Raw genomic sequence first — 57671 nt, forward strand, 5'->3', positions numbered from 1 at the left:
CGTCGGGGTGGCAGGATTCGAACCTGCGACCTCCTGCTCCCAAAGCAGGCGCGATGACCGGGCTACGCTACACCCCGAGTTATTTATTAATCGCAACTTGGACGCGATACTGGCGGAGAGACTGGGATTCGAACCCAGGCATCCCGAAGGATGACAGCTTAGCAGGCTGCTGCATTACCACTCTGCCACCTCTCCATTAATTTTTTTAAGAACTTTGCAAGTGTTTTTGCGGTTGCAAATGTAAGATATACTAGTGAACCCTGCAAACCTTTTCTTTCTTTTTTAGTAATGAGTTCTATGTTTACGATATAATATTCTTCATTTCAGTAGATTATAAATTTTAAAAAAAATTAATTTTTTTTAAAATTTATAAAATTAGCTACTGTACTTATAATTCTATCATGTTTTTTAACAAATGGATTTTCTGTATTCCAAACATAACCTGCTAAAACAGCACAAATTTGTTTTTTTAAATCTGGATTAGGAGATTGGTGAAATATAATATCTTGTAAATTTCCATTATACCATTCTTTAACATAGCTTGAAAACACTTCAACACCTTTATTCATATAGTTTTCATAGTCTTGTTGCCAATGTACTTCTTTGCCGTTTAATTCTGCTAAAGCTAATTTTGCGGCTTGTAATCCAGATTCTGTAGCAAAACTAACTCCAGATGAAAATATAGGATCTAAAAATTCAGCACTATTACCCGTTAAGGCAAAATTATCTCCGTAAAGTTTTTTTACACTCTTCGCAATATGATTTATTTTTTTTGGGGTAAATTCAAACGGATAATCATTAAATCTTTCTTTGTAGTACTCTAATTTAGCAAGCATTTCTGAAAATGCTATTTCAGGATTAGTGTTAAATTGATTAAACCAATCAGTTGGGGCAACGAAACCTAAACTTGTTTTTCCGTTGGAGAAAGGAATATACCAAAACCAAACTTGCGTTTCTAAAATTTCAAAAGTAATTAATTCACCTTCTTTTCCTTTTGGTCGATTTGTTTCTTTTATATGTGTGAATAAAGAAGAATGAGCAGCTAGTTTAGATGGTTTTTCTAAGTTCAATAATTTAGCTAATACTCGTCCAAAGCCACTACTATCAATAACAAACTTAGCTTCAATTTCTGTAATAGCTCCAGTTTTATCTTTAACAGAAATTATTGGATTTTTTTGGTTAAAATCAGCAGCTACAACTTCCGTTTCAAAAGCAATATCAATACCGCGAGACTGTATTTCGGTAGCTAAAATAGTATCAAAATCAGCTCTTGGTACTTGCCAAGTCCAATCCCATCCTTCCCCAAATTTATGACTAAAATCGAATTGACCTATTTTGTCTTTTTTTATAAAGCGAGCTCCATGTTTTTTTTGAAAGTTAGCTTTTTTTAATACTTCCAATAAACCGGCTTCTTCAAAATTATCCATACACCGAGGAATTAAACTTTCCCCAATAACAAAGCGTGGAAATTGTTGTTTTTCGATTACTTTTATTTGTATGTTATGTTGCTGAAGATATCCGGCAGAAACCATTCCTGAAGGTCCGGCACCAATTATCAAAATATCAGTGAATTCTTTTTTCATGTTTTTTCTAAATTATTCCAATTTACTCGAAACAGTGTAGATTCTTTGTAAATATACTACATTTGTTGCTGAACCGGATGGCGTTTCATCTAACCAAAATACTATGTTTAGCATTAAGGCAGCATTAAAATTAAAAGATTTTAATCAGGTTTTATTTGAAAATCAGCAGCTTGAAATTTCAGAAGAAATTCTTGAAAAAGTAGCTAGCTCATTTTCTTTTCTACAAGAATTTGCAAACAATAAAGTTATTTATGGGGTAAATACGGGCTTTGGCCCAATGGCACAGTATAAAATAGATAATAAAGATCGGTTACAATTACAATATAATCTTATTAGAAGCCATGCTTCAGGAACGGGTAACATGCTAGATCCGTTATATGTGAAAGCTTCAATGCTAGCGCGTTTAAATACACTTTCATTGGGATATTCAGGAGTAAATACTTCGGTTTTAGAAACAATGAAGCAGTTAATAAATAACAATGTTACACCTATTATTTTTGAACATGGCGGAGTAGGTGCATCTGGAGATTTGGTGCAGTTGGCACATTTGGCCTTAGTGTTAATTGGTGAAGGAGAAGTGTTTTATAAAGGAGAACGAAAACTTACAAAATCGATTTTTAAGCAGCTAGCAATAAAACCTATCGAAATTAAATTACGAGAAGGTTTAGCGCTGATAAATGGTACGTCGGTAATGACGGGGATAGGAATTGTAAACCTAATTTATGCTAAACGTTTGTTAGCATGGTCGGTTTGTTGCTCTTCAATGTTAAATGAATTGGTCTCTGCTTATTCCGATCATTTTTCTTCGGAATTAAATACTTCGAAATTACATGGTGCTCAACATGAAATTGCAGAAATGATGCGCGAGCATCTAAAGGATAGCAAGCGAATTAAAAATCGGCAAGATCATTTATATCAAAATTCTTCAAATACAGAAGCTGTTTTTTCAGAAAAAGTTCAGGAATATTATAGTTTGCGTTGTGTTCCGCAAATATTAGGTCCGGTTCTAGCTACTATTAATTCCGCAGAGAAAATTTTAATTGATGAAGTAAATTCAGCGAATGATAACCCGATTGTTTCCGTAGAAAAACAAATGGTATATCATGGCGGAAATTTCCATGGTGATTTTATTTCATTAGAAATGGATAAATTAAAGCTAGTTATTACGCGTTTGTCAATGTTAAGCGAGCGGCAATTAAATTATTTACTCAATAGTAAATTGAATGATATTTTTCCACCCTTTATTAATTTAGGGAAATTAGGCCTCAATTTTGGCTTACAGGGTGCACAATTTTCAGCAGTTTCTACCACTGCGGAAAACCAAACACTTTCTAATAGTATGTATGTGCACAGCATCCCGAATAATAACGACAATCAAGATATTGTAAGTATGGGGACAAATGCTGCAAATATCACTAAAACAGTTATCGATAATGCATATCAGGTAATTGCAGTAGAAATGATGGCGATTATACAGGGAATGAAGTACATTGATAATTTGAATAGTTTTAGCATCCAGTCCCAGCAAATTTTTGAGAAATTTACAGAAAAATTAAAGTTGGAAAAAGAAGATTTTCCTTTATATAAATCTATTGAAGATATCACCAACTATTTAAAAGAAAACGATCCTTATTAAATGAAATACGCTTTAATTACGGGAGGTTCACGAGGAATAGGAAGAGCAATTGCTATGAAACTGGCAGCGGATCTTGGGTATCATATTTTACTCAATTATCATTCGAATACCGAAGCGGCTGAAGCTACTGGCAAAAGTATAGAAGAAACTGGTGTAAACTGTGAGCTTCTGCAATTTGATGTGGCCGATCTTGATGCTACAAAAAAAGCACTTGAAAATTGGCAAAACTCGAATCCTGATGCATTTGTAGAAGTAATTGTAAATAATGCCGGAATTACTAAAGATGGCTTATTTATGTGGATGGGGGAAGAAGATTGGAGTTCAGTAATTAATACATCGCTTAACGGATTTTATAATGTAACCCAACAATTTGTAAAAAGCATGCTTCAAAAACGATATGGTAGAATTATCAATATCGTTTCTTTATCGGGTGTGAAGGGGAATCCGGGACAGGTAAATTATTCTGCAGCAAAAGGAGCCATAATTTCGGCAACAAAAGCTTTAGCGCAAGAAATCGGGAAACGAAAAGTTACGGTAAATGCGGTGGCTCCAGGATTTATAGAATCGGATATGACGGCTGATTTTGATGAAAAAACACTTAAAAAAATGATTCCGTTACAACGCTTTGGAAATGCTGAAGAAGTAGCCGATTTGGTTAGTTTTTTGGCTTCAAAAAAAGCATCGTATATCACGGGAGAAGTCATAAACATCAACGGCGGATTATATTCTTAAAAAATGGCAGATTGGAGCGGGAAATCTAGAGGGGCGGTTTTAGGATATCGTATATATATTACTATAATCCGTACTTTTGGTTTGTATACTGCTTATTTTGTCTTAATTTTTGTAGCACTTTATTTTATATTTTTTGCATTCAAATCCACCAAAAGTATTTTCTATTATTTCCGAAGACGATTTAAATATTCCACACTTAAATCAATTTGGAATGTATATAAAACATATTTCACCTTTGGTAAAGTACAATTAGATCGGGTTGCTATAACTGCTGGTTTAAAAGAACGATTTACGTTTGAGTTTGATGGAATAAAGCATATCGAAAAACTTAGAGAACAAAAAAAAGGAGGGATTTTACTTACCGCACATATCGGTAATTTTAATTTAGCAAAGCACTTTTTTGATGAGAAACGAACTAGCGCAGTGGTTAATTTAGTAGTTACCGATTTTGAACATGAAAATATAAAAAACTACTTAGAACGTATTACTGGAAAATCAGCAGTCAAAATAATTGTACTGAAAGACGATTTGTCTCATATTTTTAAAATGAATGCGGCATTAAAAAATAATGAATTACTGGTTTTTGCAGCCGATCGGTATTTGAAAATGGCAAAAACGTGGACAGCCGATTTTTTAGGAAGTCCTGCAGAATTTCCGCAAGGGCCTTTTAAATTGGCAGTACGCAATAATATACCTGTGCTATTTGTGCATATAATGAGGGAACGGCATTTTCATTATCATTTTTATGCAAGACCTTATATTTCTTCTAAAAATAAACCTAAAGAACTTTTAAAAACGTATATTGAAAATCTTGAAAAAATGGTCAAAAAATATCCACATCAGTGGTATAATTTTTATGATTATTGGAACGATTTCAGCTAACTAAAACTATGGCAGAACAATTACTTAAAACTCCAATATTAGATCCGGAGGAAATTATAAAATTAATTCCTCAAAAACCACCATTTGTAATGGTTGATCGGTTATACGATTATACTGCACTCACTGGAATAACTGGTTTTTTAGTGCCAAAAGAGAATATTTTGGTTGACGATGAGGATGTTTTTTCCGAGCCCGGATTAATCGAACACATGGCACAAAGCATGTCGTTACATCGCGGTTATCAAGGCTATATTTCAGGTTTAGAAAAGCCTAAAACGGGATTTATAGGAGCTATTAAATCGGTTCAAATTTTTAGATTACCTAAAGTAGGGGAAAAGCTTACTACACATGTCGAAATTTTACACGAAGTAATGAAGGTTACTTTAGTTATTGCAAAAACTTTTGATGAGAAAGAGCAGGTAATTGCTACTTCAGAAATGAAAACCGTGACGGTAGATTAATTCACGAATTCTCTAAGATGAATAAAGAATTAATTACACAAACCAAATTACAGGTACGTTTTAGCGAATGCGATTCGTTGCAAATTGTTTGGCATGGTAATTATTTAAAATATTTTGAAGAAGGGCGGGAAGATTTTGCCCGAAAACACGGAATTTCTTATTTGGATGCTAAACAAAACGGAGTTGCCACTCCCATCGTAAAATCGTGTTGTGAACATAAATTACCGCTAAAATATGCGGATGTATTTACTGTAGAGACCACTTTTGTAAATACCAATGCAGCAAAAATCATTTATAAATATAGAATTTTTAAAGCTGAACAATTAATTTGTACCGGTGAAACTGTTCAAGTTTTTATTGATGAAAAAGGAGAATTAGTGTTAAATAATCCTTCATTTTTCTTAGATTGGAAAAAGAAAATGATGCTGATTTAATGAAGAAAATTTATTTACACAACGATTGTATTATTTCTCCACTTGGTTTTTCAACTTCAGAAAATATTGAAAATTTAAGAAAAGGAATAAGTGGTTTAAAACAATATCAGAAGAATCAATTTTTAGATGCACCAATTTGCGCGGGAATTGTTAATTCTGAACAATTAAGAAAAGCATTTTCAGAATTAGGAAATCCGGGAAAATATACCAAATTAGAACAAATGTTTCTATTGGCAGTAGCTTCTATTTTAGATAGTGAAGATGAGATTGATTTATCCAATTGTGGATTGGTTATAGCTACCACTAAAGGAAATATTCATCTTTTAGAAAATACTGGAGATTTTAAAGAAAATCGATTATTATTATCCAAATTAGGTGCTATTATTAAAGATTTTTTTGGTTTTAAAACTAAACCCATTGTAGTTTCTAATGCCTGTATTTCGGGAGGTCTTGCACTTTCTACAGCAAAAAAAATGATTAATGCTGGTAAGTTTTCACAAGCTATTGTGCTAGGAGGAGATATGCTATCCAAATTCATTGTTTCTGGATTTAATTCTTTTCAAGCATTAAGTGAAACTGCTTGTAAACCTTTTTCTAAAGACAGAACAGGAATAAATCTTGGCGAAGCAGTTGCTGGAGTTTTAGTAAGTGATATCCCAAAAAAGAATTTAATAAATATTTGTTTACAGGGAGAAGCGTCTGCTAACGATGCTAATCATATTTCAGGCCCCTCTAGAACTGGAGAAGGTTTGTATAAAAGTATCGAGAAGGCATTAACAGAAGCCAAAATCGATTCGGAGGAAATAAATTTTATTTCCACACATGGTACAGCTACTCTTTATAATGACGAAATGGAAGCAATTGCCATTTCTAGAGCAAATTTAGAGAGAGTGCCACTAAATAGTGTAAAAGGGTTTTACGGTCATACCCTAGGTGCTTCTGCTTTAATCGAGGCTATTTTATCCAAACAAATGATGCTTAATTCAGAAATTTATCCCAGCTTAAATTATAATAAATTAGGCGTTTCAAAACCTATAAATATCGTTTCAGAGTATCAAAAATCGGTAAATTTGAAGTATGTTTTAAAAACAGCTTCTGGTTTTGGAGGTTGTAATTTGGCATTAGTATTTAAAAAGGAAGTGGTAAATGAATAATGCAAATATCGATAATTGGGTACGCATTAAAAATGGAAAAGTTGTAGCAAACGATAAATTGCTTTTTTCTTCGGATAGCGATATTGATAGTTTTCTAAAAGAAACTTTTAAATTTTTAGAAATAAAATATCCAAAATTTCATAAAATGGATCAGCTTTCTAAGCTAGGGTTTATAGCTTCGGAAGTTATAGCTAATACAACTGAATTTACTGAAGATACGGCGCTAATTTTTAGTAATTCTAGCTCAAGTTTGGAAAGTGATGCTAATTATCAGCAATCAATTAAAGATTTTCCGTCGCCTGCACTTTTTGTATATACATTACCTAATATTGTTTTAGGAGAAATAAGTATACGTTTTAATCTTAAAAGCGAAAATGCTTTTTTTGTTGAAGATGCTTTTAGTCCAGGATTTTTACTAACATATTCAGCCCAATTATTACAGTCTTCTAAAGCTGATAAAGTAGTTTGTGGCTGGTTAAACTTGCACAATGCGGAATATGATGTATTTTTGTGGACGGTTTCAGTTGTAATGTGTTTGCCTGAAATTGAAATGAAATTACAAGAAATTTATAATTCCGACTATGACTGATTTGCGTACTGAATTAAAATCCAGTATAATAGAACAACTTAACCTAGAGGATATGGAGGTTAGCGATATTGAAAATGATGAAGCACTATTTGGAGACGGATTAGGTTTAGACTCTATTGATGCATTGGAATTAATTGTTTTATTAGAAAAAGATTACGGAATAAAATTAACCGATCCGCAAAAAAGTCGAGAAATTTTTGAAAGTATCAATAAAATGGCAGAATTTATCGAACAGAATCGTACCAAATAGATGAGTAGGAAAGTAGCCATTACCGGAATGGGAATACTTTCTGCTATTGGGAAGAATGTAATAGAAAATTACCAATCCATACTTAACGGAAATCACGGTCTTTCTAAGCCAGAAATTTTATCAACACGACATAAAAATTTATCGGTAGGTGAAATAAAACTCACTAATGATGAATTGGCAGAAAGTATAGGCTTACCAAAAAAACACACGTTTACAAGAGCGGCTTTATTGGGTGTTTTAGCATTGAAAGAATGTGTGCAGAATGCAAAAATTCATGATTTTTCAAATATAGGTTTTGTAAACGGAACAAGTGTAGGTGGGATGGATATGACAGAGCGTTTTTATCGTGAATATGAAAACGATAAAACGAACAGGCGTTTTATACAAGCTCAACATCCGGGTTTTACAACCGAACAAATTGCCTCTTTTTTTGGTATAAATGGATATGTAAGTACAATAAGTACCGCTTGTTCCTCTGCAGCTAATGCAATTATGATGGGAGCCAGAATGATAGCTTCCGGGCAGTTAGATCGAGTAATTGTGGGTGGAACAGATTGTTTATCGAAATTCACATTAAACGGATTTAATTCGTTATTGATTTATTCTGAAAGTAATCCAAAGCCTTTTGATCGGGATCGCAACGGATTAAATCTAGGAGAAGCAGCCGCTTATTTAGTACTAGAAGCAAAAGATACAATTAAAGATAAACCAATTTTAGGCTATGTTGCCGGTTATGGAAACGCAAACGATGCTTTCCACCAAACAGCTTCTTCCGACAATGGAGAAGGTGCTTACTTAGCTATGCAAAAAGCATTACGTAGCGCAAATTTAAATTCTTATAAAATCGATTATATAAATGCCCACGGAACGGCTACTCAAAATAATGATCTTTCAGAAAGTAAAGCTTTGTTGCGTACTTTTAAAGAGATTCCTAGCTTTAGTAGTACCAAAGGATTTACTGGACATACACTTGCAGCCGCTGGAGGCATCGAAGCAGTATTTAGTTTATTAGCTTTAAAAAATCAGCAATTATTACCGAATCTTAATTTTAAAAATGCAATAGAAGAAACAAAATTATATCCGGTAACTACTGTTAAAGATGCAAAAATAGAATATGTTTTATCTAATTCTTTTGGTTTTGGCGGAAATTGCACTTCATTAATATTCAGTAAAAATGGGCTGTAATCTACACAATGGTATAACCGAAGCAAGATCTGAGAATGCTGAATTTGAAGAAAAATTAGAAATTTCTAAATCTAGTTTTTCGCGTAAATTATATATTAATGGGGTGTCAAGTATCTCGGCACAATCTGATGATATATTAGTTGTTGAAGAACCAAAATATTTTCAGCAAAATATATTTTCAGCACAGGATATTGCTTACAAACAATATATAAAACCTATGATGCTTAGACGAATGTCTAAAGCGATAAAGATGGGTTTAGTAACTGCAAAAAATGCTTTAATGGAGGCTGGAGTTCGTGTTCCTGATGCTATTATTGTAGGAACTGGCGAAGGTTGTAAACAAGACACTGAAAAGTTCCTAGAAAATATTTTAGATGGACAAGAATCCTTTTTAACTCCTACAGCATTTATTCAAAGTACACATAATACGGTAGGAGGACAAATAGCATTAGACTTAAAGTGTACAGGTTATAATATGACGTATACACAAAATAGTGCTTCTTTTGAATCGGCTTTGTTAGATGCTATTCTTCAGTTTAATGAAGATAGAACTATTCGGAGTGTATTAGTTGGTGGGGTAGATGAACTGGCAAAAACAAGTACTCCTTTTTATTATTTAGATGGACAACTTAAAAAAGAAGCAATACCTAACTTGGAGTTGTTAGAATCGGAGACTTCCGGTACAATAACATCAGAAGGAGCAAATTTCTTTTTGCTTTCTAAGTTACGGACTAAAAACTCATATGCTTCTATTCTAGATTGTGCATTATTTAATTCTATTTCAGAATCAAAACTTCCCGATACCATAAAATCTTTTTTAAAACGAAATGATCTTTCTATTTCAGAAATAGATGCTATTGTATTAGGGAATAATGGAGATGTTAGATTCGATAAGTATTACAAAAAACTTCAAGAAGGGATTTTTTCAAATACACTTCAACTTGGTTTTAAACATTTAGTTGGAGATTATAATACAGCTACAGCTTATGCTTTTTGGCTTAGTGCCAATATTATAAAAGAAAACCGTATTCCTGATTTTATTAAAATTAATAGCGAAACAAAGCCAGATTCAATAAAAAATATGCTTATTTATAATCAGTATCTTGGTAAAAATCATAGTTTAACTTTAGTCCAAAGTCTTTGAAATTTAGAATTGTAAATGTTTTAATTTGGTTAGCATTAGTTACTTTTAGTATGTATGCAGCCATTAAAGGTTGGAATTTATGGCCATTAGCAGTTGCTGCTATTTTATATCCTATTTTATTGATTACCGTTTCTGCAAATATTCGTTGGAATTTTTTTTTAAAAGGATACCATCATAATACAGCTGCTACTAATAAAATATGTATAACTTTTGATGATGGACCAAGTGATTATACGTTACAAATTTTAGATATTCTAGATAAATACAATGCAAAAGCTTGTTTTTTTTGTATCGGGCAACACATGGAAAAGCATCCTGAAATTGTAAAAGAAATTTATAAAAGGGGGCATGTTATCGGAAACCATACGTATTCTCATACACGAAAAATGGGATTTCTGTCTTCAAAAACATTAGTTAGAGAAATAGAAGCTTGCGATATTGTAGCGTATGATTTATTACAGCTCAAATTAAATTTTTTCCGACCTCCTTTTGGAATTATAAACCCAAATACAAAAAAAGCTATAGAAAAAACAGGACATCATGTTATTGGGTGGAATCTTAGAACTTACGATGCAATTATAAATGATAAAGAAAAAATAGTTGTTAAAATAAAACGGCGTTTACAGGCTGGGGATGTTGTTTTATTACATGATAATAAGCAACAAACCTTAGCTATATTGGAACAATTATTGATGATTGTTGAAGCAAAACATTACCAGGCAATTAGCCCCGATAAGTTATTTAATATCAATGCGTATAATTAATTTTTTATTCTTTTTCTGTAGTTTAAGTCTTCTAGCTCAGCAACCTTCAAATTTTGCGAAGTTAGAAAAACATACGGAACCCGCTGAATTAACTGTAAAAATGGCTGAAGCTAAAAGCTTGCATTCAGAATTTCGGCAGATTAAAGTTATTGCCATGATGGATTCAGAATCGGAATCTAAGGGAGAGATTTTTTACGAATCGCCAGATCTTATTAAATGGGTCTATAATAAACCATTTTCATATTCTTTACTATTTAAAAACGATCATTTATACATAAACGATGATGGCCAAAAAAGTGAACAAGATTTAAGTGGCAATAAAATGTTTGCCAAGTTAGGAGATCTTATAACAGGTAGCCTAAACGGAGAATTATTAAAAGATGATGAGAATTTTACCATTACTTATTCACACGTAAAAAATGGAACTAATGCCGTAATGATTCCGAAAAATGAAAATTTAGCGAGTATATTTCAGAAAGTAGTAATGTGTTTTTCTAAGGAAAATACGCTTCAATCGGTTAAACTAGTTGAAGAATCTGGTGATTATACAATGATTCAGTTTAAAGAATGGCATTTTAATAAGCCTATAGATAAAAGTGTTTTTCAGCAATAATTGTATTAAAAAATTGATTGTTTTTACTTCCAAAGTAGGTAATATAGATTTAATAATAGCAAAAATATATTTGAGTTAACTTTTATTCATTATTTTAGTCCGCTTAAATCCCTTTTATGTTACTTAAAGACTTTTACAAAGTGATTTCTTCTTCAAAAGAAACCAATCAGTTTGTTACTGAAATTTCAATAAATAAAAATCATCCACTTTATAAAGGACATTTTCCTAATAGACCTGTAACTCCTGGTGTTGTTTTAATGAATTTATTTAAAGAAGAAACAGAACGCCAAGTAGGATGCCTTTTAGCTTTACAAAAAGCGGTAAATGTAAAATTTATGGCAGTTGTAGACCCTACTAGCTGTGCTAATTTGGTGTTAGAAACTCAAATTGACCAAGTAGATAACGAGTATAAAGTAAAAGGAATTGCACGCCAAAATGGAGAAATGGCTTTAAAATTCAATGCAATTTATAAAGCTATTTAAATTTTATTTTTCTTATTTCAGATTGTTATGCTTAGGTAAATTTAATTAATACTTTTGCACGACAAAAAAATAAATTTGAAAGGAATAGGAATATTTGAAGATCGTTTTAAAGCATTGAAATGTTGTGTAATGGTGCCAACCTACAACAACGAAACAACTTTAGCTTCGGTTTTAGAGAATATTCTTGCATATACTTCACAAATTGTAATTCTAAACGATGGTAGTACTGATTCAACAGTATCTATATTAGAGAATTTTAATCAACTTAAGGTTTATAATTTTAAAAAAAACCGGGGGAAAGGTCAAGTACTAAAAGAAGGATTTAAAATTGCTGAAGAATTGGGTTACGAGTATGCAGTAACTATAGATTCTGACGGGCAGCATTATGCGGATGATTTAGTTGTTTTTTTAACTGAATTAGAAAATCGTAAGCGCGGAGATAAAGATTTACTACTTATTGGAGATCGAAACATGGGCAGCGACGGCGTTCCCGGAATTAGTTCTACAGGAAACGATTATTCTAGTTATTGGTATTTGGTAGTTACCGGGTTTCAGTTACACGACACACAAAGTGGTTATCGGCTATATCCTTTAAAAGTAATGAATTCTATAAATTTATATACTTGGAAGTTTGAATTTGAAATTGAAACTATAGTAAAAGCTACTTGGCGAAAAATTGAAGTTAGAAATGTGCCAATTAAAGTTTTATATGATGAGAAGAATAGGGTAAGCCATTTTAGACCATTTTGGGATATTGTAAGGATTACTCTTTTATATATGTGGTTTGTACTGGTTAGTTTCTTCTATATCCACCCACGTAATAAATATCAAGATTTTAAGAAAAAAGGCTTCAAAAAATTCTGGAAAGAAGATATTTTAAAAAGTAACGAAACACCAGCAAAAAAAGCAACAGCTATAGCCGTAGGTATTTTTGTAGGCTTATCACCATTTTGGGGAATTCATACCTTTTTAGTTTTTGTATTAGCATTAGTGTTAAAAGTAAATAAGGTTACGGCTTTTCTGTTTTCAAATATTAGTATTCCACCGTTTATTCCTGTTATTGTGTATTTAAGCTACCAGATAGGCTCTGTTGTAATGGGACAAGGTTGGGATTGGAGTTTAAAACTACAAAGCATAAGTTCCGTTACCGATGTGTTTTTAGGCTTAGGTCAATATATACTGGGGAGCTTAATTCTTGCAATTACTACTTCAATACTGGTTTGGATTGTTTTTTATTTTTTATTTTCGGCATTACGTAAAAAACAGTTTGTAAAACCGTAAATGCATCAATTTTTTTTAGCATCCTATCAGTACTTTCAACGCCATAAAATTTTTGGTGTTGTTTTACTTGTTTTCTTTGCTGCTGTAATGGTTTTTACGGCTTCAAATGTTCGTTTTGAAGAAGACGTAACGGGTTTAATACCTTCTGGAGAAGATCAAGCAGTTTTAAAGCGGATTTTAAAAGAAACCGAATTTTCCGATAAAATTATTGTTTGTATTTCTTCGGAAGAAGAAAATCTCGAGAAGCTAACACAATATGCTAATCAGTTTATAGATTCTCTAAATACTCAATTACCTAATTACATAAAAAATATTGAAGGCAAAATTCCACAAGAAGGGGTTGACGAAATTTATGATTTTGTGTATGAGAATTTACCGTTGTTTTTATCTAAAAAGGATTATTCTAAAATTGAAAATCGCTTAAGTGATTCTGCAATTTCTCGACAGATAAAACAAGACTACCGCAGTATTGTTTCGCCTACAGGTTTAGTTACCAAAAAGTTTATTTTTAAAGATCCGTTAAACCTAGCTCCTTTAGGTCTTAATAAATTAAAAGAACTACAAGTAGGCGATAATTATGTTTTATATAACAATTACATTGTTACAAAAGATAAAAAGCATTTACTATTATTTATATCTCCAGAATTACCAGCTTCTGAAACGAATAAAAATCGAATTTTTGTAGAAAAATTAGAGCATATTCAGCAACAGCTTAATCAAGATTTCAAAGATGTTAAAGGAGACTTTTTTGGAGGTGTTTTATATTCGTTAGCGAATGCCAATCAGATAAAAAGTGATGTAAAAATTACAGTAAGTATTGCTATATCGATATTATTAATTTTGCTGATCTTTTTTTATCGAAAAATCTATGTTCCGCTTATCTTATTTATTCCAGGTGTTTTAGCTGCTTTTACTTCTGTAGCAATTTTATATTTTATAAAAGGAAGTATTTCAGCAATATCAATAGGTATAGGTTCTATTTTATTAGGGATAACGCTAGATTATGGATTACATATTTTAACCCATTACAGAAATAACAGAGATATAAAACAATTATATAAAGAGGTAGCCACGCCTGTTTTAATGAGTAGTTTTACTACCAGTATTGCGTTTCTATGTTTATTATTTGTACAAAGTGATGCTTTGAATGATCTAGGATTGTTTGCAGCAATAAGTGTTGTGGTTGCTGCTTTGTTAGCTTTATTAATTATTCCTCTTTTGTATAATAATACAGATGAAGGGGATTCAAATTCAACATTTTTAGATACTGTAGCTGCTGTTAATTTTTACCGAATTAAACCACTTTTATTTACAGTTGTTGGTTTATTTGTTTTAGGATTATTCTTTTTTTCTGATGTTCAGTTTAATCATGATCTATCAGAAATAAATTTTCAGCCGGAAAGCATCAAAAAATCAGAACAAAAAATACAGCAAGTAGCTAATAGTAGTGGTAAATCTATTTATTTAGTTAGTTACGGAGGAACAATAGATGAGGCGCTTCAGCATAATTCCAATGTATATAATCGCTTAAAGGAGTTTAAAGATACCACAATTTTAAATTCTTACAGTAGTATTGGTGGAGTAGTGCTTTCTACACAAATGCAGCAAGAAAAAATAGCCAATTGGAAAGATTTTTGGGCAAAACAAGATACTGTTGCTTTACGTTCTAAAATTGTACGAGAATCTCATGAATATGGATTTAAACCACAGAGTTTTAATCGATTTTATGCACTTATACAACGTGATTTTAAAACACTGCAATTACAAGACTATCAAAATACAACGAATCTGTATTTAAACGATTTTATTTCAAATTCAGATGATTTTGCAACCGTAACCACTACAATAAATTTAGATACTACTTCTGTATCAGAATTTTTAGCACCATTTAAAGATTTAAAAGGAACTGTTGTAATTGATAGGAAACGACTTAATGAGAGTTTCTTAGGTAATCTGAAAAATAACTTTAATACACTTATTGGTTTATCGATAATAGCTGTTTTTGTAGTGCTTTTTCTGTTCTATAGAAATTTAGAAATTAGCTTGTTAACCTTATTACCAATTGCTGTTACTTGGGTTATCGCACTAGGAATTATGGCTGTATTACAAATACACTTTAATATTTTAAATATTATAATTTCAACTTTTATTTTTGGGTTAGGTTTAGATTATAGCATTTTTATAACAAATGCATGTTTAAAAGAGTATCAAACCGGGCAATCGGAACTTAAAACCTATCAAACATCTATTCTAATTTCAGTTATTACTACGCTTTTAGGTGTTGGAGCTTTAATTTTTGCCAAACATCCAGCATTACAATCTATTTCGGTAGTTTCTATTATTGGTATTTTAGCAGCCGTTTTAGTTGCTTTTGTTTTTCAGGTTTGGCTGTTTAATTTATTATTCATTAATCGACGAAAACAAGGATTACCACCTTTTCGATTTCGACATATAAGAAGTTTTATTCAAAATAAAATTTATTATAGTAAGGATTTGTATTATCACGACGCTGTATTAGATAATTATCGCTATAAGCCGGTTTATAAAGATGCAAAACATCTGTTTGAAACCAATAAAGAGCGCTATTTACGAGTTTCTAATTTTGTAGAAAGAGGAGAATCGTTATTTTTCTTTCATTCTGGTATGGGCGTTTTACCTATTTACTTAAGTTATATTAATCCGGAATCCAAAATTGCTGGTTTTGAGATTACTAATGATCGAGAAGTTGCCAATAACTGTTTTAGAAGTAAACATGAAAGACTTCATTTTACTTCAAATTTAGAAGAGGCAGCAAATTACAGTACATTTGTTTTGCCTAAAATTGATAAAGAAGAGGTACAAGATTCCATAAAAAAAATTATAGAACAGTTTGCTAAAAAAGTAATTATCGTACAAGAAAATTTAGATACTAAATGGTTGCTAGATCTCGATTTTGAAATTGTGTATCGACAAAATGGAATTTTTGTTTTTGAAAAAAAATAGCATGAAGAAAATTATTCCTTTTTTTGTGGTCTTATTATTTATTTCCTGCGGAGTTAGAAAATCATATCAAGATCAGCCAGATATATCTAAAATTTCTGAAATTGATACAGTTCGTAAGAAAATAAACGATCATCATTACACCTTAGGGAAAAATAATCTTTTTCAGAATCAATATGGAGTTTGGGAACTTTATATTGAAGGAGGTCCGTTAGAACTAGGTTTGGCAAATGGAAGTCTTACTCAAGACCTTATCCATCATCAAGAAAACGCTTTTATGGGGAAGATAAATGAGATGGTACCTTCCCAAGGATACCGTAATTTCCTTAAAAAAATGGTTACTTGGTTCAATAGGAAAATGTATTTATATGTTCCAGAAGAATATAAGCAAGAAATTTACGGGTTATCTAAATTTGGACTCAAAAAGTATGATGAATTTGCCCCAGCTTATCTTCGGATGTTATATTTCCATGGGGCTCACGATATTGGGCATGCTTTACAAGATTTAATGCTTGTGGGGTGTACTAGTTTTGCCGCTTGGGAGGAAAAAACAGTTGATGGTGAATTGCTGTTAGGTCGAAATTTTGATTTTTATGCGGGAGATGAGTTTTCAAGCCAAAAACTTGTTGCTTTTGTAAATCCCGATCATGGAAATAAGTTTATGATGTATACTTGGGGCGGAATGATAGGAGCCGTAAGTGGAATGAATATAGAAGGAATTAGTATAACTATAAATGCAGGAAAATCTAAAATACCAATGTTAGCAAAAGATCCCATAACATTGGTCTCCAGAGAGATTTTACAGCATGCTTCAAATCTAGAAGAAGCAATCGAAATTGCTAAAAAACGAGATGTATTTGTGTCAGAGTCCATTATGGTGGGGAGTGCTAAAGATCATAAAGCTATTTTAATAGAAGTAAGCCCTACTAATTTCGGAGTTTACGAAGTGGCAAATAATAACCAATTAATATGTAGTAATCACTTTCAGAGTGATGTGTATAAAAACGATAGGCGAAATCAAAAAACAATAAAAAATAGTCATTCAAAATATCGATTTGAAAGAATGACTGAATTAGTTTCTGAAAGCGGTAAGTTAACACCTAAAAAAGCTGTTGCTATTCTTCGAAATCGAAAGGGCTTAGAAGATGAAAATATAGGCTATGGTAATGAGAAAGCAATAAATCAATTATTAGCACATCATGGCATTGTTTTTAAGCCTGAAGAGAAGAAAGTTTGGATCTCGTCTAATCCTTACCAAATGGGAGCTTTTCTGGCTTACGATTTAGATGATGTTTTTGCTGAATTTGAAAAAGGAAATGTATCAGGAAGTGCTATGGATACTTCAGCTGTTATTGCTGCCTCAGAGTTTCTTAAGACTACGAATTATAAGAATTACGAAAAATATCGAAAATTAAAGAATGATTTTATAGCAGCATTAGCTAATAAAAAACATATAGATTCTAGTGATGCAGAAACTTTAAAGCATTTAAACCCTCATTATTGGCAGGCTTATTATCTAAGTGGAAAATATTATTATCGCGAAAAAAATTACAAACAAGCAATTATCGATTTTAAGCAAGCATTAAGGAGAGAAGTAACTACACTTCCGGAAAAAAAGCATCTTAAAAAATTAATACAAAAATCGTATAGAAAATTATAATGAAAGATTTTCTTTCTCCAGAAATATCAATCGACTTGCAATGGCAGCTTGTACAAGAACAATTGCAATATGTAGCAATGCATTCTCCATTTTATAAACAAGTTTTTAGCAAAAATGGTTTAGCGGCTTCTGCAATAAACACCTATGCCGATTTTTGTCGAATTCCAATTACAACTAAAGAAGATTTACAAACCAATAATTTCGATTTCTTAGCAGTAGATTATTCGGAGATTATAGATCATGTAACCACTTCTGGAACGCTTGGTAATCCTGTTAATTTTATGCTGAATGAACACGATTTACAGCGGTTAGCGTATAACGAATTTGAATCTTTTAAAATAATTGGAGTAACCAAAGAAGATAGTGTCCAACTAACCACAACTTTAGACCGCCGATTTATGGCCGGAATGGCGTATTTTTTAGGTTTACGTAAGCTCGGCGCAGGTATTATAAGAACGGGTAGTGGTTTGCCTGGTTTGCAATGGGATAGTATTGAACGATTTCAGCCTAAATATTTAGTAGCTGTTCCTTCTTTTTTGTTGAAGTTAATTGCTTATGCGCAGCAAAACGGAATAGATTTTAAAAACTCCTCAGTAAAAGGAGTTATTTGTATTGGAGAATCTTTGTTGAATGAGGATTTAAAAGATACTGTACTTAAAACAAAAATTCAAGAATTGTGGGATGTTGAATTGTTTTCCACATATGCTTCTACGGAAATGGCAACTGCTTTTACTGAATGTGAGCATCATAAAGGAAATCATATTTTACCAAATTTAATTTATACTGAAGTTTTAAATGAAGATGGTTATACTGTTGAAAATTTGCAGGTTGGAGAATTAGTTATCACGACTTTACAAGTCGAAAGTATGCCACTAATTCGTTACGCCACCGGAGATATGGTTATGAAAATTGAAGATCCTTGTAGCTGCGGTAGAAAATCGGTGCGAGTTGGCCCAGTAGTGGGGCGAAAAAAGCAAATGTTGAAGGTGAAGGGAACTACATTATATCCGCAGCATATTCAAGAAGGAATGAATTCCATTGGAGTTGATAGTTATATTATTGAAGCTTATAAAGATGAATTGGGGAACGATGAAGTTTATATTAAAGTTTCAGAAAGTTCTAAATTATCTATTTCTGAAATTCAACAAAAATTACGTGATAAAATTCAGATAAAGCTTAACATTCAGCAAATAGAAGCATCGGTTTTAGCACAGAAAAAATTTCCTAAAGAAAGTAGAAAGCCAATTATTTTTCACGATTTTCGATAGTTTAAAACGGGGATACTAGTTCTAAATAAAGTCTGATTTAATCTGAAGTTTTCCTACAAACCAATACAACTCTATCTTCGTTTAAATTTGTGGTAAAGAATAAATAATCTATTCCTCCATCTTTAATTTTATATTTTTTTCGGATACTTTCAACATCAATAGGAAAGTTCCGAATACTAATATTTGCTTTTTTACCTTTAAATTTTTTCTTTAAATATTTAGATCCAAAATTCAGTATTTCAGTTATTTCAAATTTTCTACCAGGAAAATCCATTTCTTTTTCAGAAGTAAATAAATGGGAATGTTGATGTAGTTTTGTTAGTTGAAGTTCGTGGGATAGCTTACCAAATAACTGACTTTTCATAATAGCAGCATTAGGCTCGTATAGATACTTTTTAGGTAAACTTAATTCAGGAATTACGGTTTCATCAAGAATTGTTTCGAAATGTTGGTTTTCTTTTTTACGAAAGTTCTTCGTAATAATTTTGCATGCAGTGTTAGCATCTTTTTTCAAAATCCATAACAATTCTTTTACTTCGTTTTCAACTGCTACGATATGAATTTCAGCAACATTTTTAAGTTCTGAAATTCCTAATTTTAAATCGAGTAGAGGAGAAGTCTTTATAAAAATAGCATCCGACTTTTCAAAAAATAGATCTAAGTCCTCTACAACATTTGGTGTACAGTCTGCCAATCGGAATACTTTACCGCCATGATTGTCTCTTCTAGCGGGATCTAAAAAAATCCAATCGAATTTAATTTCAGAAGATTTTAGAAATTCTAATCCGTCGCCACTATTTACTTCAATATTGTTCGCATTAAATACTTTAAAATTATGTTTAGCAAGTTCTGCTAAATTTTCATTTAACTCGTTGTAATAAACGTTTTTAATATTCTGCGAGAAAAAGTAGCTATCTATACCAAAACCACCTGTAAGATCGGCTAAATCACTTCCTGATACTAAAGAAGCCTTATATTTCGCTGTAATTTGAGAAGATGTTTGTTCTAAGTTTAATTTAGGTGGATAAATAACATTGGTTGTAAACCAAACCGGTAATTTTTTTTGAGCTGTTTTTTTTCCTGAAATTTGAGTAGCCAACTCAGCTCCCGAAACTTTAGGAAAAGGACTACCTTTTAAAATTAGTTTTGTAACATCGCTTTTTAAGTGTTCTGCTATAAATTTTTGAACTTCTGGATTTAAAAGTTCTGTATTCATAAAACCTGATTTATAAGCCTCGGGTAAGGCGTTTTACGATTTTGTAATCGCTTAAAGATTCTTTAGCAATTACTTTAATTGCCGTATACACAGGCACAGCTACAACCATTCCTACAATTCCGAACACAAGTCCTGCAATTAAAATCACTAAAAAGATCTCTAATGGATGTGATTTTACACTTGCCCCAAAAATCATGGGTTGAGAAATTAAATTATCGATTACTTGGCATATACAATAACCGAGCATTACATAAATTAATTTAGGAAGTATAATGGTTTGAAAATCGGCTCCTAAATTGCTAGAAATCACAAAAAGCGTCATCAAGATTCCTGCAAAAACAGGCCCTAAGTAGGGAACTAAATTTAAAAAAGCACAGATAAAAGCTATTGCTACAGGGTTATTCACTTCGAACAACGAGAGCAATATCATATACAAAATAAACAATACAGTAATTTGTAAAGTAAGGCCTACAAAATAGCGAGAAAGTAAAATTTTAATTTTATTAAATATTCGGATAAATTTTTGTTCTTTTCCATGATTTGCAAAAACTAGTATGCTGTTTACCATTAACTTACTGTCTTTTAGTAAGAAGAATGAAATAAATATCACAGAAAATAATGCAACTATTGTTGCTCCTAAAATGCCAAATACATTATTTAAAAATTTAGGAATAAGGCTAACATCAAAACTCTTAATAAATTCACTTTCTTTTAAACTCTCAATAATGTTTATTTCTTCAACCCCTAAATAAGCATTAATCTGTGTGTTTAAATTATTAAGATCACTTTTAAAAGCTTCTATATCTATACGGCCTAAATATTGACTTTGTTCTACAACAATCGGGACAAAAACTAAAATTATACCTACAAAAATAGCCATAACCATCAGTAAAACTATAATTACAGCAACCTGATTAGGAATACGCAGGTGTTGCCGTAAAAATATAACTACGGGTCTGCCCACTAAAGATATAATAGCGGCAACGACAATATAAACAATTACCGATTGTATTTCGTAAAGAAAAAATAATAGTAAAAAAATACCAATAGCTATACCGGCAGCTCTTAATAATCCGTAAGAAAGTTGTTTTGCATTCACAGGCTAAATATAGGATTTTAAATATTAATGAATCAAGCTTTTTGTGATTTCATAAAGAGATATTCCTACAGCTTGGGCAACATTCATGCTACTATTATTACCAAACATATTGATATGGACAACGCAATCGCATTGTTTTAAAACTGCTTCAGAAATACCAAAATTTTCGTTTCCGGCTATTAGAACAATTTTATCGGAAGGCTTTAGAAATAAATTTTGGAGTGAGATACTATTTTCAGTGATTTCAATCCCTATTATTTTATAACCTTCTTTTTTCTTTTGAAGAAGAACATTTTCTATGTGTTCTTGAAACTGAAATTGTACATATTCATTTGTATTTCTGGCTGTCTTTTTTAAACGTTTACTGTTAAGATTTGGTTGGAGTCCACAGAAAATTATTTCTTCAACATGAAATGCATCACTTAACCTAAATAGACTACCTGCATTAGCTTCCCCCGAAATTTGATCGAGTACTAATGTAATCGGAAATTTTTTAGTAGTGAATTTATTTTGTTCGTGGTTTAGTTGCATTATGTTATTTTTTGCTAATAATAGATTTTGTCTATATGTTGTTTTTTATAATTTTTAAAATACTATTAATCAATATTTTATTTATCTTTATTTCAATGTATTATTCATTGTTGTTGAGTAAGTTTATAGTATGGCAAGCAACCAAAGCAGCTGTTTCTGTACGCAATCTACTTTTACCTAAACTAACCGGGGAAAAATTATTTTTTAAAGCTGTCTCAATTTCTTCTAAGGAAAAATCTCCTTCAGGACCAATTAAAATTAGTGTGTTTTGTAACCGATTTGCTACGTTTTGCAATAGCATTCTTGGTTTGTCTTCTTCACAATGAGCTATGAATTTATCACCATCAAAACTTGAATTTAAAAACTCAGAAAGTTGTACTGGTTCATTCAATTTTGGAATTCTAAAGTGTAACGATTGTTTCATTGCGCTTTGTAAAACACGTTGGTAACGTTCTAACTTTATCATCTTTCGTTCAGAATGATCGCAGATTACTGGTGTTATTTCATCGATACCAATTTCGGTAGCTTTCTCTAAAAACCATTCGTACCGATCGTTCATTTTTGTGGGTGCTACAGCTAAATGTAATTTGTATGGTGCAGGTTCTTGTTTTTCTGTATCAATTACTTTAGCCACACATTGTTTGCTATTTGCAGTAATAATTTGCCCGGTAAATAATGTACCATTTCCGTTGGTGATTTTTAGTAAAGCCCCTTCTGTACGACGAAGCACTTTAACAATATGTCTGCTTTCTTCTTTATTGAAAACAATTTGTTGTGCTTTTTCATCGATATCGGGTTGGTAGAATAATTGCATCCTTAAATTTTATATCTGGCTTTTGCGGTTGTTGAAAAATCTGAAAATTCCTGTTTTAAATATTTATAATGTCCGGCAATGGCAATCATAGCTGCATTATCGGTTGTATATTCAAATTTAGGAATAAAACATTTCCAATTGTGGTTTTTTTCGGCTTCTAATAGTGCATTTCTAATCCCGCTATTAGCCGAAACACCACCACCTATGGCAATTTGGTTAATACCAGTTTCTTTTACCGCTTTTTTAAGCTTATCTTTTAATATTTCTACAATTGTGTATTGTATAGAAGCACAAATATCTTCTAAGTTTTTCTCAACAAAATCTGGATCTTCTTTTACTTGTTTTTGTACAAAATAAAGAACAGCAGTTTTAAAACCACTAAAGCTAAAATTTAAACCTGGTACTTTTGGCTTAGGAAATTTAAAAGCTTTTGGGTTTCCTTTTTGCGCATACTTATCGATTAATGGGCCGCCTGGGTAAGGTAAGCCTAAAATTTTAGCACTTTTATCAAAAGCTTCTCCAACAGCATCATCGGTAGTTTCTCCAATTACTTCCATTGAGAAATAATCGTCTACTCTTACAATTTGGGTATGTCCGCCACTAATTGTCATTGCTAAAAAAGGAAATTTGGGTTTTTCGAAAGATTCTTCTTCAATAAAATGAGCTAAAATATGCGCTTGCATATGGTTAACCTCAATTAGAGGTACCTCTAAGCCCATAGCTAAACTTTTCGCAAAAGAAGTTCCTACAAGTAAAGAGCCCATAAGTCCAGGTCCACGTGTAAAAGCAATTGCAGATATATCTTTTTTACCGATATTTGCTTGCGAAATTGCCTGATGGATTACAGGAACTATATTTTGTTGGTGTGCTCTAGAAGCTAGCTCTGGTACTACGCCTCCATATTGTTCGTGTACTTTTTGAGTAGCAACAATATTCGACAAAATTTTACCGTTGCAGAGTATTGCAGCAGCAGTGTCGTCACAAGAAGATTCAATTCCTAAAATATATATATTTTGGGCCATTACGGTTTTTAGGTATAAAAAATGTTATAGATTACAAAGGTAAAAGATAAAAGCATATCAAAAAATTCTGGAAAATATTAAGTAGGGTTTTAGTAGGGTTACTTCTCTTGTTTGTACTCATATTAATAGTATTTTCTATTCCGGGAGTACAAACTTCAGTAGCTAAAAAACTAACTAATAGCTTACAAGAAAATAATAATGTTGTTATACGTGTAGATCGTGTTTCTTTAAATTATTTAGGAGATGTATTGCTTAATGGTATTTATATTGAAGATCATCATCAAGATACACTGGTTTATGTAAATGAATTAAGAACCTCGTTAATTAATGTAAATCAGATTTTGAAAAATAAACCTTCATTAGGCTCAACCACGATTAAGGGTTTAGAAATGAATATGAGACGCTATAAAGGAGAGGATAGCGATAATGTAAATGTTCTTGTTGAAAAATTAGATTCCGGCTCGAAAAAGTCTTCTACACCATTTGTGTTGAAGGTGGCTGATCTTCAGGTATTCGATAGTAAATTTAGTTATGTAGATGAAAATAACAAGTATCCCGATATTTTAAAGTTTGAATCCTTAAACATCAATGCTGATGATTTTATGGTTGATGGAAGTGAAATAACGGCGGATATAAAATTAATTAGAACTTTTGATAGGCGTGGAATCAAAATTCAACGATTAAGCACACAATTTTTATATAATCCTACGGATATGCAGCTGAAGGATTTGGAGATAATTACTCCATATTCTAAAATTTTTGCAGATCTAGATTTTGATTATGAACGAGGTGATTTTGCAGATTTCTTCAATAAGGTACGGATTAAGGCTAATTTTAAAAATACGGAAGTAGCAACTAAAGATCTTCATGTTTTTTATGATGCGTTTGGGCAAAATCAAATACTTAATTTTTCTACTAAATTAGTAGGAACTTTAAATGATTTTAATATTAAAGATTTGGAATTTTCCGGTTTAGATAGAAGCCGTATAGATGGAGATTTACGAGTACAAGGTTGTTTTTCTTCCGAGAAAAATTCGTTCCGGTTAGATGGAAATTTAGCCAATTTTACTACCAATTATTACGACTTGGTAAACTTTTTACCTAGTTTGCTTCGAAAACCTTTGCCAAAAGAGCTTATAGACTTTGGAAATGTGTCAATAAACGGAACTACTACAATTACAGCAAATAGTGTAGATGTAGATGCTTCTTTGCAATCTCAGTTAGGTAAGGCTATTGTAAATGTATCGCTAATAAACTTAGATAAAGAAAATGCTGGATATAAAGGAGATGTAAAGGCAGAAAACTTAAATGTAGGCCATCTTTTCAAGAATGAAAAACTAGGTAAAACTAGTTTCAATTTAAGTGTTAATGGGACGGGATTTACTTCTGATAATGTTGATACTCAAATAAAAGGGGAGGTTTCTAAACTTCAATACAATAAATACACCTATAAAAATATTAGAGTGCTAGGTAATTTAAGAGCACCGGTTTTTAATGGTAATTTAATTATTAACGATCCTAACCTGAGGATGGAATTTAATGGTTTAGTAGAGCTTTCTGAAAATAATAACACCTACGATTTTGAAGCTTCTATAGCAAACTCTGATTTACATAAATTAAATTTCATAAAACGTGATACAATATCGGTATTTAAAGGTGATATAATTATGAATATGAAGGCCCAATCCTTAGATGATGCGGTAGGGCAAGTATTGCTATTAAATACATCATATCAAAATCAAAAAGGACTTTATTATTTTGATGATTTTAAAATTGCTTCTAGTTTCATAAATAAAGTGAGGACAATTAGTATTAACAGTCCCGACGTAATTAGTGGAGAGATGAAGGGAGTCTATAATTTGTCTGAAATTCCTGCTTTATTTAAAAATTCTTTTGGTAGTATTTATACTAATTACAAACCTAGCGTTATTACGAACAATCAGTACATGGAATTTGATTTCGACATATATAATAAGATTGTCGAGGTTTTTTATCCTGATTTAAAATTGGCACCTAATACATTTATAAAAGGTCGAGTAGAATCTGATGAGTCAGAATTCAAATTAAGTTTTAAATCTCCTGAGATTAATTTGTTCAACAATATGTTTCAGGGAGTAAATTTACAAGTAGATAATACCAACCCTATTTACAACACTTACTTTGAAGCAGATAGTGTAGCAACTTCAGTTTATAATTTTTCAGAATTCAGTTTTATAAATGTAACGCAACGAGACACTTTATATATTCGTTCAGAATTTCAAGGAGGAAAAAGAAATAAAGATGTATTCAATTTAAATCTTTTTCATACAATAAATAAGAAAAACCAATCTGTCGTTGGTATTCAACGAAGCGATTTAACATTTAAAGATAATACATGGTTTTTTAATGAAAACCGGAATAAGAATAACAAAATCATTTTTGAAAATGATATGCGTAGTATTACTATAGATTCTTTGGTGATGAACCATGATAATGAGGAAATTCTATTGAACGGAAAACTACGAGACTCCACATATAAAAATTTACAAATGTCTTTCAATCAGGTAGATTTAAATAAAATTTCTCCTGAAATAGATAGTTTGCAAATGGGGGGAGTAATAAATGGAAAACTAGATGTTTTACAGAAAAACGGAGCGTATTATCCGAATTCATCTTTAAAAATAGATTCTTTAAATATCAATTCTATCCTTTTAGGTGATATGAATTTGAATGTTAGCGGAAATAGAAATTTAACGGAATATTCTATAGATGCTGAATTGAAAAAAGATGATGAAATATCGCTTTCTGCTGAGGGAAATATTCTTACTAATAAAAATGCAGAATCTTCTATAGATTTAGCTGTGAATTTGCAGGAATTCAATTTAAAAGCTTTTAGTCCACTGGGTGGAGATGTAATTAGTAATATTAGAGGTTTTGTTTCTGGAGATGCAAAGCTTACAGGGAATTATAAAAATCCTGATTTTTCAGGAAGCTTAAAACTCGATAAAGCAGGTTTAAAAATTCCGTATTTAAATGTTGATGTTAATTTTGAGAAACAATCTACCATAGAGTTAACAAAACAAAAATTTGTTTTCAATGATATAACTTTAACAGATTCTAAATATAAAACAACAGGAATTTTAAATGGTTATATCTCTCACCAAAATTTTAGAAAATGGTATTTAGATTTAGGTATAGATACCAATAGATTATTAGTTTTAAATACTGAAGCAAAAGAAGATGCACTATATTACGGAACAGCTTTTATAAGTGGAGATGCTTCAATAAAAGGCCCTACAGACCAATTAGCTATAGAAGTAAATGCCACAACAGAAAAAGGGACTATTTTTAAAATTCCATTAAATGATGAAGAAGCTGTAGGCGATAATTCGTATATACATTTTTTAACTCCTGAGGAAAAAGCAGCCCGAAAGGCAGGTGAAAATATTAAAATACCTGAAGTAAAAGGAATTGAGATGTTGTTTGATCTAGACATTACTAAAGATGCCGAAGTAGAAGTGGTAATCGATCAAACTAGCGGAAGTACTTTAAAAGGAAGTGGTGCCGGAAACTTATTGTTAGAAATTAATACTAATGGCAAGTTTAATATGTGGGGGGATTTCGTGGTGTATGAAGGAGTTTATAATTTTAAATATGCAGGTTTAGTACAAAAAGTATTTAAAGTAAAATCTGGAGGAAGTATAAACTGGGATGGAAATCCGCTACGAGCACAAATTGATGTAAGCGCTATCTATTCTTTAGATGCAAACCCAGCAGTATTATTAGAAAATCCATCTGTAAACCGTAAAATACCTGTAGAGGTTGTTATTAATTTACAAGGACAAGTAATTCAGCCTGAAATAGATTTTGACATTGACTTTCCAACAGCGAGTTCTGTTGTTAGATCAGAGTTAAAATATAGGATGGACGATCGAGCAAGTAGAGAGCTTCAAGCCTTATTTTTAGTTACACAAAATGCATTTTATAGTGAATTTGGCCTACGACAAACAGCTATAACTGGAACGTTAGCAGAACGTGCTTCTAGTATTGTAAATGATATTTTTGCTGACGATGATGGTAAATTTCAAGTTGGGGTTAATTATGTTCAAGGAGATCGTACACCAAATCAGCAAACAGTAGATCGATTTGGACTTACTTTAAGCACACAAATAAGTGAACGTGTTCTTATAAATGGACAAGTGGGTGTTCCTATTGGTGGGACAACAGAATCGGTCATTGTAGGCGATTTAGAAATAGATTTTCTATTGAATGAAGATGGTTCCTTAAGAGCTACTATTTTCAATAGAGAAAATAATATACAATTTATTGGAGAAGAAATAGGGTTTACACAAGGAGTAGGGCTATCGTATTCGGTAGATTTTGATACGTTTAAGGAATTACTTCGTAAAATTACAGATAAGGAAATTTCCAATCAAAATAAAAAGCTGAAAAAGAAGAAAAACAATACTGAAAAATCAGTAGCTCCAGAATATATTAATTTCCCTGACAAAGCCGAATAAATAAAGGAATTCTTTTTTGTTTACTCACACTAATTTAATGTAGAAAATCTTAAAAAATTAGCATTATACTTCGTAAATTTATAGCAGAATTAAACAGAGATTTCTATGAGTAAAAAAATAAAAAGAATAGGGGTAATGACTTCTGGAGGAGATGCTCCAGGTATGAATGCGGCTATTAGAGCCGTAGTAAGAGCTTGTGCTTATTATCAAGTAGAGTGTGTAGGTTTTTACAGCGGCTATTCAGGAATGATCGAAGGTAAATATGAAGAGTTGAACGCCCGTAGTGTACGTAATATTATAAATAGGGGAGGTACTTTTTTAAGAAGTGCACGATCTGCAGAATTTAAAACTAAAGAAGGAAGAGCTAAAGCCGCTGCACAGCTTGAAAAAGCTAAGATAGATGCAATGGTTTTAATTGGAGGAGATGGGACTTTTAGAGGAGGTCAACTCTTTTGTAACGAGCATAATATTCCAGTAATTGGTGTTCCGGGAACTATAGATAACGATATTTTTGGTACTTCATATACAATTGGCTATGATACTGCTTTAAATACTGTTTTAAGTGCAGTAGATAAAATTAGAGATACAGCTAGTTCACACGATAGATTATTTTTTATTGAAGTAATGGGACGTGATGCTGGATTTATAGCTTTAAATACAGGAATTGGAGCTGGAGCAGAAGAAATATTAATACCAGAAGAAGATTTAGGTATCGATAGACTATTAAATTCTTTGGAAAAAAGTCGTCGTTCTGGAAAAACTTCAAGTATTGTTATTGTATCTGAAGGAGATAAAACCGGAAAAAATGTTTTTGAATTAGCCGATTATGTTAAAAAGAATTTACCATATTATGATTCTAAAGTTACTGTTCTAGGACATATTCAGCGTGGTGGTAGTCCAACTTGTTTCGACAGGGTATTAGCTAGTCGATTATCGGTTAAAGCAGTAGAATTATTGCTAGATAATAAAAAGAACTTAATGGTTGGTATAAAAAACGAAGAAATTGTAACTTGTCCTTTGGATGATGTAATTAAAGGGAAACCAAGTATTAATAAGGATTTAATTAGAATTTCAGAGATTTTATCTATTTAAGATATGAGAACAGTCGCGATAATAGCACATAACGGGAAAAAAGCAGAAATGGTTCAGTTTTTAAACGAAAATAGAACTATTTTAGAATCAAAAGATATTAGTCTAATTGCAACAGGTACTACAGGTTCCAAAGCAGAAATTGCTGGTTTTGAAGTAGAAAAATTACTTTCTGGTCCTCTAGGAGGAGATGCGCAAATAGCAAGTAGGATAGCCGAGCATAAAGTAGATATGGTTATTTTCTTTAGAGACCCTATGGATAAGCACCCGCACGAACCTGATATTTTCATGCTTATGCGTTTATGCGATGTACACAATATACCTTTGGCAACTAACCCGGCAAGTGCTAAATTATTAGTAGAAGCCTTATAATAGAATCATAAAATATGGAAGAGAAAAAAATAGATACTAAGAATAAATAATGCATGAAATATATACAGGCTTTAATTGTTAGTTTATTTTTTTCTTTTTCCCTTTTTTCTCAAAATAACGAACCTTCAGTTTCATGTGAGAGGAAATTCTATAAGATAGGTTTTAATTTTGGTTTTGGAAGTGTAGATAATCCAGTATTTCACGACGACGATTATTTCTACGAAGTACAGTTTCGAAAATTTCAATTATATTATAAATTAAAATCAGGTAAATTTGTCGATTTTCAATTACTTTTTCAACCTGAATTTAATACAGCAAAGCATCAATTAACTAGTGATAGGTACATTGTGGCAAAAGATCATCCTTTATACGAAAGGAGAGAGGAAATGAAGAAATTTAAAAAATTCCACGAATATATATTTAATTTCGGCTTTCAGGTTAGTAAGAATTTCTCTAATAATGAAGTTTACCTTCTTGCTAGCATTGGTCCTGGTTACTTTGAAAAAACTACAGAAAGAATGTCTAAGGGAATTGGGTTTTCAGATAATCTAGCAATTGGTTATAGTCGGAAAATTCAAAAATATTATATCGATACTCGGCTAGGCTATCGTCATGCATCTAATGCTGAAATAAATGAAGTAAACGATGGTTACGACATGCTTGTTATAGATTTAGGTATTGGTTTTTATTTTAATTAAAGTTTTTTTAAAAAGTTCCAACAACACCAATAGTACCAACTCCCATTTTTAAACGCCAACTAATATTCGTTTCCTTACGCAAAGCCGGGTTGTTTTTTAAGAGGGTTTGTTTATCTAAATATTTATCTACTGAATCTACTACGGCTATTGTTAGTGCCATACTTAAAGCAACATCTGTTAGCCAGTGTGCTCCATGCCAAAGGCGTGATACAGGAGATACTAATCCTCCTAAATACAAACCAGCTTTAACCCATGGATTTTCAAATTGTTTACTAAGTGCGTAAAATGTGGTAAATGATAAAATGGTATGACCAGAAGGGAAAGAATGATAGGTTCCTTCTTTTGAAAAAGGTTTAAAAGATAACTTGTCTCTACCATCACCAGGGCGCGCTCTTCCCGCTATATTTTTAGAAATAGTTTGTATTAATCCTGCCGCACTAGCTGCAGAAATCATTAAAATACCAGTTCGTCTAATTTTTGGATTTTTAGTGAGTAACCCTGTTAAATAGATGGCGCCAGTAACTCCGTAATTATTTTGAGGGCTTCCAAAGTACCAACCAAATTCTTTAATTACACCAGGTACATCATCTTCTTGTTTTTTAAAGAAACGATGTGTTTCTTGGTCAAACATATTTAAACCTACGGTACCAATTAAAACTCCCGCAAAAAGCCCAATATCATCTTCTTGCCATTTAAAGGGACGACTATAAGAATATTTCAGCCCTCCATACATTAAAGAAGCATCAATCTTTAACGTTTCCCAAGTAGAAGCATCAGGGTTGTCAAAATAAGAATTAAACTCAGGATTCCCTCTCTGAGCATATGTATTAGTAGAAAATTGAAAAACTAAAATTAGAAAAAACAATTTTTTGATCATAAGCTTTAAATCCATTTTTTCTGCAAAAGAAAAATTTATTTGTTAATTGGAGTGCAATATTAACACATAATTTACATTAACAGGTAAAGATTCTAGTTCAATTTTCGATTAGTTGTGTTGGATTGGTTTAATAGGTAGATGTAAACTGAAATTTCTTATTACCTATTAAAATTTCGTAAATTGTATTCAAATTTAATCATATGGGAATATACAATGCTAAATCTGATAGATATTCTAAAATGAAATATAAACGCTGTGGAAAAAGTGGAATTAAACTGCCTATGATTTCTTTGGGATTATGGCATAACTTTGGAGATAATAGCAATTTTGAGAATTCTAGAGCACTTCTGAGAACCGCTTTTGATAACGGAATTACTCATTTTGATTTGGCTAATAATTATGGACCACCATATGGCGCAGCTGAAAGAAATTTTGGGAAAATTTATATAGAAGATTTTAAAAAATACCGTGATGAATTAATAATTTCATCTAAAGCAGGTTACGATATGTGGCCAGGTCCTTACGGCGATCATGGTTCAAGAAAATATCTTATTTCTAGTATAAATCGGTCATTGGAAAGGATGAATTTAGAGTATGTAGATATTTTTTATCATCATCGTCCAGATTTTGAAACACCGTTGGAAGAAACAATGGGAGCTCTCGATCAGATTGTAAGAAGTGGAAAAGCTTTATACGTAGGAATTTCTAATTATCCTGCAGATAGAACTGCCGAAGCAGCTAAAATTTTAAAGGAATTAAGGACACCATTCTTAATCCATCAACCACGTTATAATATGATGGATCGCTGGGTGGAAAATGGATTGTTAGATACTTTGGAAGAAGTCGGAATAGGTAGTATTGTATTTTCTCCTTTGCAGCAGGGTATACTTACTAATAAATATTTAAATGGTATACCTAAAGATTCTAGGGCAGCGACAGAAGGTACTTATCTTAAAAAAGAAACAATTACTCCCGAAATTATTAAGCAAGTTCAGCAATTAAATATGTTAGCAGAGGAAAGAAATCAGACTTTGGCTCAAATGGCAATCGCATGGCTGTTAAAAGATAGTAGAGTGACTTCTGTATTAGTGGGGGTTAGCAAAATACAGCAATTAAAAGATAATATTTCAGCTTTAAACAAGTTAGAATTTTCTTCTGAAGAATTAGAAGCAATTGAAAATATACTTCACTAGAAATACTAAAAAAGCCTCAGATAATAATTTCTGAGGCTTTTTTATACAATTGTTATTCGTTTTAGCTGATAATAGCGATAGCGCTTATTTCAACATTTACAAATTTTGGTAAATTAGCAACTTCAACTGTTTCACGAGCAGGAGCAGTATCGGTATTAAAATAAGTTCCGTAGATATCATTAATTTTTGCAAAATTATTCATATCGCTAATAAAAATAGATGTTTTAATTACATCTTCCCAATTGCAACTAGCTTCTTTTAAAATAGCTTCTAAATTTTGCATTACTTGATGAGTTTCGGTATCTAAATCTTTATTGTTTAACTCACCTGTTTCAACATTAAGCGCAATTTGTCCAGAAATAAATAGCATATTGCCAGTTTGTATAGCTTGGTTATAAGGACCTATTGGAGCCGGAGCATTTTCAGTTTTTATAATCTTTTTCATAATTTATGACTTTAAATTAATTTGAGATAGTTCTGTCTGGTGCACGTCTCTTATCGTATTTAATATCGCTAAGTACAGAAGATTTAATTCCGATAAAGAAATTCCAAGACTTTCTTGCGCTAAAAGGAATCCAATTAAAACTCATTCTCCAACTTTCTAAATCACGCTGAAAACGAAATTGTGTATAGGTGAAACCTGTATTTACAAAATCGAATCCGGAAGAAACTCCTGCTTTCCATTTAGGAGAAAGTTCTACATCTCCGGAAAACATTATAGAGTGGGAGCTTATTTCATTATTTCTTACTCTATTATTATACGTCATGGTGTAAGAAATTCGGATGTCCCATGGTATTCGGTAATTATACCAGTCTGTTTTTTCTTTTTCATCCCCTTCAATTTCCTCTTCATCATCAGGATATAAGTTTCCATTTAGCCCAGGGTTTACACCTAATAGATCATCCCTTCTTCCTCCATTTCGATAGGATTCATTATCAATCTCATCTTCGTTTTCATTATCTTTATCTGCAAAATCTTTACTAGAAAAAGAATAGCCAAAACTAACATTTGCATTAGTCAAACGGAATAAACTACCTCCGTTAGAAATATTTAATTTATCGATTCTTCTGTTATTATTGTCTAAAGCATAAATATCTAGATTACCACCAAAATTAATATCTAATTTATTTTGAATAATTGGTAAACTTCCTCTAACAGAAAGTGGCGCTAATTTTAAACTATCTGCTGCTAGATTATAAGATGTGCTTACACTGAAGTTATTAAGAAGTTTGATTTTTTTAGGTTCTGTAGCAGTACTGTCTTTATCTCTCACTTTGGCTTCTAATGTATTACTTATACTAAAACCTAACGAACTGGAAAAATCTTTACCAGGAGCGCCATATAGTGTATTCTGAAAGCGTGAATATTCTACTCGAGTAGAATCTGTAGGGTCGGCTAATGGAACTTCATAATATTCATCGTAATACTGATCGAAAGAAGGATTAATTCCATAGCTAATTGAGGGGCGCATGGTATGCCGTATAGCTTGAATCTTTTTATCTTTCCCAAAATTTTTCTGACCATAAATTGTAGTACCTATACTAGCACCAAAATTATAGGTCCTGTAGGAATCAAATCCTCTTATAGTATCTACTACTTCTCTATCATTAACACTGTCGTATGATCTATCGTAAGTCTCAAAAACCCAATTTTCTTCATAATTTGTATTAGCACTTACACTAAAATATTTGAATATTTTAAAGTTAGTAGCCAGTGGTATTGTATGTTGAGCACCGTATACAGCTTCTTTAAACATCTGAGGTTTAAAAAATAAAGAATCAGTAGTCTCGAATTTATTTTGTGCTCGTAAATTATATTGTAGGTTTATATTTTGAATAATCCCCTTTTTAATACCACTTTTAGTAGCAAACGGATAAATACGATCTACGCTTGCCTGCAATGTAGGCAGCGTCATTGTAATTTTTCCTGTGTTTGTATTTTGTTGGTGTGAAGCAGTTAAACTTAAATTTACACCGGGATCACTGTCAAAAGTTTTACTATATGATACAGAAGATCTTAAGGTGTTATTTAAAACATTTGCAGAGTTTGTTTGGTTTTGAGAGAATGTATAGTAATTACTACTTCCTAAGTTTACACTTGCAGAGAACCTAGAAGACGGACTTGCTTTAGAATCTTGGCTATGTGACCATTGCAAGTTGTAAATGGAACCCTCGCCATAATCGGGGAAGCCTCTTTCGCTAGTATATTGCTTTTCGAAACGGAAGCGTAAATTACCTCTAAATTTATAGCGCTTTGCATAATTAGATTCAATTCGCAACCCATAGCTTCCATTTGTATAGTAATCTCCCAAAGTAAGCAAATCTACATAATCACTAATCGCAAAGTAATACCCACCATTTTGAAGAAAAAATCCTCGATTTCCATTTCCAAAAGAGGGCACTATAAAACCAGATGTTGTTTCTTCGGTTAACGGAAAGTATCCAAAAGGTAGGAGTAATGGAGTAGGTACATCTGCGATATACATATTTACAAAGCCACTAACTATTTTTTTACTAGGAACAAATTTTATTTTTCGAGCATAGAAATAATATTCCGGATCATCTACATCTTCTGAAGTTGTAAAGCGAACATTCTTCATAAAATAAACTGAATCATTCTCTCTTTTGGTTACGGCACCTTTTACATTAAATGAAGCTTCTTGAGTTCTAGAATTATAAATAAGTGCACGTTCTGTATCAAAATTAAACCGTATCGAATCAGGTTCTACCGTTCTAGATCCTTGTTTAAAAACAGGAGGTTGGGTGTAAGTTCCTGTAGAATCTACAATACCATATGCGTAAACTTCTTTTTGGTTATTATCAATAATAATTTTACCGGCACTAATAGTCATGTCTTGGTAAACTACTTCTGCATTATTGTAAAGATACATTTTGCCTTCACGTTGGCTGAGCCTCATATAATCTTTAGCAGAATAATCTACAATATCTGTAATTACTTGGTTTTGATTGTTTTCTTTAAGGGTGTCGGTTTCAAATAATCCTAATAAACTATCTTGTTCCCTTACCAATTTTGCTAAAGGAAGGTTGTTAACTAAAATCAGCGAATCTTTTTCTGCTCGGATTTCTATAGAATTAGTTTTAGGTATTTCCTGAGCGTACGAACACACCAACGGGAAGAGTAGGAGAATACAGCAAAAAAGTATTTTAGGTATATTTGTTTGCAATGCTTTAAACACTATTTTTGTACAGAATGGCTCATTTTTTGAGATTCCAAAATTACATATATTTTTAGCAATTTTTTGCTTTTGGGCGAAAATAGTCATTAAAATATTAATATAAAGACTAGAAGTGAGATTATCTATGAAAACGATTATAACTAATATTTTGGTATGTTCATGTTTCCTGTTTTTTTGTAATGATATGTTAGCCAATACGCAACCTCCTCAAAAAGATTCTTATGTAGTAGTTTTAGATGCTGGCCACGGAGGTAAGGATCCTGGGAACTTAGGAAATAATTATAAAGAAAAAGATATTGCACTAGATATTGTCCTTAAAGTTGGTAAAAAACTTGAGTCTAAAGGCATTAAAGTAGTTTATACTCGTAAAACAGATGTTTTTATTCCTTTAATGAAACGGGGACAAATTGCGAATGATGCTAATGCTGATCTTTTTGTATCTGTACATTGTAATTCTCATAGTTCTCAAGCATCCGGTACTGAGACTTTTGTTTTAGGATCTAAAAGGCACGATACAAATTTTGAAGTTGCCAAACGTGAGAATTCGGTTATTTATATGGAAGAAGATTACAAAGTAACTTATAATGGTTTTGATCCTAATTCTCCGGAGTCTTTTATAGGGATGACGCTTTTACAGGAAGAATATTCAAACCAAAGTATTTTATTGGCCGATTTAATTCAGAAAAAATTCACTAACGATCTACATAGAAAAAATCGAGGAGTTAAAGAAGGCGCTTTAATTGTATTGCACCAAACGTATATGCCAAGTGTATTAGTAGAAGTTGGTTTTTTAACAAATAATAGCGAAGGTGCTTTCCTAAATAGTAATGCCGGTCAATCTAAAATGGCTAATGGAATTGTGGATGGTATTATGGATTATGCCTCTCAAATTAATTTATCTTCTATATCAAGCATTCATCCTTTAGATAATAAAACTGTTACCAAATCAGAATCTGGTGTAAGTATTAATGGAAATGCAGCAGATTATTATAAAGGAATAATATTTAGCGTTCAGCTAGCAGCGGGATCTAAGAAATTAGCTACAAAATCTTATAATTTTAAAGGTATAAATGATGTTTTTAGAAAAAAAGAGGGGAATCTATATAAATATTATGTAGGTGAAACCTCTAGTTATTTAGATATTCAAAAAGTACATCAGAAAGCGATAAAACGAGGTTTTCCAAACAGTTATATAGTAGCCTTTAAAAATGGAAAAAAAATTACAGTTAATGAGGCGTTAAAAACAAATATTAATTGAGAATCTTTTCTATATTTATCCTTAAATTTGTTGCTATTGACTAAAAAACTAACTTTTGAAATACTCTAGAGAGGTAAAAACAGCTATACTTGCTATTATAGCTATTGCAATACTAATATTTGGTTATAACTTTTTAAAAGGTAAAAACCTATTAGATTCCAATCGTACATTTTATGCAATATACAATGATGTAGAAGGGCTTTCTCCTTCTTCTAATGTAACTATTAATGGATTAAAAGTAGGTCAGGTTACTGCTATAAATTTTTTAAATAGAGAAGGCCAGCTTTTAGTAACATTCACAGTTGAAAAAGATTTTCAATTTACTAATGCTAGTGTAGCTCAAGTATATGGTGGTGGTATTATTGGAGGAAAATCCTTAGGGATAATTCCAAAATATAAGGAAGGAGAAATAGCAAAAACCGGAGATACCTTACCGAGTAATGTAGAAGAGGGAATTATGGAGCTGGTTAACGAGAGGCTTACACCTCTTCAAAAGAAAATAGAGCGTACTGTAGTAAGTGCAGATTCTTTATTGACAGGTGTAAATCAGTTACTTAACGATTCTACTCGATATAGTATTCAAAATACATTCAAAAATTTGAATAAGATCTCTAGCTCATTAAAAAATAGCAGTGTTGAAATTGAAGGTATTTTGAACGAGAACTCTAGTAAACTAAGTAGTACATTTACTAATTTAGATAAAACAGCAAGTAATTTTGCATCGGTTTCAGATTCATTAAATCAAATGAATGTTGGCCAAATAACTCGAGATTTGGAAGGAGTTGTTGCTGATTTTAGAAATATAGCTGATAATTTGAATTCTGGTAAAGGAACTGCCGGTAAATTATTAAATGACGATAAAGTTTATAATAATTTAGATAGGGCTACTATGCAACTAGAACAATTATTACAAGACATAAAACTAAACCCGAAGCGATACGTACATTTCTCTGTATTCGGAAAAAATCCTGGTCCGTACGAAGAGCCTAAAGATTCTTTAAAGTAAACAAGCGGTATGCAAATCCTAGCTCAAATACTATTTTCAATAGCATTAATAGTTGGTATTTCTTTTTTTGTAAGGAATATTCGGCTAATGATCCGGAATGTTAAATTAGGAAAATCAATTGATCGAACTGATAGAGCTGCAGAACGTTGGTCTAAAACAATCAAAATTGCTTTAGGTCAGAGCAAAATGGTTAGAAAACCAGTCGCAGGTATTCTCCATGTCATAGTATATCTTGGTTTTATTATTATCAATATTGAAGTTCTTGAAATTATTATAGATGGTATTTTTGGGACGCACCGTGTATTATCATTTTTAGGTGGATTTTATAACTTTTTAATAGGGAGTTTTGAAATTTTAGCCGTTTTAGTGCTGATAGGTGTTGTTATTTTTTGGATTCGCCGAAATGTTCTTCATATTTATCGATTTTTAAATAAAGAACTAAAAGGTTGGCCAAAAAATGATGCAAACTATATTTTGTATTTTGAAATGGTACTGATGTCTTTATTTTTAATAATGAATGCAGCAGATCTTCAATTACAATTAAATGGTCATACGCACTATGCACATTCTAGTGCAATTGTTGGAGCATTTCCGGTGAGTCAATTTTTACTGCCAATTTTCGAAAGTATTTCTGATGCTACTTTAGTTATTATTGAAAGAGCTGCGTGGTGGCTTCATATTTTAGGAATACTATTTTTCTTAAACTATTTATATTATTCAAAACATCTTCATATTCTATTAGCTTTTCCAAATGTTTATTTTTCAAAATTAAAACCTAAAGGAGAGTTAGATAATCTTGAAGCGGTTAAAAAAGAAGTTGCTTTAATGATGGATCCTAATGCAGATCCGTTTGCAGCTCCGGCAGAAAATGAAGAAGAGCCTGAAAAATTTGGAGCTTCCGATGTTTTCGATCTCAATCAGGTTCAGTTATTGAATGCGTATACGTGTACTGAATGTGGACGTTGTACCGCAGAATGTCCGGCAAACCAAACCGGAAAAAAATTATCACCCCGAAAGATAATGATGGATACGAGAGATCGTTTAGAAGAAGTAGGTGGTATTATAACAAAAAAGGGCAAGTTTGAAGATGATGGCAAACAGCTCTTAGATAATTATATACAGCAAGAAGAATTATGGGCTTGTACAAGCTGTAATGCTTGTGTTGAAGCTTGCCCAATAGGAATCGATCCACTTTCAATAATTATTGATATGAGACGTTATTTAGTAATGGAACAAAGTGCAGTACCTAATGAACTAGCAGTATCTTTAGGTAATATTGAAAACAATGGAGCACCTTGGCCATACAACCAAATGGATCGTTTAAATTGGGCAGAAGAGAATAAATAATTTTAAAGAATTCAATATATGGCAGATGCGATTAAAGTTCCAACCATGGCAGAATATATGGCTGAAGGAAAAAATCCTGAAGTATTATTTTGGGTAGGTTGTGCAGGTAGTTTTGACGATCGCGCCAAAAAAATAACAAAAGCTTTTGTAAAGTTATTGCACCGATCTGGTGTAGATTTTGCAGTTTTAGGAACCGAGGAAAGTTGTACCGGAGATCCGGCTAAAAGGGCAGGAAATGAATTTTTATTTCAAATGCAAGCCGCAATAAATATAGAAGTTCTAAACGGTTATGGAATTAAAAATATAGTAACAACTTGTCCGCATTGCTTTAACACTCTTAAAAATGAATATCCTTCACTTGGCGGAAATTACGAAGTCCAACACCATACTCAATTTTTAAAAAGCCTTTTAGAAGAAGGAAAACTAAAAGTAGAAGGTGGTAAATTTAAAGGTAAACGTATAACTTTTCATGATCCTTGTTATTTAGGTCGTGCTAATAATGAGTATGAAGCACCAAGAGATTTACTTCGGAAATTAGAAGTTGAACTTATAGAAATGCGTAAATGCAAACGCAATGCTATGTGTTGTGGAGCAGGTGGTGCACAAATGTTTAAAGATTCCGAAGAAGGAAAAAAAGAAGTTAATATAGAACGTACCGAGCAGGCTGAAGCTGTTAACCCTGATGTAATTGCCGCAGGCTGTCCATTTTGTAATACCATGATGACCGATGGTGTTAAAAGCAAATCTAAAGAAGATGAAATAGCTGTTTTAGATGTAGCTGAAATGATCGCAGAGGCAGAAGATCTTTAAATAAAAAAGAAGATCTTTTTTTTGCCGCTTAAGCGATAATCATAATTTTGCAATAAAAAAATTACCAAAGCACATGTTAGTACCATTTAAAGCGTTACCTGATAACGCTAGAGTCTGGATATACCAAAGTAACCGATCTTTTACTGAAGAAGAATTAACCGAAATTCAATCAAAATTAGATGATTTTTTAGTTGAATGGACAGTACACGGACAGCAACTAAATGCTGGATACGAAATTCGATACAAACGTTTTATTATTATTGGTTTAGATCAAGAAATAAATGCAGCTTCAGGTTGTTCTATAGATGCTTCTGTACATTTTATTCAATCTCTTGAAAAGGAATATAATGTCGATTTGTTAGATAAAATGAATGTTTCTTTTAAGCAAGGAGAATTTGTGGCTTATAAGAATTTGATTGATTTCAAAAAAATGGTGAAAAATAAATCTGTTTCTCCAAAAACAATCGTCTTCAATAACTTGGTAAATAATAAAGCTGAATATCTTTCAGATTGGGAAGTTCCTGCAGCTGAAAGCTGGCACAAGAGATTTTTAAAATAATGAGTTTTAAGAAAAGAGTTTTAAGCGGAATATTTATTCTCTTCAGTTCTTTTTTACTAGCTCAAACTCCAGATCCGTTAGTTACGGCTGATAGTCTTGCCCAAAAAAAGTGGGTAGATAGCATCTATTCTAATTTTAGTTTAGAACAGAAGTTGGGGCAACTCTTTATGGTCGATGTTTTTTCGAATACTTCGCAACAGAATTTAAATTATGTTGAAAGTTTAATTAAAAACTACCATATTGGAGGTGTAATTTTTTCTAAAGGAGGTCCTGTTCGAGAAGCTAAAATTACTAATACATTTCAAGAAGCTAGTAAAGTTCCATTATTAATTGGGATGGATGCTGAATGGGGGCTATCTATGCGCTTAGATTCTACTTATTCGCTTCCTTGGAACATGACGTTAGGAGCAATTCAAGATACCACTTTGGTAAGAAGAGCCGGTTTTACAATTGGTAAGCATTGTAAACGTATGGGGATTCATATAAATTTTGCACCAGTTGTAGATGTGAATACCAATCCGCGTAATCCCATTATTGGAAATCGGTCTTTTGGAGAAAATAAATTTAATGTAGCTGAAAAAGCGGTTGCATTTATGCAAGGCATGCACGAAGCCGGAATTTTATCGAGCGCTAAGCATTTTCCAGGACACGGAGATACTAATCAAGATTCTCACAAAACCTTACCTTCTGTATTATTTTCTAAAGAGCGTTTAGAAGATATTGAATTTTACCCATTTAAGAAATTAATTCATAACGGAGTAAGTAGTATTATGGTTGCTCACCTTAATGTTCCCGCTTTAGAGACAAAAGAGAGTATGCCAACTTCATTATCTAAAAATGTAGTTACTAATTTACTTCAAAAAAAGCTTCAGTTTAAAGGATTAGTGTTTACCGATGCATTGAATATGAATGGTGTTGCTAATTACGATAAACCCGGAGCTATAGATTTAGCAGCCTTTGAAGCTGGCAATGATATCTTATTGATGTCTAAAAATGTTCCTAAGGCATTAAAAATATTAAAAGAAGCTTACGAGAATAAAATAATTTCAGAAGCTCGTTTAGCCCATTCTGTAAAGAAAATTTTAAAAGCAAAATATAGAGCAGGTTTAAATAATTATAAACCCGTTGAAGAGGAGTATTTAATTAAAGAATTAAATACAACAGCCGATAAAGCTTTTTACGAAGACTTAATGGAGAATGCTATAACACTGATTCGTAATAATAGAGGTATTGTTCCTTTAAAAAATATTAAAGATCAGAAAATAGCATACATAAGTATGGGCAACGATGATGGAAGTACATTTTTAAGAGAATTAAAAAAATATACAAAAATCGATCATATTGAAAGTGGAGATTTATCAAGTTTGCTTAATAAATTAAAGACGTATGATCGTGTTATAATAGGTTTTCATAAAAAAAGTGATAATCCTTGGCGGAGCTATAAATTCACTGAAAAAAATAGATTATGGATTCGTGAAATTGCCAAGCAGCATCCTGTATTATTATCAGTTTTTACAAGTCCATACTCGTTACTCGATTTCAAATCTACTACAGATATAGAATCGATTTTGGTAGCCTATCAAAATACTGAAATAGCACAACAAAAAGCAGCACAAATACTATTTGGAGCTATAGGCGCTAAAGGAAAATTACCGGTTAGTGTAGGAGTAGATTTTCCAGAAGGTACTGGCTATTTTTCTAAACCAATAAATAGGTTAAGTTACGGAATGCCTGAAACGGAAGGAATGAATTCTTTTAAATTAAAGAAAATTGATTCTATAATTAACGATGCAATCAAAAAAAAAATGACTCCTGGAGCTCAAATTTTAGTAGCTCGCCACGGAAAAGTCGTCTATAATAAGAATTTTGGATACCAAACTTACAATAAATCAAAAGCAATTACCGATACTTCGGTTTATGATTTAGCTTCTCTAACAAAAGTATTAGGAACTTTGCCATTAATAATGCAGCAAGTTGAAAAAGGCATACTTACTTTTGATACTACTTTAGGTGAGTTTATGCCGGTTTTTCAAAATTCAAATAAATCTGATATTACACTCCAAGATATGTTAATGCATTATGCCAGATTAAAACCTTGGATTCCGTTTTACATATCTACTATAGATGGAGTTACAAAAAAGCCCTCTACATTATATTATCATACCAAAGCAGATAGTGTTTTTAATACACAAATTGCTAATAATATGTTTTTAAGGCGGAGTATGCAAGACTCTATTATTAACACAATAAAAGAGAGTAAATTAAATAAAAGAAAAGTTTATAAATACAGCGATTTACCCTTTTATATAATGAAATATTATCTGGAAGGATTTTATAAAAAAAACCTTAACACGTTAACACAAGAGCGTTTTTATAAATCGTTAGGTGCAAATTACACAGGATATTTACCTAAAACACGTTTTCCGTTAGATGAGATTGTTCCTACAGAAAACGATAAGTTATGGCGAAGGCAATTAGTGCATGGTTATGTACACGATCAGGGTGCAGCAATGCAAGGAGGCATTGGTGGCCATGCTGGTTTGTTTAGTAATGCAAACGATGTCGCAAAAATAATGCAAATGTACTTGCAAGGAGGGACCTATGGAGGGCATCAATACTTCAAATCTAGTACTATCGATAAGTTTAATACTTGTTATTATTGCGATGAAAATGTAAGGCGGGGCGTTGGTTTCGACAAACCTCAAATATCAGGTGGAGGTCCGGCTTGTACTTGTGTATCTAAAAGTAGTTTCGGGCATAGCGGTTTTACCGGTACATTTGCTTGGGCAGATCCTGAAAATGGAATTGTTTATGTATTTTTATCAAATAGAGTATATCCAGATTCAACAAATAGAAAACTGATTCATGAAAATATTCGTACAAAAATACAAGAGATTATTTATGAAGCAATCGATTATTAAATAGTAGTTGAAAAAATAGTAAACTAGAATCAGTTTTATTGATTCTTAAAAGAATTAAATGAAAATAGGAATTGTTTGTTATCCGACCTTTGGAGGAAGTGGGGTTGTAGCTACAGAATTAGGCTTAGCGCTTTCTAAACGTGGGCATGAAGTTCATTTTATTACTTATAAGCAGCCGGTCAGGTTAGATCAGCTATCAAGTAATGTTAAGTTTCATGAAGTCCATGTTCCTAATTATCCGCTCTTTCATTATCAACCTTATGAACTGGCACTTAGCAGTAAGTTGGTAGATATGGTAAAATTGCACGAGATAGAAGTTCTACATGTACATTACGCAATACCACATGCTTATGCAGGATATATGGCAAAAAAAATGTTGGAAGAAGAAGGAATTACGATACCTATGGTAACCACCTTGCATGGTACCGATATTACACTTGTAGGAAATCATCCTTTTTACAAGCCTGCTGTGACCTTCAGTATTAATGCTAGTGATGTGGTAACTTCAGTCTCTGAAAGTCTAAAAAAAGATACCTTAGAATTATTCAATATTAAAAAAAATATTGAAGTAATTCCAAACTTTATAGATGTTTCAAAATACGATAGAAAAGGATTTAAAGATTGTCAACGTGAGATGATGGCGGAAAATAATGAACGAATTATCACGCATATCAGTAATTTTAGAAAAGTAAAACGAATTCAAGACACCATCAAAGTTTTCTATCAGGTTCAAAAAAGAATTAACTCTAAACTAATGATGGTTGGAGAAGGGCCTGAAAAAGAAAAAGCAGAAAAACTTGTAGAAGAACTAGGGATAGAAGATAAAGTGATGTTTTTAGGTGCGAGCTACGAGATAGATAAAATTTTATGTTTTACCGATCTGTTTTTGCTAACTTCAAAACGCGAAAGCTTTGGTTTAGCCGCTTTAGAAGCCATGATTAATAGTGTTCCTGTTGTTTCTTCTAACGCAGGCGGTTTACCAGAAGTTAATAAACAAGGGGTTTCCGGATATTTGTGTGATGTAGGAGATATTGATGATATGACGGAAAAATCTTTATTGATAATTGAAGATCCAGAAAAATTAAAAGAGTTTAAGCGAAATGCTAAAAAAGTAGCAGAGACTTTTGATATTAATCATGTTGTTCCAAAATATGAAGCAGTTTATCAGAACCTTTTAGAAAAAAAATCTATAAAAAAAATGGAATATTAATTCCACTTTTTTTATAGATTTTAATTTAAAGTCAATTAGAACTGGTATCTAAGACCAATTGCAAAATCTGGAGAAATATCATCTAAAGTCTGATAATCGTTAAAGCCAATTTCAGGGCGTAAATCTAACGACAATACTAGAGGAATATCAAAATTATATTCAATTCCAACATTACCCGCTAAAAGCAAATAAGCTCCATCGTTACGTAATGGATTATCATCACTCAAACTACCAAATCCTGCACCTGCACCGGCATACCAATTAAATCCATTTTCTATATTCCAAACCCATTGGTAAAGACCAACTACTTTCACTAAATCGTAATTATTATTATTTCTCCAAGCGAGCCCAAATTCTAATCTGTTATTGTCAGCTCCAACAGCACGTTGATATGAAATTTCAGGTCCAAAACCTTCGTTTCCACCTAAACGTAATCCAATTGCGTTTTCGGAGATTTCTTGAGCCTCTACAGAGTTGCTTAACGAGACAAAACAAAAAATGCTTGCCAGTAAAAATAGTTTTTTCATTGTTAATAGTTTTTATTTGAAAACGCAAAATTAGATGATGAAGTGTGTCGAATTGCGATTTTTCGACCTAATCTATTGTTAATTATCTTTAAATAAATGTTAAGTAAGTTTCAAGGATTTTGTTTAATTTTAAAAGCTGTATGGAAAAGAATTTAGAAAAACTATCCCAGCAAATTGAGGGCCAATTATTTGATGATAAGTTGTGGCGATCTATTTATGCAACCGATGCTTCTGTTTATCGAGAACTACCACTAGCAGTATGTTATCCTAAAAATATAGCTGATATTAAGCAGCTTATTCATTTTGCCAGAAACAACAACACTTCTTTAATTCCTAGAACAGCCGGAACATCTTTAGCCGGACAATGTGTGGGAAAAGGCATTGTGGTAGATGTTTCTAAACATTTCACAAAAGTTTTAGCCATAGATCCGGAGCAAAAAACAGTAACTTTGCAACCGGGAGTAATTCGAGATGATCTTAATCGAATTTTAAAACCTTACGGATTGTTTTTTGGTCCAAATACTTCTACATCAAACCGCTGTATGGTTGGTGGAATGGTAGGGAATAATAGTAGTGGTACTACTTCTATAAAATACGGAACAACACGCGAAAAGACTCTTGCTCTAAAAACTATTTTAAGCGATGGTAGTGAAGCAGAATTTAAAGCCATATCAAAAGCAGAATTTCAACAAAAATTAACCTTAGAGAATTTAGAAGGAGATGTATATCGAACGATATATGATATTTTAAAATCTGAAGTTAACCGTTCTGAAATTATAAAAGAGTTTCCGCCTAGGGAGTTACATCGTAGAAATACAGGCTATGCTATAGACGAATTAATTTATTCTGAAATCTTTTCTGAAGATTCTAAAGAACTAATTAATATCTGCAATCTTTTAGCAGGAAGCGAAGGTACTTTAGCTTTTACCACAGAAATCACATTGCAATTGGATGAATTGCCACCAGCACATACCGCAATGGTTGCCGCTCATTATAAAAGTATAGAGTCTTGTTTACAAGATGTTGTTTGTACAATGGAACACTCGCTGTATACTTGCGAGATGATGGATAAAACCATTTTAGATTGTACCAAACAAAATATAAAATATCGAGAAAATCGATTTTTTATAGAAAACGACCCTGAAGCCATTTTAATGCTTGAAGTACGTGCTCAAGATGTTGACAGCCTACAAGAGAAAACAAAAAACTTGTTAAGTACTCTAGAAGAGAATGGCGTTAGTTATGCAAATCCTATTTTACATGGTGAACAAATAAACTTAGCGTTAGAATTACGAAAAGCCGGTTTAGGTTTATTAGCAAATATTGTGGGCGATAAAAAGGCAGTAGCATGTATAGAAGATACAGCTGTTGCATTGCCCGTATTAGCTAATTATATAAATGAGTTTAGCGGTATAATGAAAACCTATAAACAGAATGCTGTATATTATGCTCATGCTGGTGCTGGCGAGCTACATTTACGCCCTATTTTAGATTTGAAGAAAGAAGAAGATGTTGCCCTTTTTAGAAAAATAACTACCGATGTTGCCAAATTAGTTAAAAAGTATAACGGATCTATGAGTGGGGAGCATGGAGATGGTCGTGTTCGTGCAGAATTTGTAGAATATATGATAGGTGCTAAAAATTATATGTTATTAAAACAAGTAAAAGCAGCATTCGATCCTAAAAATATATTTAATCCAGGGAAAATTATCGATGCTCCGGCAATGGATACTTCGCTTCGATACGAAGTAGGACGTGAAGAACCAAAAATAAAAACACTCATGAATTTTGATGAAAATCATGGGATTTTACGATTAGCAGAACAGTGTAATGGTAGCGGAGATTGTAGGAAATCGGCAGAAAGTGGTGGCACTATGTGCCCAAGTTATCGAGCTACAAAAAATGAAAAAGATACCACTCGTGCTCGTGCGAACACACTCAGGGAGTTTTTAACACAATCTGATAAAGAAAATAAATTTAGTTATCAAGAAATAAAAGAAGCTTACGACTTGTGCCTAAGTTGTAAAGGCTGTAAAAGTGAATGCCCAAGTAGTGTAGATGTAGCTGCATTAAAAGCAGAATTTCAGTATCAATATCAAAAAGAAAAAGGTTTTTCTGCTCGTAATAAAGCTTTTGCCAATAATGGTAAGATGAATAAAATGGCATCAAAGATTCCATCCATAGCTAATTTTATGTTTACTAATAAAATTACATCTGGAATTGCAAAAAAGGTAATGGGTGTTGCACCAGAACGTACTTTACCAGCTTTATCTAAAACTACTTTAAATTCTTATTACAAGAAAAATAAATCGGTTTTAAAACCTGAAAATCCAATTAAAAAGGTTTATTTTTTTAATGATGAATTCACTAATTTTTTAGATGCTGAAATTGGTATACATGCGCTTGAATTATTAAGCAAATTAAATTACGAAGTGGTTTTTGTAGATCACGAAGAAAGTGGTCGTGCTCATATTTCAAAAGGATTTTTAGAGGAAGCTAAGAAAATGGCTAATAATAATATAGAAATATTTGCGCCTATCATTTCTGAAGAACATGTGTTAATAGGTTTAGAACCTTCAGCTATTTTAACCTTTAGAGATGAATATTTACGTTTGGCAGATGATGTGAAAAAAGCTTCTGAATTATCGAAAAACTGTTTTATAATTGAAGAATTTCTAAAAAAAGAAATAGCATTAGGAAATATCCAAGCAAGCCAATTTACAGAAGAGGCAAAAACAATTAAAATTCATGGACATTGCCACCAAAAAGCATTGTCTAATACAGCAACTACATTTTCAATATTAAATCTTCCGAAGAATTATAAAGTGAGCATTATTCCATCTGGTTGCTGTGGAATGGCAGGATCCTTTGGTTACGAAAAAGAACATTACGAAGTTAGTATGGCGGTAGGGGAGCAAACTTTATTTCCTGCTGTTAGAAAAGCTTCTTTAGAAACAATTATATCTGCGAATGGAACAAGTTGTAGGCATCAGATTTATGATGGAACCCAACGAAAAGCAAAACATCCGGTTAGTATTTTGTTAGAAGCGCTTGTTGTATAGTTTTAAGCTTTATTAATCGATATTCGTAGAATTTTAAAGATATTTTACGAATATCGGTTTTGAAATAGTAGTAAGCAGTAATAGCTGTTTATAAATTTTTACTTTGCTTTAATATAGTTATTGCAGTTAGTAATTGCGGATTATTGATTTGTTTTAAATTAAGTTCTGAAAAACTAATAAGCTCCCAACGTTTATCGTTATATTCTAATGCCGTTAAATTTTCTATCCAATCACCGGAATTTAAATAAAGGCATGTTCCTTTTTTATTAGTTTTTCGGATGATTTTTGGCTGATGAATATGTCCACAAACCACATATTTATAATTATTTTCAATCGCTAAATCTGTTGCTGTTTTTTCAAAATCATCAATAAACTTAATAGCCCCTTTTACGCGATTTTTAATTTTTTTAGAAAGCGAATATTTTTTTCTCCCTAATTTGGTTAAGCACCAATTTAAAAACCGATTTATTACTATCAATAAATCGTAGCCCCAACCACCTAATTTAGCGATCCATTTTGCATTTTGTATAGAAACATCGAAAACATCTCCATGAAAAAACCAAGCTTTTTTACCGTTAAGCTCTAAAACCAATTTATCGACTATTGAAAAAGAACCTAGAAAGGTGTCACTGAATTTACGCAACATTTCATCGTGGTTTCCAGTAATGTAAATAACCTCTGTACCGCTAGTGTTTAAATCGATAATTTTTTTGATTACTTCAAGGTGAGCTTTCGGAAAATAACGCTTTCTGAATTGCCAAATATCAATAAAATCGCCATTCAAAATCAATTTTTTAGGCTGTACGCTTTCTAAATACATTAATAATTCTTTGGCATGACAACCAAAAGTTCCTAAGTGAACATCAGAAATTACTATTAAATCAATATTTCTTTTTTCAATCAATATTTTTCTATTTAGGGATAAAGAAACTGAAAATGTGTGTTTTAAGTGTTTCTTTCAGTTTAAAGAAGGTTTATTAAACTATTAATTGGTCGGTGCTTTTTTATCTAAATATTAATTGGAGTAACATTTTTAAATTATAGCCTAAAAATTTACATTTGTTCAAAATCGAACTAATGGCAGGAAATACCTTCGGTAAAATTTTCAAATTAACGACTTTCGGAGAGTCACATGGGCCAGCAATTGGAGGCATAATAGATGGATGTCCGGCTGGTTTACAATTGGATTTAGAAGCAATACAAACAGAATTAAACCGGAGAAAACCCGGCCAATCGGCTATTGTAACACAGCGTAAAGAACCAGATGCAGTACAATTTTATTCTGGTATCTTTGAAGGAGAAACAACAGGAACACCAATTGGTTTTGTAATTCATAATTCCAATCAAAAATCGAAAGATTATTCACACATTAAAGATACCTTTCGTCCTTCTCACGCCGATTTTACATATACTGAAAAATACGGAGTTCGAGATTATCGAGGTGGAGGAAGAAGTTCTGCTCGCGAAACCGCAAGTAGAGTAGTAGCCGGAGCTATTGCAAAACAATTACTAAAAGATATTGAAGTAATAGCTTATGTAAATTCTGTAGGCAAAATAGGTTTAAATAAAACCTATCAGGAAGTAGATTTTTCAGAAATAGAAAAAAATCCGGTACGTTGTCCTGATGCAGCTAAAGCTCAAGAAATGGAAGCGTATATTAAACAAATCCGATCAGAAGGAGATACTGTAGGAGGAACTGTTTGCGGAGTAATTAGAAATGTTCCGGTAGGCTTAGGAGAACCGGTTTTTGATAAATTACATGCAGAGTTAGGAAAAGCAATGTTATCTATTAATGCTGTAAAAGGCTTTGAGTATGGAAGTGGTTTTTCAGGAACAGTTTTAAAAGGTAGCGAGCATAATGATTTGTTTAATGAAGATGGCTCTACCCAAACTAATTTAAGTGGCGGAATTCAAGGTGGAATTTCAAACGGTATGGATATCTATTTTACGGTAGCTTTTAAACCAGTAGCAACCATTATGCAAAATCAGGAAACAATTAATAGTAAGGGCGAAAAGGTAGCGATGCAAGGAAAAGGAAGACACGATCCTTGTGTGGTACCAAGAGCAGTACCGATTGTAGAAGCGATGGCAGCATTAACTATTACTGATTTTATGCTTCAAAATACTGCTTCAAAACTTTAAAAAATCTAAGAATAAACTAAACTACATGAAGAAATTAGCACTGCATTGGCAGATTTTATTGGGTATGCTTGCCGGAGTTGTTTTTGCACTTATTTTAACAAATTTTAGCTGGGGAGCTGAGTTTGTAAATGATTGGATTAAACCCTTTGGGAATATTTTTATAAACGCATTAAAATTAATTGCAGTTCCGCTGATTTTAGCTTCGTTAATTAAAGGAATTTCCGATTTAAAAGACATTTCTAAATTGTCTAAAATGGGAACCCGTACCATCGGTATTTATATCGTTACTACTGTCATTGCAGTAAGTATTGGTTTAGTAATGGTTAATGTAATTAAGCCAGGTTCTAACATTAATCAAGAAACTCGTGAAGATCTTATAGCTAGTTATGAAGGAGATGCTCTTAATGTACAATCGGCAGCCCAAAAACAAAAAGATGCTGGACCTTTGCAGGCTTTAGAAGATTTAGTTCCGGGTAATATATTTGCTGCTGCTAGCGATAACGGAAATATGTTGCAGGTAATATTTTTTGCTATTTTCTTCGGAATTGGTTTAATATTAATACCTGAAGAACAATCAAAACCCGTCAAAGCCTTTTTTGATGGTTTTAATGAAGTAATTTTAAAACTGATTGATATCATTATGCTTTCCGCTCCATTTGGAGTATTTGCTCTATTGGCAGCTTTAGTGGTAGAATCACCTAGTCCCGATTTGTTCGAAGCATTAGCAATGTATGCGTTAACTGTAATTCTAGGCTTAGCTATAATGATAGGTATTTATGTGTTGATGGTATGGATATTCACTAAAAATAAACCTAGTTTTTTTATAAACGGAATCTCTCCGGCACAATTATTAGCATTTTCTACAAGTTCGAGTGCTGCTACACTACCGGTAACTATGGAACGAGTGGAAGATCATTTAGGCGTTCATGAAGAAGTTACCAGTTTTGTATTGCCAATAGGAGCAACCATAAATATGGATGGAACCAGTTTATATCAAGCAGTAGCTGCTGTATTTATAGCACAAGCTTTTGGTATAGATCTAACAATAGGAGCGCAGTTGGGAATTATAGCAACAGCAACATTAGCCTCTATAGGTTCTGCTGCGGTACCAGGTGCCGGAATGGTCATGTTGGTAATTGTATTAGCACAAGCAGGTATCCCAGAAGCTGGTTTAGCCTTGATTTTTGCAATTGATAGGCCACTTGATATGTGTCGGACAACAGTTAACGTTACCGGAGATGCTGCAGTTTCAGTTATGGTTGCTAAATCAGTAAATATGATGGGACCGCCAAACGTAAAAACTTGGAAAAAAAAATCTGAAAATAGTCTTTAATAGAGGGGGGATATTAAAAAAGGAAGGTATTTTTTTAATTACCTCCCTTTTTTATGTGTAATAGTTTGAATTAGCCAACATAAATATATAAAAATATTTTATATAATTTAGGTTAAACCGTGAATTTCAGAAAATGACAATTATAAGATATTATTATAATAATCTATTAATAAAATTTATTTTTTATTGACATTTTTTAGTGTATCAAATCAGTTTTTTAATTTTATTTAGCTCACTTTTACTATAATTTTTCCTAGCTGTTGATTTGATTCCATATATTCATGAGCTTTTACAATATCTTCAAAATCAAAAACTTTATCTATCGTTGGTTTTAATTTACCATTTTCTAAAGCGTTATAAACAAATTCTCGAGCTGGTTTTAATTTTTCAGGATCTGTAGATATATCTAATAGAATATATCCTTGAATATGAAGTCTTTTTTGCAATAATTGTCCAAAAGGAAATTCAGCAGGTTTCCCTGATAAAGATCCGTATTCAATAATTTTCGCTTGTGGTGCTGCTGCTTTTGCCAATGTCTCAATCATCGGACCGCCTATGGGGTCAAACGCAATACTCGCACCATTACCAGTAATTTCCATAACGCGTTCTACTAAGTCTTCAGTATCAGTTACAATTACATGATCGGCGCCAGCATCTAATAATTGTTGTTTTTTGTTTTCTTTTCGTGTGGTAGCAATAGCAATTCCGCCTTTAATTTTAGTTAAAGCAATTGCTGCAAAACCAACACTACTACTAGCCGCAGTAATTAATACGGTATCATCTGTTTTTAAACCTCCATTCTCTATAAGACCTCCGTAAGCAGTTATGAAAGGCATCCAAATTCCAGCAGCCTCAATCGAAGAAAGGGAAGAAGGATAATGACTTACTGAATGCTCAGGAACTATAGTTGTTTCGCCATATGTTCCATAATCATTCATTGAGAATGATGGAATTGTACTAACTTTATCTCCTACTTTTACAGAAGTTACTTTGCTACCTATTGCCTCTACAATTCCACTTGCTTCATATCCAAGCCGAGAGGGTAATTTTGGTTTTTCTAAATATTGTCCGCTTCTATAAGCTACTTCGGCACGGTTTAAGCCTAATGCTTCAACTTTTAATCTTACTTCATTTTCTTTAGGTTCTACAAGATCTATTTCTTCAATTTTTAAAACGTCAGCAGAACCGGTTTCATTAAATTGTACAATTCTTGTTTTTTTATCGGTAGTATTCATAGCTATTTATTTTGACGTAAATTTCTAAATTCGTGTATTTGATGACAAAAAAATTAGTATAAATAACAAAGTATTATAATTTATTTTAGCTTTAGGAAGCTTGTATTTTATTTAAAATTCTCTCTTAATTTCATGAATTCTTGTTCTAGAAAATTTAGTTTTTGTTCTAGTTCTGTATTTTGATTTTCCGGAAGATGTTTTAAAAAACAATACTTTACACACCACATTTCTTTTATGTCATTTAATTTAATCTCAAGATCATCGATGTTTTTGTTTGTAGCCTGCAAGGTTATTTTTTCTGAAGTTTGATAAAATTTGCGTAGTAAAATTTTATGGGTAGTAACTAATAAGATTAAGCTACTATTTTCAATTTTAGAATAATCTTCAGTTTCAATTTTCTCACCTATAATTACGTCTTTAGGAAAATATCCCTTATCGTTATTGGTCATTTCTAAATTAGATATCAAGTAACCTCTGTATTTTTTTTCTCGGTTTAATGGTAAATGTAATTTAGGAAGATCTTCTATAAAATGTGGTTTATCAAAATATAAAACATAATCTGTTTCAGTTTTAGGAGTAATGCAGGGAATTCTAGCGAATTTTTCTTTATCGAAGCTTCCCTGTAATGCTAGATCGTCTTTAAACTTCAAAAGTTTATTTACAGTAAGTTCTTTGGTTAACAAGTCATCTATGGTAATGCTAAAATGGTTAGCTATTTTTATAATAGTTTCTATCCTAGGTTCACTACGTTCCTCCTCGTAAGCACCCAAAGTACCACGCTTTAGTTCGAATAATTCGGCAAAAGCCTGCTGACTTAATTTCTTTACATTTCTTATTTTCCTAATATTCTTACCGAAATACGACATTTTTTGCTAAAATTATTTGCAATAATAAAATTTAGTTGTATATTTATCTAACAATATTAGCTAATAGAATTGATAATTACTAATTTATTTGGTTATATCTTGATTTTAGTTTTAAAATCTTGAACTTGCTAAATAAATTAGCTTGACGTAGATATTTTTAATTTTAACCTAAACAACCAATGATAACAGTAATAATTACTAGCGTGATTTTGTTAATAATACCTTAAAATAGATTAGATTTTTTGTATTATTATACCAAGTTATTTAACACCAATCAAAAAATACTTTCTAGATGAAAAATCACTATCAGATTACCAAAAATTTTCTGTTAGAGCTTAATTTCAATATTGATTTTGAAAATGAAGCTGAAGGAATCTTAATGATTCGAAGAGAAAATTTTGGGATTAAAAACCTTATCCTGGGTGTTGCGCCACCTATTTTAATAATGGAGCAGTTTTTATTCAGAATAAACAACCAATCAGAAAAGATTTATCGTAGTCTGCTCCAGAAGAACCGTGATATTATCCATGGAGCATTTGTAGTAGACGATTCAGGAGAAAAAGTGATCTTTAGGGATACACTTCAGATAGAGAACTTAGATCTAAACGAGCTAGAAGGATCTTTAAACTCACTCAGTTTATTGATGAGTGAATATTCAGATAAAATTATAGAATTTTCAAAATATTAAACCTTAGCGTTATGAACATTTTTAGACGATTATTTAAAATAGGAGAAGCTGAAGCAAATTCGGCAATCGACAATATGGAAGATCCTATCAAGTTAACTGAACAGGGAATTAGAGATCTTAGAAAAGATTTAGAAAAAAATATGGAAGCTTTAGCTCAGGTAAAAGCTTTAGCCATTCGGGCCAAAAATGATCAAGATGAATATCTCGATAAAAAGGATGATTATCATAATAAAGCGATTTTGATCCTGAAAAAAGGACAAAGTGGTGATATGGATAAAACAGAAGCAGATCGTCTTGCCCGTGAGGCCTTAGTAAAAAAAGAAGAAGCCCAAAAGCATGTAGATCGGTCTGAAGAAGAAGCGAAGAAGTTCAATGAAAATGTGGCACAGTTAGAACGTAATATTCAAACCATCAAATCGAATATCAGTAATTGGGAAAACGAACTTAGAACGCTTAAAGCTCGCGTAAAAGTGAGTAATGCCACAAAGAGCCTTAACAAGCAAATGGCTGAAATTGATAGTAGTAGTACCGTTTCAATGTTGGAACGTATGAAGGAAAAAGTAGCTCAGGAAGAAGCTTTGGCAGAGGCTTACGGTGATATTGCTGGTGCATCTAAATCTATAGATGATGAGCTTGAAAAAGCTGCGAGCACTACTGAAGCTAAAGCCGAAGATGACCTTAGCAAACTTAAAGATCAGTTAGGTTTAAATGAAGATAAAAAATAACGAAATTGACCAGTTTAACAGACATATTATTTTCTGAGGTAAACATTACCCTTAGCATTCTCTGTATTTTATTAATCGTTTATTGGTTGCTTACCATGATTAGCGGTATCGAATTTGAATACGATATGGATATAGATATCGACGCCGATATGGACGTCGATATTTCAACAGACGGTTCGAATATGGAATTTCAGGATGTATCGAATGCCGAGCTGAATAAAGAAGATGTGGTAGGTAAACGTATCCAACCTCTAAAATGGTGGCAAATTATGTTGATCTACTTCAACTTTGTCGGGCTACCTTTTATGTTCACTTTTACCTGTTTTGTTTTTATCTGGTGGTTTACCACGGCAATAACAACTGCGCTCACATTTACCTATGACAACTTTATAGGTTTTGCAATAATGATAGCTGCGTTTTTTACCTCTTTATTTGTAAATAAGATATTTACTACACCTTTTAAAGGTTTCTTTAAAAACCTGAATAAAGATGGCGATAAAGCCACTGATTATATTGGCAGGCAAGGGGTTTTATTATCGACCATTTCTGGAGATAAAATGGGCAATGCAGAGATTTCAGCCAATGGCGATTCACATTCTATTTACGTAAAATCGCTAGACGGCCATCAGCTTAATTATCAAGACAAAATTTTAATTATCAAGCAGTCTGCTGATAAAAATTATTTCTTAGTACAATCTTATAACGACTAAACTTAACTACTTAAAATGAATTATATTTTATCAATTATCGTAATGGGATTGGGTGGGGTAGCTTTCCTAATCGTCATTTACTTCGCAGTTATAGCGATGTTTTACAAAAAAGTTCCACAAGGCCGTGCCATTGTTCGTACTGGCTTTAGAGGAACAAAGGTAGCCACAGATAAAGGAATGTATGTTGTTCCTGTTTTGCATAAAATGGAGATAATGGATATTTCTGTAAAGAAGATCCAGATTGAAAGAATGGAACACGAAGGTTTAATTTGCCGCGATAATATGCGTGCAGATATTAAAGTAGCCTTTTTTGTTCGAGTGAATAATGATATCTCTTTCATTAAAAGAGTGGCACAAACCATTGGTGTAGATCGTGCATCCAGAATCGAAACTTTAGAGGATCTTTTTGAAGCTAAATTTTCTGAAGCCTTAAAAACAGTAGGAAAGAAGTTTGATTTTATCGAACTATACGAAGCTCGTCGTGAGTTTAGAGACGAAATTGTAAATATTATTGGTACCGATCTTAACGGCTATACTTTAGAAGATTGTGCGATAGACTTTCTAGAACAAACGCCAATTACACATCTTAAGCCAGATAATATTCTGGATTCGGAAGGTATCAAAAAAATTACCGAGCTTACTGCTGTTCAGAATATGAAAGCGAACCTTATTAAGCGTGACGAAGAAAAAACCATCAGAAAACAAGATGTTGAAGCACGTGAAGCTATTCTAGAATTAGATAAGCAGTTAGCGGAAAAAGAAGAGGCGCAAAAACGAGAAATTGCTAATATTAAAGCTAGAGAACATGCGGAAATTAGTAAAGTTTCTGAAGAAGAACGATTAAAATCGGAGTCAGCCAGAATTTCTACCGAAGAAAAAGTAAAAGTAGCCGAAGAAAATATGAACCGCCAGATCATCGTGGCGGCGAAAAACAAAGAACGAACAGAAGCAGTAGAAAGCGAACGAGTTGAAAAAGATCGTATGCTGGAAGCTACCGAGAGAGAACGTATTGTGACACTTGCTCAAATTGAAAAAGAAAAAGTTCTTGAAGTAGAGAAGAAAAACATTCAGGATGTCATTAGAGATCGTGTAATGTTAGAAAAAGGTGTGGTTGAAGAGCAAGAGAACATGAAAGATATTCAAGCTTTTAAAACGGCCGATCGTGAAAAGCAAGTAAAAGTTACTATTGCTGAGGCAAATGCACAGGAAGATTTGATTAAAACAATTAAAGCTGCTGAAGCTCAAAAAGAAGCTGCCAAGCAAAAAGCAGAAGAAATTAATATCGAAGCACAGGCGCATAAAGAAGCCAGTGAGAAAGAAGCCGAAGCTAGAAAAACGATTGCTGAAGCTAAAGCGAAAGAAGAAGCAACAATTGGTTTATCTGAAGCTGAAGTAATGCATGCTAAAGCCGATGCTAACGAAAGACAAGGACTTATGGAAGCGCTTATCATCGAGAAAAAAGCCAAAGCTGAAGCTGCTGGAATGGAAGCTAAAGCCGAAGCTAGTAGAAAAGAAGGAAAAGCTGCTGCCGATGTTATTAGAGATAAAGCACTTGCCGATGCTGCAGG

49 protein-coding genes and 2 tRNA genes (1 of these 51 running past the window's edge) are annotated in these 57671 nt (G+C 32.3%); 36 read left to right on the plus strand and 15 right to left on the minus strand.

Annotated elements, in window-relative coordinates:
• Positions 1 to 2: 2 nt before the first annotated feature.
• The 3 genes from ACN0WI_RS13280 to ACN0WI_RS13290 form a co-directional block, all read right to left on the minus strand.
• Positions 3 to 77, minus strand: a tRNA-Pro gene (locus ACN0WI_RS13280).
• A 33-nt stretch (positions 78 to 110) separates the two neighbouring features.
• Positions 111 to 195, minus strand: a tRNA-Ser gene (locus tag ACN0WI_RS13285).
• Positions 196 to 350: 155 nt separating this feature from the next.
• A complete protein-coding gene (locus ACN0WI_RS13290) occupies positions 351 to 1583 on the minus strand; it encodes an NAD(P)/FAD-dependent oxidoreductase (protein WP_417887448.1) in 1233 nt (410 codons plus the stop codon).
• Between the two features lie 103 nt (positions 1584 to 1686).
• On the opposite strand from ACN0WI_RS13290, the gene ACN0WI_RS13295 reads away from it, so the two are divergent.
• The 17 genes from ACN0WI_RS13295 (at position 1687) to ACN0WI_RS13375 (ending at position 19097) form a co-directional block, all read left to right on the plus strand.
• On the plus strand, positions 1687 to 3219 hold the full coding sequence (locus ACN0WI_RS13295) for an HAL/PAL/TAL family ammonia-lyase (protein WP_417887449.1): 1533 nt from the start codon (positions 1687 to 1689) through the stop codon (positions 3217 to 3219).
• A complete protein-coding gene (fabG, locus tag ACN0WI_RS13300) occupies positions 3220 to 3951 on the plus strand; it encodes a 3-oxoacyl-ACP reductase FabG (RefSeq protein WP_417887451.1) in 732 nt (243 codons plus the stop codon). It abuts the gene before it with no gap.
• Positions 3952 to 3954: 3 nt separating this feature from the next.
• The gene (locus ACN0WI_RS13305) at positions 3955 to 4833 is read left to right on the plus strand and encodes a lipid A biosynthesis acyltransferase (RefSeq protein ID WP_417887452.1); all 879 of its coding nucleotides are present in this window, start codon (positions 3955 to 3957) and stop codon (positions 4831 to 4833) included.
• Positions 4834 to 4841: 8 nt separating this feature from the next.
• Positions 4842 to 5294: a hypothetical protein gene (locus ACN0WI_RS13310; protein WP_417887454.1), complete on the plus strand. Its 453-nt coding sequence runs from the start codon at positions 4842 to 4844 to the stop codon at positions 5292 to 5294.
• A 17-nt stretch (positions 5295 to 5311) separates the two neighbouring features.
• The gene (locus ACN0WI_RS13315) at positions 5312 to 5728 is read left to right on the plus strand and encodes an acyl-CoA thioesterase (RefSeq protein WP_417887456.1); all 417 of its coding nucleotides are present in this window, start codon (positions 5312 to 5314) and stop codon (positions 5726 to 5728) included.
• On the plus strand, positions 5728 to 6882 hold the full coding sequence (locus tag ACN0WI_RS13320) for a beta-ketoacyl-[acyl-carrier-protein] synthase family protein (RefSeq protein ID WP_417887457.1): 1155 nt from the start codon (positions 5728 to 5730) through the stop codon (positions 6880 to 6882). Before ACN0WI_RS13315 ends, ACN0WI_RS13320 begins: the two co-directional genes overlap by 1 nt.
• Positions 6875 to 7471, plus strand: coding sequence for a 3-oxoacyl-ACP synthase (locus ACN0WI_RS13325; protein ID WP_417887458.1), 597 nt, complete (start codon positions 6875 to 6877; stop codon positions 7469 to 7471). The genes ACN0WI_RS13320 and ACN0WI_RS13325 overlap by 8 nt, the downstream gene beginning before the upstream one ends.
• The gene (locus ACN0WI_RS13330) at positions 7464 to 7721 is read left to right on the plus strand and encodes a phosphopantetheine-binding protein (RefSeq protein WP_417887459.1); all 258 of its coding nucleotides are present in this window, start codon (positions 7464 to 7466) and stop codon (positions 7719 to 7721) included. Before ACN0WI_RS13325 ends, ACN0WI_RS13330 begins: the two co-directional genes overlap by 8 nt.
• Positions 7722 to 8906, plus strand: a complete 1185-nt coding sequence (locus tag ACN0WI_RS13335; protein ID WP_417887460.1) for a beta-ketoacyl-[acyl-carrier-protein] synthase family protein — start codon at positions 7722 to 7724, stop codon at positions 8904 to 8906.
• Positions 8896 to 10050, plus strand: a complete 1155-nt coding sequence (locus ACN0WI_RS13340; RefSeq protein ID WP_417887461.1) for a beta-ketoacyl synthase chain length factor — start codon at positions 8896 to 8898, stop codon at positions 10048 to 10050. The genes ACN0WI_RS13335 and ACN0WI_RS13340 overlap by 11 nt, the downstream gene beginning before the upstream one ends.
• Positions 10047 to 10814, plus strand: coding sequence for a polysaccharide deacetylase family protein (locus ACN0WI_RS13345; protein WP_417887462.1), 768 nt, complete (start codon positions 10047 to 10049; stop codon positions 10812 to 10814). Before ACN0WI_RS13340 ends, ACN0WI_RS13345 begins: the two co-directional genes overlap by 4 nt.
• Positions 10801 to 11427: a LolA family protein gene (locus ACN0WI_RS13350; protein ID WP_417887464.1), complete on the plus strand. Its 627-nt coding sequence runs from the start codon at positions 10801 to 10803 to the stop codon at positions 11425 to 11427. Before ACN0WI_RS13345 ends, ACN0WI_RS13350 begins: the two co-directional genes overlap by 14 nt.
• A gap of 116 nt (positions 11428 to 11543) precedes the next feature.
• A complete protein-coding gene (locus tag ACN0WI_RS13355) occupies positions 11544 to 11909 on the plus strand; it encodes a hydroxymyristoyl-ACP dehydratase (RefSeq protein ID WP_417887466.1) in 366 nt (121 codons plus the stop codon).
• A gap of 75 nt (positions 11910 to 11984) precedes the next feature.
• Positions 11985 to 13190: a DUF2062 domain-containing protein gene (locus ACN0WI_RS13360; protein WP_417887467.1), complete on the plus strand. Its 1206-nt coding sequence runs from the start codon at positions 11985 to 11987 to the stop codon at positions 13188 to 13190.
• A complete protein-coding gene (locus ACN0WI_RS13365; RefSeq protein WP_417887469.1) occupies positions 13191 to 16172 on the plus strand; it encodes an MMPL family transporter in 2982 nt (993 codons plus the stop codon).
• A 1-nt stretch (position 16173) separates the two neighbouring features.
• Positions 16174 to 17829: a C45 family autoproteolytic acyltransferase/hydolase gene (locus tag ACN0WI_RS13370; protein WP_417887470.1), complete on the plus strand. Its 1656-nt coding sequence runs from the start codon at positions 16174 to 16176 to the stop codon at positions 17827 to 17829.
• On the plus strand, positions 17829 to 19097 hold the full coding sequence (locus tag ACN0WI_RS13375) for a phenylacetate--CoA ligase family protein (protein WP_417887471.1): 1269 nt from the start codon (positions 17829 to 17831) through the stop codon (positions 19095 to 19097). The genes ACN0WI_RS13370 and ACN0WI_RS13375 overlap by 1 nt, the downstream gene beginning before the upstream one ends.
• Before the next feature lie 37 nt (positions 19098 to 19134).
• Here the strand turns inward: ACN0WI_RS13375 and ACN0WI_RS13380 are convergent, their stop codons facing one another.
• From ACN0WI_RS13380 to tsaD, 5 genes are all read right to left on the minus strand, one after another.
• A complete protein-coding gene (locus ACN0WI_RS13380) occupies positions 19135 to 20313 on the minus strand; it encodes a class I SAM-dependent methyltransferase (RefSeq protein WP_417887472.1) in 1179 nt (392 codons plus the stop codon).
• 10 nt (positions 20314 to 20323) lie between these two features.
• Positions 20324 to 21412 carry an AI-2E family transporter gene (locus ACN0WI_RS13385; protein ID WP_417887474.1) on the minus strand — a complete coding sequence of 363 codons (1089 nt, stop codon included), beginning with the start codon at positions 21410 to 21412 and terminating at the stop codon, positions 20324 to 20326.
• 24 nt (positions 21413 to 21436) lie between these two features.
• Entirely contained in the window at positions 21437 to 21943 is a 507-nt protein-coding gene (locus ACN0WI_RS13390) for a TrmH family RNA methyltransferase (protein ID WP_417887475.1), read from the minus strand.
• Positions 21944 to 22043: 100 nt separating this feature from the next.
• The gene (locus ACN0WI_RS13395) at positions 22044 to 22757 is read right to left on the minus strand and encodes a 16S rRNA (uracil(1498)-N(3))-methyltransferase (protein WP_417887476.1); all 714 of its coding nucleotides are present in this window, start codon (positions 22755 to 22757) and stop codon (positions 22044 to 22046) included.
• Positions 22758 to 22759: 2 nt separating this feature from the next.
• Positions 22760 to 23779 carry a tRNA (adenosine(37)-N6)-threonylcarbamoyltransferase complex transferase subunit TsaD gene (gene tsaD / locus ACN0WI_RS13400; protein ID WP_417887477.1) on the minus strand — a complete coding sequence of 340 codons (1020 nt, stop codon included), beginning with the start codon at positions 23777 to 23779 and terminating at the stop codon, positions 22760 to 22762.
• A 107-nt stretch (positions 23780 to 23886) separates the two neighbouring features.
• Here tsaD and ACN0WI_RS13405 point away from each other — a divergent pair, with 107 nt between their 5' ends.
• From ACN0WI_RS13405 to ACN0WI_RS13420, 4 genes are all read left to right on the plus strand, one after another.
• Complete coding sequence (locus tag ACN0WI_RS13405) at positions 23887 to 28278, plus strand: translocation/assembly module TamB domain-containing protein (protein WP_417887479.1); 4392 nt, start codon at positions 23887 to 23889, stop codon at positions 28276 to 28278.
• Between the two features lie 105 nt (positions 28279 to 28383).
• Positions 28384 to 29370, plus strand: coding sequence for a 6-phosphofructokinase (gene pfkA / locus ACN0WI_RS13410; protein ID WP_417887480.1), 987 nt, complete (start codon positions 28384 to 28386; stop codon positions 29368 to 29370).
• 3 nt (positions 29371 to 29373) lie between these two features.
• On the plus strand, positions 29374 to 29739 hold the full coding sequence (locus tag ACN0WI_RS13415; protein WP_417887482.1) for a methylglyoxal synthase: 366 nt from the start codon (positions 29374 to 29376) through the stop codon (positions 29737 to 29739).
• A 53-nt stretch (positions 29740 to 29792) separates the two neighbouring features.
• Positions 29793 to 30437, plus strand: coding sequence for an acyloxyacyl hydrolase (locus ACN0WI_RS13420; RefSeq protein ID WP_417887483.1), 645 nt, complete (start codon positions 29793 to 29795; stop codon positions 30435 to 30437).
• 7 nt (positions 30438 to 30444) lie between these two features.
• On the opposite strand, the gene ACN0WI_RS13425 is transcribed toward ACN0WI_RS13420, so the two are convergent.
• Positions 30445 to 31329, minus strand: a complete 885-nt coding sequence (locus tag ACN0WI_RS13425; protein ID WP_417887484.1) for a phosphatase PAP2 family protein — start codon at positions 31327 to 31329, stop codon at positions 30445 to 30447.
• A 185-nt stretch (positions 31330 to 31514) separates the two neighbouring features.
• Here ACN0WI_RS13425 and mgrA point away from each other — a divergent pair, with 185 nt between their 5' ends.
• Positions 31515 to 32507, plus strand: a complete 993-nt coding sequence (mgrA, locus tag ACN0WI_RS13430) for an L-glyceraldehyde 3-phosphate reductase (RefSeq protein WP_417887485.1) — start codon at positions 31515 to 31517, stop codon at positions 32505 to 32507.
• A 61-nt stretch (positions 32508 to 32568) separates the two neighbouring features.
• On the opposite strand, the gene ACN0WI_RS13435 is transcribed toward mgrA, so the two are convergent.
• Together ACN0WI_RS13435 and ACN0WI_RS13440 are read right to left on the minus strand one after the other, a co-directional pair.
• Positions 32569 to 32952: a RidA family protein gene (locus ACN0WI_RS13435; RefSeq protein ID WP_417887487.1), complete on the minus strand. Its 384-nt coding sequence runs from the start codon at positions 32950 to 32952 to the stop codon at positions 32569 to 32571.
• A gap of 16 nt (positions 32953 to 32968) precedes the next feature.
• On the minus strand, positions 32969 to 35692 hold the full coding sequence (locus ACN0WI_RS13440; protein WP_417887488.1) for a putative LPS assembly protein LptD: 2724 nt from the start codon (positions 35690 to 35692) through the stop codon (positions 32969 to 32971).
• Positions 35693 to 35828: 136 nt separating this feature from the next.
• On the opposite strand from ACN0WI_RS13440, the gene ACN0WI_RS13445 reads away from it, so the two are divergent.
• The 7 genes from ACN0WI_RS13445 to bshA all read left to right on the plus strand — a co-directional run bounded on the left by ACN0WI_RS13445 (position 35829) and on the right by bshA (position 44815).
• Positions 35829 to 36962 (plus strand): N-acetylmuramoyl-L-alanine amidase family protein, encoded by a 1134-nt coding sequence (locus tag ACN0WI_RS13445; protein ID WP_417887489.1) that lies wholly within the window; start codon positions 35829 to 35831, stop codon positions 36960 to 36962.
• A gap of 55 nt (positions 36963 to 37017) precedes the next feature.
• The gene (locus tag ACN0WI_RS13450; RefSeq protein WP_417887490.1) at positions 37018 to 37968 is read left to right on the plus strand and encodes an MlaD family protein; all 951 of its coding nucleotides are present in this window, start codon (positions 37018 to 37020) and stop codon (positions 37966 to 37968) included.
• A 9-nt stretch (positions 37969 to 37977) separates the two neighbouring features.
• The gene (locus tag ACN0WI_RS13455) at positions 37978 to 39315 is read left to right on the plus strand and encodes a 4Fe-4S dicluster domain-containing protein (protein WP_417887491.1); all 1338 of its coding nucleotides are present in this window, start codon (positions 37978 to 37980) and stop codon (positions 39313 to 39315) included.
• Between the two features lie 18 nt (positions 39316 to 39333).
• Complete coding sequence (locus ACN0WI_RS13460; RefSeq protein ID WP_417887492.1) at positions 39334 to 40125, plus strand: (Fe-S)-binding protein; 792 nt, start codon at positions 39334 to 39336, stop codon at positions 40123 to 40125.
• 73 nt (positions 40126 to 40198) lie between these two features.
• Positions 40199 to 40684: an ABC transporter ATPase gene (locus tag ACN0WI_RS13465; protein WP_417887493.1), complete on the plus strand. Its 486-nt coding sequence runs from the start codon at positions 40199 to 40201 to the stop codon at positions 40682 to 40684.
• Positions 40684 to 43605 carry a glycoside hydrolase family 3 N-terminal domain-containing protein gene (locus tag ACN0WI_RS13470; protein WP_417887494.1) on the plus strand — a complete coding sequence of 974 codons (2922 nt, stop codon included), beginning with the start codon at positions 40684 to 40686 and terminating at the stop codon, positions 43603 to 43605. Before ACN0WI_RS13465 ends, ACN0WI_RS13470 begins: the two co-directional genes overlap by 1 nt.
• 58 nt (positions 43606 to 43663) lie before the next feature.
• A complete protein-coding gene (bshA, locus tag ACN0WI_RS13475) occupies positions 43664 to 44815 on the plus strand; it encodes an N-acetyl-alpha-D-glucosaminyl L-malate synthase BshA (RefSeq protein ID WP_417887496.1) in 1152 nt (383 codons plus the stop codon).
• Between the two features lie 35 nt (positions 44816 to 44850).
• Here the strand turns inward: bshA and ACN0WI_RS13480 are convergent, their stop codons facing one another.
• Positions 44851 to 45342, minus strand: a complete 492-nt coding sequence (locus ACN0WI_RS13480) for a hypothetical protein (protein ID WP_417887497.1) — start codon at positions 45340 to 45342, stop codon at positions 44851 to 44853.
• 140 nt (positions 45343 to 45482) lie between these two features.
• Between ACN0WI_RS13480 and ACN0WI_RS13485 the strand changes: the two genes are divergently transcribed.
• Positions 45483 to 48404: an FAD-binding and (Fe-S)-binding domain-containing protein gene (locus ACN0WI_RS13485; RefSeq protein ID WP_417887498.1), complete on the plus strand. Its 2922-nt coding sequence runs from the start codon at positions 45483 to 45485 to the stop codon at positions 48402 to 48404.
• Positions 48405 to 48492: 88 nt separating this feature from the next.
• Here the strand turns inward: ACN0WI_RS13485 and ACN0WI_RS13490 are convergent, their stop codons facing one another.
• On the minus strand, positions 48493 to 49305 hold the full coding sequence (locus ACN0WI_RS13490) for a UDP-2,3-diacylglucosamine diphosphatase (protein WP_417887564.1): 813 nt from the start codon (positions 49303 to 49305) through the stop codon (positions 48493 to 48495).
• 176 nt (positions 49306 to 49481) lie between these two features.
• Between ACN0WI_RS13490 and aroC the strand changes: the two genes are divergently transcribed.
• Both aroC and ACN0WI_RS13500 read left to right on the plus strand, forming a co-directional pair.
• On the plus strand, positions 49482 to 50546 hold the full coding sequence (aroC, locus tag ACN0WI_RS13495) for a chorismate synthase (protein WP_417887500.1): 1065 nt from the start codon (positions 49482 to 49484) through the stop codon (positions 50544 to 50546).
• A 25-nt stretch (positions 50547 to 50571) separates the two neighbouring features.
• On the plus strand, positions 50572 to 51879 hold the full coding sequence (locus ACN0WI_RS13500; protein ID WP_417887501.1) for a dicarboxylate/amino acid:cation symporter: 1308 nt from the start codon (positions 50572 to 50574) through the stop codon (positions 51877 to 51879).
• A gap of 227 nt (positions 51880 to 52106) precedes the next feature.
• Here ACN0WI_RS13500 and ACN0WI_RS13505 read toward each other — a convergent pair whose 3' ends face one another.
• Positions 52107 to 53114, minus strand: a complete 1008-nt coding sequence (locus tag ACN0WI_RS13505; RefSeq protein ID WP_417887503.1) for a zinc-dependent alcohol dehydrogenase family protein — start codon at positions 53112 to 53114, stop codon at positions 52107 to 52109.
• 107 nt (positions 53115 to 53221) lie between these two features.
• Positions 53222 to 53980, minus strand: a complete 759-nt coding sequence (locus ACN0WI_RS13510; RefSeq protein WP_417887504.1) for a helix-turn-helix domain-containing protein — start codon at positions 53978 to 53980, stop codon at positions 53222 to 53224.
• A 292-nt stretch (positions 53981 to 54272) separates the two neighbouring features.
• Between ACN0WI_RS13510 and ACN0WI_RS13515 the strand changes: the two genes are divergently transcribed.
• The 4 genes in view from ACN0WI_RS13515 to ACN0WI_RS13530 are tightly spaced (at most 15 nt apart) and all read left to right on the plus strand, a layout consistent with a single transcriptional unit that may run on beyond the window.
• Positions 54273 to 54668 carry a YbjN domain-containing protein gene (locus ACN0WI_RS13515; protein ID WP_417887505.1) on the plus strand — a complete coding sequence of 132 codons (396 nt, stop codon included), beginning with the start codon at positions 54273 to 54275 and terminating at the stop codon, positions 54666 to 54668.
• Positions 54669 to 54679: 11 nt separating this feature from the next.
• Positions 54680 to 55393, plus strand: coding sequence for a PspA/IM30 family protein (locus ACN0WI_RS13520; protein WP_417887506.1), 714 nt, complete (start codon positions 54680 to 54682; stop codon positions 55391 to 55393).
• A gap of 5 nt (positions 55394 to 55398) precedes the next feature.
• Positions 55399 to 56103: a hypothetical protein gene (locus ACN0WI_RS13525; RefSeq protein WP_417887507.1), complete on the plus strand. Its 705-nt coding sequence runs from the start codon at positions 55399 to 55401 to the stop codon at positions 56101 to 56103.
• A 15-nt stretch (positions 56104 to 56118) separates the two neighbouring features.
• A protein-coding gene (locus ACN0WI_RS13530; RefSeq protein WP_417887508.1) for a flotillin family protein crosses the window boundary here: on the plus strand, positions 56119 to 57671 show its 5' portion. The gene runs 526 nt beyond the window's last position; the window shows 1553 of its 2079 coding nt (coding positions 1–1553); it begins with the start codon at positions 56119 to 56121; the stop codon falls past the right edge of the window.

This window comes from Zunongwangia sp. (genome assembly GCF_048269745.1).
Classification (GTDB): Bacteria; Bacteroidota; Bacteroidia; order Flavobacteriales; family Flavobacteriaceae; genus Zunongwangia.

Excerpts from the sequence above, each read along its gene's own strand:
- ACN0WI_RS13480 (WP_417887497.1), bottom strand. The coding sequence starts at position 45,342 with ATGAAAAAACTATTTTTACTGGCAAGCATTTTTTGTTTTGTCTCGTTA.
- ACN0WI_RS13515 (WP_417887505.1), top strand. The coding sequence starts at position 54,273 with ATGAAAAATCACTATCAGATTACCAAAAATTTTCTGTTAGAGCTTAAT.
- ACN0WI_RS13370 (WP_417887470.1), top strand. The coding sequence starts at position 16,174 with ATGAAGAAAATTATTCCTTTTTTTGTGGTCTTATTATTTATTTCCTGC.
- aroC (WP_417887500.1), top strand. The coding sequence starts at position 49,482 with ATGGCAGGAAATACCTTCGGTAAAATTTTCAAATTAACGACTTTCGGA.
- ACN0WI_RS13465 (WP_417887493.1), top strand. The coding sequence starts at position 40,199 with ATGTTAGTACCATTTAAAGCGTTACCTGATAACGCTAGAGTCTGGATA.
- ACN0WI_RS13335 (WP_417887460.1), top strand. The coding sequence starts at position 7,722 with ATGAGTAGGAAAGTAGCCATTACCGGAATGGGAATACTTTCTGCTATT.
- ACN0WI_RS13350 (WP_417887464.1), top strand. The coding sequence starts at position 10,801 with ATGCGTATAATTAATTTTTTATTCTTTTTCTGTAGTTTAAGTCTTCTA.
- ACN0WI_RS13365 (WP_417887469.1), top strand. The coding sequence starts at position 13,191 with ATGCATCAATTTTTTTTAGCATCCTATCAGTACTTTCAACGCCATAAA.
- ACN0WI_RS13305 (WP_417887452.1), top strand. The coding sequence starts at position 3,955 with ATGGCAGATTGGAGCGGGAAATCTAGAGGGGCGGTTTTAGGATATCGT.
- ACN0WI_RS13290 (WP_417887448.1), bottom strand. The coding sequence starts at position 1,583 with ATGAAAAAAGAATTCACTGATATTTTGATAATTGGTGCCGGACCTTCA.
- ACN0WI_RS13445 (WP_417887489.1), top strand. The coding sequence starts at position 35,829 with ATGAAAACGATTATAACTAATATTTTGGTATGTTCATGTTTCCTGTTT.
- fabG (WP_417887451.1), top strand. The coding sequence starts at position 3,220 with ATGAAATACGCTTTAATTACGGGAGGTTCACGAGGAATAGGAAGAGCA.
- ACN0WI_RS13460 (WP_417887492.1), top strand. The coding sequence starts at position 39,334 with ATGGCAGATGCGATTAAAGTTCCAACCATGGCAGAATATATGGCTGAA.
- ACN0WI_RS13415 (WP_417887482.1), top strand. The coding sequence starts at position 29,374 with ATGAGAACAGTCGCGATAATAGCACATAACGGGAAAAAAGCAGAAATG.
- ACN0WI_RS13325 (WP_417887458.1), top strand. The coding sequence starts at position 6,875 with ATGAATAATGCAAATATCGATAATTGGGTACGCATTAAAAATGGAAAA.
- mgrA (WP_417887485.1), top strand. The coding sequence starts at position 31,515 with ATGGGAATATACAATGCTAAATCTGATAGATATTCTAAAATGAAATAT.
- ACN0WI_RS13320 (WP_417887457.1), top strand. The coding sequence starts at position 5,728 with ATGAAGAAAATTTATTTACACAACGATTGTATTATTTCTCCACTTGGT.
- ACN0WI_RS13455 (WP_417887491.1), top strand. The coding sequence starts at position 37,978 with ATGCAAATCCTAGCTCAAATACTATTTTCAATAGCATTAATAGTTGGT.
- ACN0WI_RS13425 (WP_417887484.1), bottom strand. The coding sequence starts at position 31,329 with ATGGATTTAAAGCTTATGATCAAAAAATTGTTTTTTCTAATTTTAGTT.
- ACN0WI_RS13355 (WP_417887466.1), top strand. The coding sequence starts at position 11,544 with ATGTTACTTAAAGACTTTTACAAAGTGATTTCTTCTTCAAAAGAAACC.
- ACN0WI_RS13315 (WP_417887456.1), top strand. The coding sequence starts at position 5,312 with ATGAATAAAGAATTAATTACACAAACCAAATTACAGGTACGTTTTAGC.
- bshA (WP_417887496.1), top strand. The coding sequence starts at position 43,664 with ATGAAAATAGGAATTGTTTGTTATCCGACCTTTGGAGGAAGTGGGGTT.
- ACN0WI_RS13435 (WP_417887487.1), bottom strand. The coding sequence starts at position 32,952 with ATGAAAAAGATTATAAAAACTGAAAATGCTCCGGCTCCAATAGGTCCT.
- ACN0WI_RS13420 (WP_417887483.1), top strand. The coding sequence starts at position 29,793 with ATGAAATATATACAGGCTTTAATTGTTAGTTTATTTTTTTCTTTTTCC.
- ACN0WI_RS13390 (WP_417887475.1), bottom strand. The coding sequence starts at position 21,943 with ATGCAACTAAACCACGAACAAAATAAATTCACTACTAAAAAATTTCCG.
- ACN0WI_RS13510 (WP_417887504.1), bottom strand. The coding sequence starts at position 53,980 with ATGTCGTATTTCGGTAAGAATATTAGGAAAATAAGAAATGTAAAGAAA.
- ACN0WI_RS13375 (WP_417887471.1), top strand. The coding sequence starts at position 17,829 with ATGAAAGATTTTCTTTCTCCAGAAATATCAATCGACTTGCAATGGCAG.
- ACN0WI_RS13500 (WP_417887501.1), top strand. The coding sequence starts at position 50,572 with ATGAAGAAATTAGCACTGCATTGGCAGATTTTATTGGGTATGCTTGCC.
- ACN0WI_RS13330 (WP_417887459.1), top strand. The coding sequence starts at position 7,464 with ATGACTGATTTGCGTACTGAATTAAAATCCAGTATAATAGAACAACTT.
- ACN0WI_RS13505 (WP_417887503.1), bottom strand. The coding sequence starts at position 53,114 with ATGAATACTACCGATAAAAAAACAAGAATTGTACAATTTAATGAAACC.
- ACN0WI_RS13395 (WP_417887476.1), bottom strand. The coding sequence starts at position 22,757 with ATGCAATTATTCTACCAACCCGATATCGATGAAAAAGCACAACAAATT.
- ACN0WI_RS13310 (WP_417887454.1), top strand. The coding sequence starts at position 4,842 with ATGGCAGAACAATTACTTAAAACTCCAATATTAGATCCGGAGGAAATT.
- ACN0WI_RS13485 (WP_417887498.1), top strand. The coding sequence starts at position 45,483 with ATGGAAAAGAATTTAGAAAAACTATCCCAGCAAATTGAGGGCCAATTA.
- tsaD (WP_417887477.1), bottom strand. The coding sequence starts at position 23,779 with ATGGCCCAAAATATATATATTTTAGGAATTGAATCTTCTTGTGACGAC.
- ACN0WI_RS13295 (WP_417887449.1), top strand. The coding sequence starts at position 1,687 with ATGTTTAGCATTAAGGCAGCATTAAAATTAAAAGATTTTAATCAGGTT.
- pfkA (WP_417887480.1), top strand. The coding sequence starts at position 28,384 with ATGAGTAAAAAAATAAAAAGAATAGGGGTAATGACTTCTGGAGGAGAT.
- ACN0WI_RS13340 (WP_417887461.1), top strand. The coding sequence starts at position 8,896 with ATGGGCTGTAATCTACACAATGGTATAACCGAAGCAAGATCTGAGAAT.
- ACN0WI_RS13520 (WP_417887506.1), top strand. The coding sequence starts at position 54,680 with ATGAACATTTTTAGACGATTATTTAAAATAGGAGAAGCTGAAGCAAAT.
- ACN0WI_RS13380 (WP_417887472.1), bottom strand. The coding sequence starts at position 20,313 with ATGAATACAGAACTTTTAAATCCAGAAGTTCAAAAATTTATAGCAGAA.
- ACN0WI_RS13470 (WP_417887494.1), top strand. The coding sequence starts at position 40,684 with ATGAGTTTTAAGAAAAGAGTTTTAAGCGGAATATTTATTCTCTTCAGT.